General features: G+C 65.4%; 56 protein-coding genes (2 of these 56 running past the window's edge). 25 read left to right on the forward strand and 31 right to left on the reverse strand.

Features of this window, described 5'->3' with window-relative positions; translation table 11 throughout:
- Positions 1-260: the 5' portion of an Ig-like domain-containing protein gene (locus FGU64_RS00295; RefSeq protein WP_139950432.1), read on the reverse strand. Its footprint begins 1,210 nt before the window's first position; the window shows 260 of its 1,470 coding nt (coding positions 1-260); its start codon is at positions 258-260; its stop codon lies off the left edge, out of view.
- A 114-nt stretch (positions 261-374) separates the two neighbouring features.
- Between FGU64_RS00295 and FGU64_RS00300 the strand changes: the two genes are divergently transcribed.
- The gene (locus tag FGU64_RS00300) at positions 375-986 is read left to right on the forward strand and encodes a TIGR00730 family Rossman fold protein (protein ID WP_139950433.1); all 612 of its coding nucleotides are present in this window, start codon (positions 375-377) and stop codon (positions 984-986) included.
- A 153-nt stretch (positions 987-1,139) separates the two neighbouring features.
- Here FGU64_RS00300 and FGU64_RS00305 read toward each other — a convergent pair whose 3' ends face one another.
- The gene (locus tag FGU64_RS00305; protein WP_139950434.1) at positions 1,140-2,027 is read right to left on the reverse strand and encodes an EamA family transporter; all 888 of its coding nucleotides are present in this window, start codon (positions 2,025-2,027) and stop codon (positions 1,140-1,142) included.
- A 153-nt stretch (positions 2,028-2,180) separates the two neighbouring features.
- On the opposite strand from FGU64_RS00305, the gene FGU64_RS00310 reads away from it, so the two are divergent.
- Positions 2,181-2,687 (forward strand): OsmC family protein, encoded by a 507-nt coding sequence (locus FGU64_RS00310; protein WP_139950435.1) that lies wholly within the window; start codon positions 2,181-2,183, stop codon positions 2,685-2,687.
- 23 nt (positions 2,688-2,710) lie between these two features.
- On the opposite strand, the gene FGU64_RS00315 is transcribed toward FGU64_RS00310, so the two are convergent.
- From FGU64_RS00315 to FGU64_RS00355, 9 genes are all read right to left on the reverse strand, one after another.
- Positions 2,711-2,941: a hypothetical protein gene (locus FGU64_RS00315; RefSeq protein ID WP_136358103.1), complete on the reverse strand. Its 231-nt coding sequence runs from the start codon at positions 2,939-2,941 to the stop codon at positions 2,711-2,713.
- Positions 2,942-3,132: 191 nt separating this feature from the next.
- Entirely contained in the window at positions 3,133-3,762 is a 630-nt protein-coding gene (locus tag FGU64_RS00320) for a hypothetical protein (RefSeq protein WP_139950436.1), read from the reverse strand.
- A 102-nt stretch (positions 3,763-3,864) separates the two neighbouring features.
- Positions 3,865-4,629 carry an SDR family NAD(P)-dependent oxidoreductase gene (locus tag FGU64_RS00325; RefSeq protein WP_139950437.1) on the reverse strand — a complete coding sequence of 255 codons (765 nt, stop codon included), beginning with the start codon at positions 4,627-4,629 and terminating at the stop codon, positions 3,865-3,867.
- A gap of 202 nt (positions 4,630-4,831) precedes the next feature.
- Entirely contained in the window at positions 4,832-6,316 is a 1,485-nt protein-coding gene (gene purF, locus FGU64_RS00330) for an amidophosphoribosyltransferase (protein ID WP_139950438.1), read from the reverse strand.
- 88 nt (positions 6,317-6,404) lie between these two features.
- Positions 6,405-7,067 (reverse strand): CvpA family protein, encoded by a 663-nt coding sequence (locus FGU64_RS00335; protein ID WP_139950439.1) that lies wholly within the window; start codon positions 7,065-7,067, stop codon positions 6,405-6,407.
- A gap of 22 nt (positions 7,068-7,089) precedes the next feature.
- Complete coding sequence (gene radA / locus FGU64_RS00340; RefSeq protein ID WP_139950440.1) at positions 7,090-8,505, reverse strand: DNA repair protein RadA; 1,416 nt, start codon at positions 8,503-8,505, stop codon at positions 7,090-7,092.
- On the reverse strand, positions 8,505-8,954 hold the full coding sequence (locus tag FGU64_RS00345; protein WP_139950441.1) for a hypothetical protein: 450 nt from the start codon (positions 8,952-8,954) through the stop codon (positions 8,505-8,507). The genes radA and FGU64_RS00345 overlap by 1 nt, the downstream gene beginning before the upstream one ends.
- Positions 8,951-9,208, reverse strand: coding sequence for a type II toxin-antitoxin system Phd/YefM family antitoxin (locus tag FGU64_RS00350; protein ID WP_139950442.1), 258 nt, complete (start codon positions 9,206-9,208; stop codon positions 8,951-8,953). The genes FGU64_RS00345 and FGU64_RS00350 overlap by 4 nt, the downstream gene beginning before the upstream one ends.
- A 74-nt stretch (positions 9,209-9,282) precedes the next feature.
- Entirely contained in the window at positions 9,283-10,779 is a 1,497-nt protein-coding gene (locus FGU64_RS00355) for a replicative DNA helicase (protein ID WP_139950443.1), read from the reverse strand.
- A 280-nt stretch (positions 10,780-11,059) separates the two neighbouring features.
- Between FGU64_RS00355 and FGU64_RS00360 the strand changes: the two genes are divergently transcribed.
- Positions 11,060-11,665, forward strand: a complete 606-nt coding sequence (locus FGU64_RS00360; RefSeq protein WP_180375600.1) for a DUF1579 family protein — start codon at positions 11,060-11,062, stop codon at positions 11,663-11,665.
- Between the two features lie 21 nt (positions 11,666-11,686).
- On the opposite strand, the gene FGU64_RS00365 is transcribed toward FGU64_RS00360, so the two are convergent.
- From FGU64_RS00365 to topA, 11 genes are all read right to left on the reverse strand, one after another.
- Complete coding sequence (locus FGU64_RS00365; RefSeq protein ID WP_139950445.1) at positions 11,687-12,646, reverse strand: small ribosomal subunit Rsm22 family protein; 960 nt, start codon at positions 12,644-12,646, stop codon at positions 11,687-11,689.
- A 3-nt stretch (positions 12,647-12,649) separates the two neighbouring features.
- Entirely contained in the window at positions 12,650-12,973 is a 324-nt protein-coding gene (locus tag FGU64_RS00370) for a YnfA family protein (protein WP_139950446.1), read from the reverse strand.
- 94 nt (positions 12,974-13,067) lie between these two features.
- Complete coding sequence (locus FGU64_RS00375; RefSeq protein ID WP_139950447.1) at positions 13,068-14,408, reverse strand: cyclopropane-fatty-acyl-phospholipid synthase family protein; 1,341 nt, start codon at positions 14,406-14,408, stop codon at positions 13,068-13,070.
- 226 nt (positions 14,409-14,634) lie between these two features.
- Entirely contained in the window at positions 14,635-15,216 is a 582-nt protein-coding gene (rplI, locus tag FGU64_RS00380; protein ID WP_136358125.1) for a 50S ribosomal protein L9, read from the reverse strand.
- A 197-nt stretch (positions 15,217-15,413) separates the two neighbouring features.
- Entirely contained in the window at positions 15,414-15,662 is a 249-nt protein-coding gene (gene rpsR, locus FGU64_RS00385; protein ID WP_056108312.1) for a 30S ribosomal protein S18, read from the reverse strand.
- On the reverse strand, positions 15,662-16,138 hold the full coding sequence (gene rpsF / locus FGU64_RS00390) for a 30S ribosomal protein S6 (protein WP_136358127.1): 477 nt from the start codon (positions 16,136-16,138) through the stop codon (positions 15,662-15,664). Before rpsF ends, rpsR begins: the two co-directional genes overlap by 1 nt.
- A gap of 276 nt (positions 16,139-16,414) precedes the next feature.
- Positions 16,415-17,599, reverse strand: a complete 1,185-nt coding sequence (locus tag FGU64_RS00395) for an MFS transporter (protein ID WP_139950448.1) — start codon at positions 17,597-17,599, stop codon at positions 16,415-16,417.
- Positions 17,600-17,626: 27 nt separating this feature from the next.
- On the reverse strand, positions 17,627-18,364 hold the full coding sequence (locus tag FGU64_RS00400; RefSeq protein ID WP_139950449.1) for an NUDIX domain-containing protein: 738 nt from the start codon (positions 18,362-18,364) through the stop codon (positions 17,627-17,629).
- A 72-nt stretch (positions 18,365-18,436) separates the two neighbouring features.
- The gene (locus FGU64_RS00405) at positions 18,437-18,889 is read right to left on the reverse strand and encodes a DUF983 domain-containing protein (protein WP_139955214.1); all 453 of its coding nucleotides are present in this window, start codon (positions 18,887-18,889) and stop codon (positions 18,437-18,439) included.
- A gap of 2 nt (positions 18,890-18,891) precedes the next feature.
- A complete protein-coding gene (rnr, locus tag FGU64_RS00410; RefSeq protein WP_139950450.1) occupies positions 18,892-21,186 on the reverse strand; it encodes a ribonuclease R in 2,295 nt (764 codons plus the stop codon).
- Between the two features lie 4 nt (positions 21,187-21,190).
- Positions 21,191-23,803 (reverse strand): type I DNA topoisomerase, encoded by a 2,613-nt coding sequence (gene topA / locus FGU64_RS00415; protein WP_139950451.1) that lies wholly within the window; start codon positions 23,801-23,803, stop codon positions 21,191-21,193.
- 2 nt (positions 23,804-23,805) lie between these two features.
- Between topA and FGU64_RS23150 the strand changes: the two genes are divergently transcribed.
- Together FGU64_RS23150 and FGU64_RS00420 are read left to right on the forward strand one after the other, a co-directional pair.
- Entirely contained in the window at positions 23,806-23,973 is a 168-nt protein-coding gene (locus FGU64_RS23150) for a hypothetical protein (protein ID WP_210239054.1), read from the forward strand.
- An 88-nt stretch (positions 23,974-24,061) separates the two neighbouring features.
- Positions 24,062-24,265 carry a hypothetical protein gene (locus tag FGU64_RS00420; protein WP_136358140.1) on the forward strand — a complete coding sequence of 68 codons (204 nt, stop codon included), beginning with the start codon at positions 24,062-24,064 and terminating at the stop codon, positions 24,263-24,265.
- A 165-nt stretch (positions 24,266-24,430) separates the two neighbouring features.
- Here FGU64_RS00420 and FGU64_RS00425 read toward each other — a convergent pair whose 3' ends face one another.
- Entirely contained in the window at positions 24,431-24,808 is a 378-nt protein-coding gene (locus tag FGU64_RS00425; protein ID WP_139950452.1) for a hypothetical protein, read from the reverse strand.
- 251 nt (positions 24,809-25,059) lie between these two features.
- Here FGU64_RS00425 and FGU64_RS00430 point away from each other — a divergent pair, with 251 nt between their 5' ends.
- The 7 genes from FGU64_RS00430 to FGU64_RS00460 all read left to right on the forward strand — a co-directional run bounded on the left by FGU64_RS00430 (position 25,060) and on the right by FGU64_RS00460 (position 31,680).
- Complete coding sequence (locus tag FGU64_RS00430) at positions 25,060-25,908, forward strand: DMT family transporter (RefSeq protein ID WP_348639792.1); 849 nt, start codon at positions 25,060-25,062, stop codon at positions 25,906-25,908.
- 94 nt (positions 25,909-26,002) lie between these two features.
- A complete protein-coding gene (locus FGU64_RS00435; protein ID WP_136358146.1) occupies positions 26,003-26,749 on the forward strand; it encodes a cytochrome c biogenesis CcdA family protein in 747 nt (248 codons plus the stop codon).
- 97 nt (positions 26,750-26,846) lie between these two features.
- Complete coding sequence (gene glmU / locus FGU64_RS00440; protein WP_139950454.1) at positions 26,847-28,196, forward strand: bifunctional UDP-N-acetylglucosamine diphosphorylase/glucosamine-1-phosphate N-acetyltransferase GlmU; 1,350 nt, start codon at positions 26,847-26,849, stop codon at positions 28,194-28,196.
- Between the two features lie 147 nt (positions 28,197-28,343).
- Positions 28,344-30,167, forward strand: a complete 1,824-nt coding sequence (glmS, locus tag FGU64_RS00445) for a glutamine--fructose-6-phosphate transaminase (isomerizing) (protein ID WP_139950455.1) — start codon at positions 28,344-28,346, stop codon at positions 30,165-30,167.
- A 73-nt stretch (positions 30,168-30,240) separates the two neighbouring features.
- Positions 30,241-30,522 carry a type II toxin-antitoxin system RelE/ParE family toxin gene (locus FGU64_RS00450; protein WP_139950456.1) on the forward strand — a complete coding sequence of 94 codons (282 nt, stop codon included), beginning with the start codon at positions 30,241-30,243 and terminating at the stop codon, positions 30,520-30,522.
- A 31-nt stretch (positions 30,523-30,553) separates the two neighbouring features.
- Positions 30,554-30,850, forward strand: a complete 297-nt coding sequence (locus tag FGU64_RS00455) for a HigA family addiction module antitoxin (RefSeq protein WP_139950457.1) — start codon at positions 30,554-30,556, stop codon at positions 30,848-30,850.
- Between the two features lie 77 nt (positions 30,851-30,927).
- On the forward strand, positions 30,928-31,680 hold the full coding sequence (locus tag FGU64_RS00460; RefSeq protein WP_139950458.1) for a DUF502 domain-containing protein: 753 nt from the start codon (positions 30,928-30,930) through the stop codon (positions 31,678-31,680).
- On the opposite strand, the gene recG is transcribed toward FGU64_RS00460, so the two are convergent.
- On the reverse strand, positions 31,632-33,740 hold the full coding sequence (gene recG / locus FGU64_RS00465; protein WP_139950459.1) for an ATP-dependent DNA helicase RecG: 2,109 nt from the start codon (positions 33,738-33,740) through the stop codon (positions 31,632-31,634). The two genes, FGU64_RS00460 and recG, sit on opposite strands and share 49 nt — an antisense overlap.
- A gap of 90 nt (positions 33,741-33,830) precedes the next feature.
- On the opposite strand from recG, the gene FGU64_RS00470 reads away from it, so the two are divergent.
- Positions 33,831-34,130, forward strand: a complete 300-nt coding sequence (locus tag FGU64_RS00470) for a succinate dehydrogenase assembly factor 2 (protein WP_139950460.1) — start codon at positions 33,831-33,833, stop codon at positions 34,128-34,130.
- A 10-nt stretch (positions 34,131-34,140) separates the two neighbouring features.
- Positions 34,141-37,623, forward strand: coding sequence for a transcription-repair coupling factor (gene mfd, locus FGU64_RS00475; RefSeq protein ID WP_139950461.1), 3,483 nt, complete (start codon positions 34,141-34,143; stop codon positions 37,621-37,623).
- Positions 37,624-37,900: 277 nt separating this feature from the next.
- On the opposite strand, the gene FGU64_RS00480 is transcribed toward mfd, so the two are convergent.
- Together FGU64_RS00480 and FGU64_RS00485 are read right to left on the reverse strand one after the other, a co-directional pair.
- Positions 37,901-38,578, reverse strand: coding sequence for a DsbA family oxidoreductase (locus FGU64_RS00480; protein ID WP_139950462.1), 678 nt, complete (start codon positions 38,576-38,578; stop codon positions 37,901-37,903).
- Between the two features lie 24 nt (positions 38,579-38,602).
- Positions 38,603-40,417 carry an extracellular solute-binding protein gene (locus tag FGU64_RS00485; protein WP_139950463.1) on the reverse strand — a complete coding sequence of 605 codons (1,815 nt, stop codon included), beginning with the start codon at positions 40,415-40,417 and terminating at the stop codon, positions 38,603-38,605.
- 217 nt (positions 40,418-40,634) lie between these two features.
- Between FGU64_RS00485 and FGU64_RS00490 the strand changes: the two genes are divergently transcribed.
- Positions 40,635-41,261 carry an invasion associated locus B family protein gene (locus FGU64_RS00490; RefSeq protein WP_136358168.1) on the forward strand — a complete coding sequence of 209 codons (627 nt, stop codon included), beginning with the start codon at positions 40,635-40,637 and terminating at the stop codon, positions 41,259-41,261.
- A gap of 169 nt (positions 41,262-41,430) precedes the next feature.
- Positions 41,431-42,825, forward strand: coding sequence for an MFS transporter (locus FGU64_RS00495; protein ID WP_139950464.1), 1,395 nt, complete (start codon positions 41,431-41,433; stop codon positions 42,823-42,825).
- A 159-nt stretch (positions 42,826-42,984) separates the two neighbouring features.
- On the opposite strand, the gene rpsI is transcribed toward FGU64_RS00495, so the two are convergent.
- The 3 genes from rpsI to FGU64_RS00510 form a co-directional block, all read right to left on the reverse strand.
- Positions 42,985-43,461: a 30S ribosomal protein S9 gene (gene rpsI / locus FGU64_RS00500; RefSeq protein ID WP_136358172.1), complete on the reverse strand. Its 477-nt coding sequence runs from the start codon at positions 43,459-43,461 to the stop codon at positions 42,985-42,987.
- Positions 43,461-43,925, reverse strand: coding sequence for a 50S ribosomal protein L13 (rplM, locus tag FGU64_RS00505; RefSeq protein ID WP_136358174.1), 465 nt, complete (start codon positions 43,923-43,925; stop codon positions 43,461-43,463). The genes rpsI and rplM overlap by 1 nt, the downstream gene beginning before the upstream one ends.
- A gap of 229 nt (positions 43,926-44,154) precedes the next feature.
- Positions 44,155-44,607, reverse strand: coding sequence for a PaaI family thioesterase (locus tag FGU64_RS00510; protein WP_139950465.1), 453 nt, complete (start codon positions 44,605-44,607; stop codon positions 44,155-44,157).
- A gap of 153 nt (positions 44,608-44,760) precedes the next feature.
- On the opposite strand from FGU64_RS00510, the gene FGU64_RS00515 reads away from it, so the two are divergent.
- The 6 genes from FGU64_RS00515 (at position 44,761) to FGU64_RS00540 (ending at position 49,362) form a co-directional block, all read left to right on the forward strand.
- A complete protein-coding gene (locus tag FGU64_RS00515; protein ID WP_139950466.1) occupies positions 44,761-45,582 on the forward strand; it encodes an enoyl-CoA hydratase in 822 nt (273 codons plus the stop codon).
- Positions 45,582-46,001, forward strand: coding sequence for a VOC family protein (locus FGU64_RS00520; RefSeq protein ID WP_139955215.1), 420 nt, complete (start codon positions 45,582-45,584; stop codon positions 45,999-46,001). Before FGU64_RS00515 ends, FGU64_RS00520 begins: the two co-directional genes overlap by 1 nt.
- Positions 45,998-46,519: a CoA-binding protein gene (locus FGU64_RS00525; RefSeq protein WP_139950467.1), complete on the forward strand. Its 522-nt coding sequence runs from the start codon at positions 45,998-46,000 to the stop codon at positions 46,517-46,519. The genes FGU64_RS00520 and FGU64_RS00525 overlap by 4 nt, the downstream gene beginning before the upstream one ends.
- 147 nt (positions 46,520-46,666) lie before the next feature.
- Positions 46,667-47,950: an O-acetylhomoserine aminocarboxypropyltransferase gene (locus FGU64_RS00530; protein ID WP_139950468.1), complete on the forward strand. Its 1,284-nt coding sequence runs from the start codon at positions 46,667-46,669 to the stop codon at positions 47,948-47,950.
- 56 nt (positions 47,951-48,006) lie between these two features.
- Positions 48,007-48,357, forward strand: a complete 351-nt coding sequence (locus FGU64_RS00535; protein ID WP_139950469.1) for a cupin domain-containing protein — start codon at positions 48,007-48,009, stop codon at positions 48,355-48,357.
- 78 nt (positions 48,358-48,435) lie between these two features.
- Positions 48,436-49,362 carry a metallophosphoesterase gene (locus FGU64_RS00540; RefSeq protein WP_139950470.1) on the forward strand — a complete coding sequence of 309 codons (927 nt, stop codon included), beginning with the start codon at positions 48,436-48,438 and terminating at the stop codon, positions 49,360-49,362.
- A gap of 50 nt (positions 49,363-49,412) precedes the next feature.
- Here the strand turns inward: FGU64_RS00540 and FGU64_RS00545 are convergent, their stop codons facing one another.
- Both FGU64_RS00545 and FGU64_RS00550 read right to left on the reverse strand, forming a co-directional pair.
- On the reverse strand, positions 49,413-50,669 hold the full coding sequence (locus FGU64_RS00545; protein ID WP_139950471.1) for a cytochrome P450: 1,257 nt from the start codon (positions 50,667-50,669) through the stop codon (positions 49,413-49,415).
- Positions 50,670-50,798: 129 nt separating this feature from the next.
- The gene (locus FGU64_RS00550; protein WP_139950472.1) at positions 50,799-51,527 is read right to left on the reverse strand and encodes a hypothetical protein; all 729 of its coding nucleotides are present in this window, start codon (positions 51,525-51,527) and stop codon (positions 50,799-50,801) included.
- 221 nt (positions 51,528-51,748) lie between these two features.
- Here FGU64_RS00550 and FGU64_RS00555 point away from each other — a divergent pair, with 221 nt between their 5' ends.
- From FGU64_RS00555 to lon, 3 genes are all read left to right on the forward strand, one after another.
- Positions 51,749-52,381 (forward strand): ATP-dependent Clp protease proteolytic subunit, encoded by a 633-nt coding sequence (locus FGU64_RS00555; RefSeq protein ID WP_136358194.1) that lies wholly within the window; start codon positions 51,749-51,751, stop codon positions 52,379-52,381.
- A gap of 298 nt (positions 52,382-52,679) precedes the next feature.
- Positions 52,680-53,954, forward strand: a complete 1,275-nt coding sequence (clpX, locus tag FGU64_RS00560; protein ID WP_136358196.1) for an ATP-dependent Clp protease ATP-binding subunit ClpX — start codon at positions 52,680-52,682, stop codon at positions 53,952-53,954.
- 324 nt (positions 53,955-54,278) lie between these two features.
- A protein-coding gene (gene lon, locus FGU64_RS00565) for an endopeptidase La (protein WP_139950473.1) crosses the window boundary here: on the forward strand, positions 54,279-55,689 show its 5' portion. The gene runs 1,001 nt beyond the window's last position; 1,411 of the gene's 2,412 nt are visible here — the first part of the coding sequence; it begins with the start codon at positions 54,279-54,281; its stop codon lies beyond the right edge, outside the window.

A 55,689-nucleotide genomic window follows, 5' to 3' on the forward strand; every position in this document is an offset into this window, starting at 1 on the left:
GCCGTGGCAGGCGGATTGCTTGCCGGTGCCGGGGGCTGCGCTTCGGGAGCGGGTGTCGCGGCCGCATCGGTCCCCTTGGCCGGAAGCCGGTCGGTCGTTCCGGGAGCCTTCGCCGTGTCGGCCGGCTCCAGCGCCGCGATCTGCGCAGGCGGAACGCTCTGGAAAAGCGGGTCGAGCGCACCCGACACGTAGGCCGTCCCGGCCACCGCGGCGACGCCGCCGCCGGCGAACAGGAAAGCCTTCAAAGGGTTGATTGCCATGTTGTTCTTGAGCCCCCTAATTACCCGAATCCCTAGCCCGTTTTTTCAGGGGCGACAAGAAAAAGCCAAGTCTGGCCTTGACCGCGCTCCCGCGTCCCATCACCAATCTTGACCATGAACACGATTCGATCCGTCTGCGTTTACTGCGGCTCGTCTCCGGGCCGCGACGAAGCCTATCTCGAAGCCGGCCACCTGCTCGGACGCTCCATCGCCCGCGCCGGCCTCAGGCTGGTCTATGGCGGCGGCACCAAGGGCATCATGGGCGCCGTTGCCGATGGGACGCTCAAGGCCGGCGGCACCGTCATGGGCATCATCCCGCGCTTCCTGGTCACCAAGGAAGCGACCGAGACGGCCCTGCAACGCCTCAACCAGCTCGTGATCACCGACAACATGCATGAGCGCAAGCACAGGATGTTCGAGGAATCCGACGCCTTTGTGGCGTTGCCGGGCGGTATCGGCACCGTCGAGGAGATCGTCGAGATCATGACCTGGGCTCAGCTCGGCCATCATCGCAAGCCGATCGTCTTCGCCAACGTCAAGGGGTTCTGGAACCCGATGCTGGCGCTGATCGACCATATGGCGGGGGAAGGCTTCATCCATACCGCCCAGCGGGTGAAGCCGCTGGTCGTCGACGATCCCGGGGCGATCGTCGCCGCCGTCATGGCATCCGCCAGTGCCGACCAGACGCCGACCGGCGGCGAAAGCTCCGTCATCGACAAGATGTAAAGGCCACGGCCTTCGCCCAAAAGAAAAAGCCGGCTTTTAGGGCCGGCTTGTGGAGGGAGACGGGTCGAGGGGGTTTGGGGGGACTTGGGGATGACCCGTCGCCCCAATAATGCGCGGGCGCGGCGACGGTTCCACGAAGCCGTAAAAAAAATTTCAGGCAACCGCCCGCCGCCGTGCCGCACGCCAGTCGTGGCCGGCATGGGCGAAGACCGCGAGCAGGACGACGCCGCCGCCAACGAAACTCGCCGCCGGCGGCAGTTCCGCCAGGAACAGCCAGCCGAAAAGGATGGCGAACGGCACCTCGGCCGAGCCGAGCAGGCCGGCTTCCGCCGCCGGCAGCAGGCGCGCGCCTTCCGTCCACAGCACCGAGGCGATGGCGAAGGAGGCGCCGAAGGCAGCCAGCAGCCATGCGTCACGCCCCGAGACGGCAAGTGGATCGGCCACGAGCCATCCGAGCACGAACAGCAGCAGCCCAGAAACGGCGCCCGCCCACACCACCGGCGTGTCGCGGAACTTGCGGATCATGACCATGTAGAGCGCGCTGCCGAAGGTCATCAGAAGGGCGAGGCCGTCGCCGAGCGGCCGGCCGCTGCCGAGCCCGGCGGAAACGATCAACCCGACGCCCGACAGCGAAAACACCGCCGCCAGCAGCGTTTTCGCCCGCGCCCGCTCGCCGAGAATGAGCCAGCCGAGCAGGCCCGCGATGAAGGGGGCCGTGGCATAGATGATGGCGACGTTCGCCACATAGGTGTTCTTGAAGGCGGCGATGAAGGCGATGCTGGCGGCCGCGCCGACCGCCGCCATCAGCCAGCCGCGCCAGCCGAGCCGCAACGGAGCGGACGCTTTCTCCCGCCGCCGGCGCCATGCGACGTAGAGGTTGATCAGCAGCCCGCCGACCAGCCCGCGCCAGCAGGTGATGACCAGCGGATCGGCATGGATTGATTTCGTCAGGACGCCGGCGAGGCCGAAGACGGCCGCCGACGCGCCGACCAGCATGATGCCCAGCGCGCGTCCAGCCTCGGCATTCAGGTCATCCACCATCACCGCCTCCGTCTTCTTCGACCATATCGGACGGCTCTTGCCAGCCTGGTGACAGGAGCGGCGCAGCGCTCCAGGAAAATGCGTGATGTCGGCCCGTTGCCGACTGCCGTGGCGGGCGAGTACAATGAAGCGGCCGAAACGGGAGCCGCAAACATGGATGCCGCTGGCTTGAAAGCGATGCAGGCGCCTTTGAAAGACGCCTATCGCGACGACGCTTCCCGCGCGCTGATCACGCTGCGGGCGAAAGGATCGATCGACGACAAGTCGATTTCCTGCAAGGTGGAAACGGGCAGGGCGCTCGCTGTCGCCGGACTGCATCCGGCGACCGGCGGCACGGGCCTGGAGCTCTGCTCCGGCGACATGCTGCTGGAGGCGTTGGTGGCCTGCGCGGGCGTGACGCTGAAGGCAGTGGCGACGGCGCTGGAATTTCGCCTCGGTTCAGCCGAGGTGGAGGCCGAAGGCGATCTCGACTTTCGCGGCACGCTGGGCGTGGCGAAGGACGCGCCCGTCGGCTTCCGGTCCATTCGCCTGGTCTTTCACCTTGACACGGACGAAACGCAGGAGCGCGTCGATACGCTCCTCAAGTTGACCGAGCGATACTGCGTCGTTTTCCAGACGCTCGCCTCCAGGCCGGAGCTTTCCGTCGCCGCGCGACGGTGAAGCTCGGCTCAGGCAAGGCGACCTTATTCCTGCGGCGTGACCTGCGCGCCGCCGTCCTCGCTCATGTCGTCGGCATAGGGCGAGGCGCTCGGAATGCAGGACACCGACCAGCCGGCGGGCACCGGCTGCTTCTGGTATTCGGTGATCGCCGAGGTGCACTGGTCGCGCGTATCGAAGGTCGAGGGCAGCACGACCATGCCGCCCTGTGGGCCGGCAACGACCAGGTACCAGACCAGCGCAATGGTGGATGACATGGGGATTCCTCACGGTTGGATGGGAGAGTCGCGCGGACTCTAGCAATTCTCGCGAGGCGGCGGAAGCGCGGCATTGGGCAGCGATGCCGACCCGCCTGGAAGCGACCGCGCAGGACGCCTCCTTCAAGGCGAGGGCTCGGCACGCCATCGCCTTGAATAAAGGGCATTGGAAGGTCCCGGCAGGCCTGCGCTCAGTCGGCGGCGAAGCAGTAGAACAGGCCGTCGCCGCCGGTGCCTTTCAGCGCCTCCTGGCTGCAGCCGCCGCGCGAGGCGTGCGACGAGTTCCACGATTTCGCGGCCGCCGAATCGTCCAGGCCGGTCCGGTCCGAATGGCCCATCATTGCCGCCCCTTCGGCGCCGCTCATGGTCCAGTCGCCGCAAGTCTGGTCGGCGATGCGGGTGCCGTCGGGCTTGGAGCCGGTCAGGATATCGTGGCGGTTCGGCGTGTCGCCGCGACCGTTGATGACCTCGCCCTTTTCGTTGAGCGCCGTCTGCTTGGTCAGCTTGTTGGCGTCCGAATGCAGCGAGGCGACGTCGTCGGCGATCTTCTCGCCCTTGGCGTTGAACCACGGCCCCTTGCCGATGCGGTCCTTCGCGTCGGTGTCGCCGGTGGAAAGATAGGCGTGCCACGTCTTGCCCTTGACGCCGGCGGCTTCGGCCAGCGAGGCGCAATGGGCGTCCGCGCCTTGCAGGCCGCCGAGGTCGGCGCCCTTGCCGGAGCCTGCGCTGGTGACGAAGAAACTCATCGTCGCGTCCTGCGCAACGGCGGCGCCGCCGGTCGCGGCGAGGATGAGGGTGGTGGCGACAAGCAATCTGCGCATGGATTTCCTCCGCTGGTTGGATGACCGCTTAACGGAAACGCGGCACGGACCGGAATTATTCCCGATCGCCGTTGGATAGTACGGAGGTTTGACGGCCCGATGTCAGGCCGGCTGCTGGTAGGACACCCAGCGATCGTGCCTGGCCTGATAGGTCTGGCCGGTGCGCGTCAGGTCCGGACTCGCCATCGGCACGATGCGGGCGGCGATCTCGGAGGGGTGCGGCAGCGTCTCGGGATCTTCGCCCGGCACCGCCTGCGCCCGCATGGCGGTGCGGGTGGCGCCGGGATCGGCGGCGTTGACGCGCAGCGGGTAATTCTTCGTCTCGTCCGCCCAGGAGCGCATCATCGTCTCCACCGCTGCCTTGGAGGCCGCGTAGGGACCCCAGAAGGCGCGCGCCGAATGCGCGGCGTTGGACGACAGGATGATGGCGCGCCCGGCATCGGACAGGCGCAACAGCGGGTCGACCGAGCGGATCAGCCGCCATGTCGAGGTGACGTTGATTACCATCACCTTCTCGAAGGTCTTCGCCTCGATATGGCCGAGCGGCGAGATGGTGCCGAGCACGCCGGCATTCGCCACGAGGATGTCGAGCTTGCCCCAGCGCTCGTGGATGGCGCCGCCCAGCCGGTCGATGCCCTCCATATCGGCAAGGTCGAGCGGCACCAGCGTCGCTTCGCCCTTGCCGGTGCGGGCATGCTCGGCCTTGATCTCGTCGTCCAGTTCTTCGAGCCCGCCGACGGTGCGCGCCACCGCGATCACATGCGCGCCGGCCGCCGCCATGTGCCTGGCGATGAAGTAGCCGATGCCGCGCGAGGCGCCGGTAACGACGGCGAGACGGCCGGTGAGATCGGGGATTGGGTCGGGCATGATATCCGCAAACGCTGTTTTGATGTGGGGTGCGTCCTTCGAGGCTCGCTTCGCTCGCACCTCAGGATGAGGAACGTTTGGCGCTAACCTCTTTTGGGGAGGGGCGTGGCACAACCTCCCTCATCCTGAGGTGCGAGCCCCCGGGTCTTGCCTTCGGCAAGCCTAAGGACAGGCTCCGCGAGCCTCGAAGGACGCACCGGAGTCACGATCCACCCACCGCCAGCAGCGACAGCGTGCGCACATTGTCGGAATGCTCGAAATCGGCGAGGCGCGTGGGATACTGGCTGGTGAAACAGGCATCGCAGAATTGGGGGGTCTCGTCGTTGCGGGCGGCCTCGCCGACGGCGCGGTATAGCCCGTCGATGGTGAGGAAGCCCAGCGAATCGACGCGGATGAATTCCGCCATCTCCTCGACCGACATGCGGGAGGCCAGGAGCTTGGATTTCTCCGGCGTGTCGACGCCGTAGAAGCAGGATGCGCGGGTCGGCGGCGAGGCGATGCGCATGTGCACTTCCTTCGCACCGGCATCGCGCACCATCTGCACGATCTTCTGGCTGGTCGTGCCGCGCACGATGGAATCGTCCACCAGCACCACGCGCTTGCCCTCGATCATCCTGCGGTTGGCGTTGTGCTTCAGCTTCACGCCCATATGGCGGATGGAATCGCCCGGCGAAATGAAGGTGCGCCCGACATAATGGTTGCGGATGATGCCGAGCTCAAAGGGCAAGCCCGCTTCCTGCGAAAAGCCTATTGCCGCCGGCGTGCCGGAATCCGGCACCGGCACGACGACATCGGCCTCGACGGGATTCTCCCGTGCCAGCTCCGCCCCGATACGCTTCCTCACGTCATAGACGTTGCGGCCTTCCACGCTGGAATCCGGGCGGGCGAAATAGACGTATTCGAAGATGCAGAAGCGAGTCTTCTGCGGCTCGAACGGGAACAGGCTTTCGATGCCCTTCGAGGTGATGACGACCATCTCGCCCGGCTTGATGTCGCGCACGAAGCGGGCGCCGATGATGTCGAGCGCGCAGGTTTCGGAAGCGAGAATCCAGGCGCCGTCGAGGTCACCCAGCACCAGCGGGCGGATGCCCAGCGGGTCGCGGCAGCCGATCATCTTCTTCGACGACAGCGCCACCAGTGAGAAGGCGCCCTCGACCTGCCGCACCGCGTCGATGAAGCGGGCGTTGAGGTCGCGCTCCTTCGACATGGCGACGAGATGCAGGAGCGTCTCGGTATCGGAGGTGGAGGAGAAGATCGCGCCCTGCTTCTGCAGCGTGCGCTGCACGGTCATGGCGTTGGTGAGGTTGCCGTTATGGGCGACGGCGAAGCCGCCGTCGGCAAGCTCGGCGAAGAAGGGCTGGATGTTGCGCAGGCCGGCGCCGCCGGTGGTGGCGTAGCGCGTGTGGCCGATGGCGCGGTTGCCGGGCAGCCGGTCGAGCACCGACTGCTTGGTGAAGGTGTCGCCGATCAGGCCGACATGCCGCTCGACGTGGAATTGCGCGCCGTCATAGGAGACGATGCCGGCCGCTTCCTGGCCGCGATGCTGGAGGGCGTGCAGGCCCAGCGTGACGATGGCCGCCGCGTCCTGCCGGCCGAAGATGCCGAACACGCCGCATTCGTCGTGGAAATGATCGTCCGCCTCGGCCGAAAGTCCGTCGTCGGAAGGCACGTCGCCTGCGTCTGCCATGGGCCGGAAGCCTCTCATCCGCTAAAGCCGCGATATAGGCTCATGACGGCCGGAAAGCAACGCATGCGACGCCGCACGACCGGACGGATCAATTGTTTGCCGGCGGCGCGTCGGCGGGTGCGCTGTCGTCCGGTCCGTCGGCCGGCGCATCGCCGTCCGTCCCGTCGGCGGGGGCGTTGCCCTGGTCGGCGGGTGCTGCCGCGGGCGGGCTGGCCGTATCGGCGCCCGGCGTGGCGGGTTCGTTGGGGCGCAGCTTCTTCAGGATGGCGTTTTCCGGGTCTTCCGGCAGCAGGGCCTCGATCCGGTTGCCGATGGATTCCAGCAGCGGCCGGGATTTGGCGTTGGCGATCCAGCCGGGCACGCGGTCGCCGGCCAGCCAGTTGAAGAACATCAGCGCTACGGCGACGACGAGGATGCCGCGCGCCGCGCCGTAGAGGAAGCCCAGCGTGCGGTCGAGCGCGCCGACCCTGGAATCGATGATCCAGTCGGCGATCTTCATGGTGATGACGGTCACCACGATGAGCGCGATGATGAAGACGATGCCGGCGGCCGCCGCCATCGCGATCTTCTCGTTGTCGATATAGGGCTGCACATAGGGGATGACGGGCTTGTAGAAGAAGAACGCCGCCGCAGCGGCCGCCGCCCACGAGGCGATGGAAAGGACCTCGCGCGACAGGCCGCGCACCATCGCAAGCATCGCCGAGACAAGGGTGAAGCCGACGAGGATTCCGTCAAGCAGCGTAATCGGCATGTGTTCCCAACTCCATGAGCCGTCAGTCGTCCCCGGTGTCGCGGCTGCGGCGGGAGCCGGCGATGCGCGCCACAAGATCGGCAAGCTCGGTCGGTCGGAAAGCGCCGGCCCCTATTCCCCCGGCTATTTCCTCGCCGCCCTTGGCACTTCCCACGGGCAGGACCGCGCTTCCAAAACCCAGCTTTTCGGCCTCCTTGAGCCTCTGCTGCGCATGCGCAACCGGCCTCACGGCGCCCGAAAGGCTGATTTCGCCGAAATAGACGCAATCGGCGGGCAGGGCAAGCCCGGTGAGCGACGACACCAGCGCCGCCGCTACTGCTAGGTCCGCCGCCGGCTCGGAGATGCGGTAGCCGCCGGCGACGTTCAGGTAGACGTCGTGCTGGGAAAACCGCACGCCGCAATGGGCCTCCAGCACGGCGAGGATCATCGCCAGCCGCGCGCTGTCCCAGCCGACCACGGCCCGGCGCGGCGTGCCGAGCGGGGAGGGGGCGACGAGCGCCTGTATTTCCACCAGCACCGGCCGCGTGCCTTCCATGCCGGCGAAGACGGCCGCACCGGGCGCCTTGGCGTGGCGCTCGCCGAGGAACAGTTCCGAGGGATTGGCCACCTCGCGCAGGCCCTTGTCGGACATCTCGAAGACGCCGATCTCGTCGGTCGGCCCGAATCGGTTCTTCACTGTGCGCAGGATGCGGTAGTGGTGGCCGCCTTCGCCCTCGAAATAGAGCACGCCGTCGACCATGTGCTCGACCACGCGCGGGCCGGCGATCTGGCCTTCCTTGGTGACGTGCCCGACCAGAACGACGGCCGCACCGGTCGACTTGGCATAGCGGATCATCGCCTGGGCTGATGCCCGCACCTGCGTGACGGTGCCCGGCGCCGAATCGGCGAGGTCGGTCCACAGCGTCTGGATCGAATCGAGGATGACGAGGTCCGGGCGCCGGCCTTCGCCTATGGTGGCCAATATATCCTCGACATTGGTCTCGGCCGCCAGTTCGACCGGAGAGGATGCGGCTCCCAATCTCTGCGCGCGCAGCCTGATCTGCGCGACGGCTTCCTCGCCCGAGACATAGACGATGCGGTGGCCCTGCCGTGCCAGCGCCGCCGCCGCCTGGGTGAGCAGGGTCGATTTGCCGATGCCAGGGTCGCCGCCGACCAGCAGCGCCGAACCGCGCACGAAACCGCCGCCGGTGGCCCGGTCGAGCTCGCCGATGCCCGACGCGATGCGCGGCGCGTCCTCGATGTCGCCGTCGAGCGAGGTGAGCGCCACGGCGCGGCCCTTGCGCGAACTTTTCAGCGCCCCCGGACCGGAGCCGATGCCGCCGGCCGTGCCTTCCTCGACCAGCGTGTTCCATTCGCCGCAGGCCTCGCACTTGCCTGCCCAGCGCGAGGAGACGTTGCCGCAGGCCTGGCAGATGAATTGGGTACGGGACTTGGCCATTATGAAGTTCTTTGAACCAGTCGGGCGCGGCGTTCGCGCAAGGTAGCCACGAAGCGATCTCGGATTTTGTGAAAGAGCGAGTCCGGCAGCAATCCATGGACGATCGTCGTCAGATCGCCATTGACAGCCGGCCTCAGGTCGGGGCCGGGCCAACTGAACAGATTGGCTTCCGAAACGATCACCCACGACTGGCCGTCGTCCAGGCCGAGACGACGCTTGGTTCTGTGCGGGATTTCAAAGGCCAGCCCATCGTCCGAAGGGGGTGAATGCGTTATGGGCAGCACCACGACCTGTCGCTTGTCATCAGCCCCGACCAAGCTCAACACGACAGCGCAAGGCCGATCTTTCCGTCCTTCTTCCCGGCCAGCCAGATGTTCCGAACGCCAAAGGTAGCTGTAGCGGATAACGAGGCCAGGAACCGGTGCCGGAAATGACGACGGTGACTTCACTGATCAAGCTCGTGATCGTACTGCTTGGCTTCCTCCGGGGGCTCCGCCTTTGCGATCTCTTCGATCATTTCGTCGGTGAAGTCGTCGAGACTCAGCACCTGCCGGTCCCGCCGTTTCAGCCGGTTATATTCCTCCGTCGAGATCATCACCGTGCGTTCGCGCCCGTTGCGGGTCACGGCGACGGGCTGCGTCAGCGCCAGATCCTGATATCGGCCGATGTTGCGCTGGAATTCGGCGGCGCTGACCTTGATCATAGCTCACATCCTTCATACATTTCATGCATGGTCCATATAATGCATGAAATACGGATTTTCACCAGCCGCATGCGCTACTCGAACCGCTCCGGCAGGTGGCTGTCGTCGGCGAGATCGGAGAAGCGGGTGAACTCGCCCTGGAAAGCGAGGCCGACCGTGCCCGTCGGGCCGTGACGCTGCTTGGCGACGATGACCTCGGCCTTGCCGCGCGCCTCGTTCATGTCGGTTTCCCACTTGATGTGCTCTTCGGTGCCGAGCTTGGGCTCCTTGTTCTTCAGGTAATATTCCTCGCGGTAGACGAAGATCACCACGTCGGCGTCCTGCTCGATGGAGCCCGATTCGCGCAGGTCCGAGAGCTGCGGGCGCTTGTCGTCGCGGCTTTCCACCTGACGCGACAGCTGCGACAACGCGATGATCGGCGTCGACAGCTCCTTGGCCAGCGCCTTCAGGCCGGTGGTGATCTCGGTGATTTCCTGCACGCGATTTTCGCTCGCGCGCTTGGACGAGCCGGTCATCAGCTGGATATAGTCGATGACGATGACGTCGAGCCCGCGTTGGCGTTTCAGCCGCCGCGCCCGCGCCGCCAGCTGGGCGATCGAGATGCCGCCGGTCTGGTCGATGTAGAGCGGCAGCTTCTGCATGGTCTGCGAGCAGGCCACCAGCTTCTCGAAGTCGTGCTCGGAAATCTCGCCGCGCCTGATCTTGGAGGAGGGGATTTCCGTCTGTTCGGAGATGATGCGGGTGGCAAGCTGCTCCGACGACATTTCCAGCGAGAAGAAGCCGACGACGCCGCCGTTCGCCGCCTTGAAGGTGCCGTCCGCCTGCTGGGCCGGCACATAGGCCTCGGCGATGTTGAAGGCGATGTTGGTGGCGAGCGAGGTCTTGCCCATGCCTGGACGGCCGGCGAGCACGATCAGGTCGGACGGCTGCAGGCCGCCCATGCGCGCGTCGAGGTCGCGCAGGCCGGTGGCGATGCCCGACAGGTGGCCGTCGCGCATATAGGCGGCGTTGGCCATGTCGACGGCGGTCTTGACGGCATCGGTGAAGCTCTCGAAGCCGCCGTCGTAGCGGCCTGTCTCGGCCAGTTCGAACAGCCGCCGCTCGGCGTCCTCGATCTGGTCGCGCGGCGCCATGTCGACCGGCGCGTCGTAGGCGATGTTGACCATGTCCTCGCCGACGGTGATCAGCGCGCGCCGCGTGGCGAGGTCGTAGATGGCGCGGCCGTAGTCGGCGGCGTTGATGACGGTGACGGCCTCGGCGGCAAGGCGGGCGAGATACTGCGCCACCGTCATGTCGCCGACCTTCTCGTCGGCCGGCAGGAAGGTCTTGATCGTCACCGGATTGGCCATCTTGCCCATGCGGATCAGCTCGGCCGAAACCTCGAAGATTTTTCTGTGCAGCGGCTCGTAGAAATGGCTTGCCTTGAGGAAGTCCGAGACGCGGTAGAAGGCGTCGTTGTTGACCAGCATGGCGCCGAGCAGCGCCTGCTCGGCCTCGATGTTGTTCGGCGCCTCGCGATAGAGCGGCGTCTCCGCCGCCACCGTGCCGAACTTTCTTGCCGCTTCCGCCATGATATCCCCGATTTGATCCCGCCTGTCGGTATCAGAACAATGGCCGTTGCGCGCTGACCTGGATGCATCAGAGCCGATTCAACCGACGAACTTTCCCGTGATCCACAGGATGCCCGCGCCGTCCACAGGACTGAATTCCCGTAGCCGAATTCCTGTTGACTCGAATTTTTGGCAATCCTAGCGATTTTAAGAAACATATCAAGAACATATGCGGTGGGTTGACCACCCGGATCGCGGCTTCCAAGTTACGGGTGGGCGGGGCTCAATCGGGAGCCTTCATATGAACAGGAATAGCGCCGCCGCCTTTGTCTCTATCGCTATGCTCGCCGCGTCCGGCCCGGTACCCGCCCGGGCCGCCGAGCCGACCGCCGCGCAACGCATGTCGGAAGCCGGGCCAGAACGGCAATCGCTGGAGAAGCAGACCGGCACATGGGACGTGGTCGCCAGCATCTGGCCGGCGCCGGGCGCCGAGCCGATCGTCAGCCACGGCATCGTCGCCGAGCGCAAGATGATCGGCTCCATCCTGCAGGAGACGATGCATCCGGGGCCGGGCTCGCAGACGCCGGCCTTCACGCGGCTGGACTATCTCGATTTCGACCGCGTCGAGGGCCGCTGGAAATACGTGTCGATGGATACCCGCTTTCCGGTCAGCATCATGCCGGCAGCCAGTTTCGGTCCTGCCGAGGACGGCAGGATCGACGTCCACTTCACCCCGCAGGGTTTTGTCGGCTTCGGGCCGGAGGTCGAAGGCCGTTTCATGGTTTCCGATATGGCGATCTCCAACCCGGACGCGGACCACGCGCTGAAGGAACAGCATGTCCTGATGGCCGACGGAACGGGCAAGAGCTGGCTGTTCGTGCGCTACGAATACACCCGCCGCCATTGATCGTGGAGCGGCGTCGCTGTTCTACAGCGCCTCGCCCCAATCGGCGCGCCGGGCAGTTTTGAAGGCAGCGCCGTCGCGCTTGGTGAACAGCCGCTCGGTGGCGTTGCCGTCCGGCTGGCACAGTTTCAGCGTCACCTTGCCGGAGCCGGTTTTCGGCGGCGCCAGCACGCGCGAACCGTGCTCAGGGGCGGGTTGGCGCGATGCGGCGAGATAGATGAACTTCTCGTCCTCCCACGGAACGTCCGCGTCCTTGGCGAGCCGATGCAGGCGCGAGCGCGCCACGCGACGCGAGAAATGGCACCAGTCGGGCGCGGCGAGCGGGCATGGCGCATGGTGAGGGCAGGGCGCCAGGATATGCGCGCCGGCGGCGATCAGCTGCGCGCGCGCTTCCAGCAGGCGCCGCCAGCCGGCCGGCGTGCCGGGTTCGACGATGAGCAGCGTGTCGGTGGTCAGCGCCCACAGCCGCTCGACCAGTTTCGGCAGGGCGGGCGGCGGCAGTTCGTCGAGCACATAGGCGATGGCGACGAGGTCCGCCGGCTGGATGCCGGCCGGGAAAAGCGTCGCGTCGCCGGAAAGCCAGTCGCAGCGCACGGGCAGTGCGGCGGCAAGCGATTTGCCTGCCGTCCGCACCGGGGCGCTGGCTTCCAGCAGCACGGCACGGCCAAGCGCCGGCCACGCATCGGCGGCGGCCCACAGCATGGTGCCGGGACCGGCGCCGACATCGAGCAGGGTTTGCGGCGAAAAATCCGGCCGCGCGGTTTCCAGCGCCTCGATCGCCGCGCGCACGGCGGCGTAGGTCGCCGGCAACCGTTGCGCCAGATAGGCTTTCACGGCGAGATCGTCCGCCATATGCAGGCGTCCGTCGCGCACTTCCGCGCGGTAACGGTCCGAGAGTGCCTTGCCGGCAGTCCTCAGCGCGGCAAGCGGCGTGCCCTCCAGCATCGCGTCCACGCCTTGCTTGAGCAGTGCCGGCAGTTCCACGGATCAGGCTCCGCGCGGCGCCAGAAGGATGATCGAGGCTCCGGCAACGCAGACTGCGGCGCCGATCACGTCCCAGCGGTCCGGCCGCACGCCTTCGGCCAGCCACAGCCAGACCAGCGAGGCGGCGATGTAGATGCCGCCATAGGTCGCATAGGAGCGGCCGGCGGCGTCCGCCGGCGTCAGCGCCAGCAGCCAGGCGAAGGCCAGCAGCGACAGCGTTCCCGGCACCAGCCAGGCGGCCGATTTGCCCAGCCGCCACCATGCCCAGAACGAGAAGCAGCCGGCGATTTCGGCAACCGCCGCCGCGATGTAGAGAAGATAGGCCATGAAACCCTGCCGGTATGACGGTCCCTTATTCGTCTCCCGGCAGGTAAAGGCAAGTGTCCATGCGGGGCCGCCGCTGCGGCGCCGAGCGCGGGCCTCAGTCCTTGCCGGTCACCTTGCGGCGGCGGGGCTTTCCCGATGCCTTGGCGCCGGTCTTCGCCGCGGGTGCCGCCTTTTCGGGCGGTGTCGCGGCGGGCTCGACCGGGCTGTGACCCATCTCGTGCAGGGCGATGGCCTTCTCGCACTTGCCGATATAGTCGCGCGTCATCGGCAGCACGTCGTTGCGGCGGGTGAGCTGGATCTGGAAATTCACCAGGTCCTGCCAGCGGAACGAGGCCTCGGAGCCGGCGAGATAGAACTCCCACATGCGGCAGAAGCGTTCGTCGTAGATCGCCTTCACCTGCTCGCGCTTCGCCATGAAGCGCTCGCGCCAGGCCTTCAGCGTCTCGGCATAGTGGAGCCTGAGGATTTCGACGTCCGTCACCATCAGGCCCGAGCGCTCGATATGCGGCATCACTTCCGACAGCGCGGGAATGTAGCCGCCGGGGAAGATGTGCTTGCGGATGAAGGCGTTGGTCGTGGTCGGCGGCCCGACCCGGCCGATCGTGTGCAGCAGCATCACGCCGTCGGGCTTGAGCAACTGGGCGCACTTGTCGAAGTAGGTCTTGTAGTGGTTGACGCCGACATGCTCGAACATGCCGACCGAGACGATGCGGTCGAAACGCTCGGTCAGGTCGCGATAATCGCGCAGTTCGAAATGCACGCTGCTTTCGAGGCCTTCGGCATGGGCGCGGTCGGTCGAAACCTGGTGCTGCTCGGTCGACAGCGTGACGCCGAGCACGTCGGTCTCGAAGGTGCGGGCGATGTAGAGTCCGAGTCCGCCCCAGCCGGAGCCGATATCGAGCACCGTCTGGCCCGGCTTGATCTTCAGCTTGGCGGCGATGTGGCGCTTCTTGGCGAGCTGCGCCTCTTCCAGCGTCATGTCCGGACGCTCGTAATAGGCACAGGAATACTGCATGTCGTCGTCGAGGAACAGTTTGTAGAGCTCGCCCGACAGGTCGTAGTGGCGCTCGACATTGCGCTTCGAGCGCCGTTCCGTGTTCCACTGCTGCAACGGCCGCGCCTTGAGGCGCATCGTATTGAGCAGCTTCCCCCAGCCCGAATCGATCCAGGAAATGCCGATGTTGCGATAGATGAGGTGCAGGAAGGACAGCACGTCGCCTTCGGCGAAGTCGATCTGCTGTTCCATGTACATCTCCGGCAGCGCCAGCGAGGGATGCAGCATGATCGCCCGCTCTGCCTGATGCGTATGGATGACGAGATGGACCTTCTCACCGTCGCCGTCGCCGAAGTGCCGGGTGGTGCCGCTCGGGCCGGTGATCGAAAGGTTGCCGATGCGCACGGTGCGCTCGACGATACGTTGCAAAAACAGGTTCATGACCGCGCCCTCGCGAGAAAAGGCAATGTGACAGCCCCGCTGCCACAATCCTGCCTCAAAACCTCAGGGCTTGAAAAGTTCCATGTTCACAAAAAAACCGGGCACGAAGGCCCGGTTCTTGGTCCAGATGTTCACATGTGAACAGAAGGGAATGGGGGAATAGGGGAGTATGGGAATAGGGAATACATATTCCCCTATCGCCCTATCCCCTTAATCCCCTACGGCCTTATTCCTCTTCGCCGCCCTCGAACTCGGCGTTCGGGTCGAAGAAGTTCTCCGGCCGGGCGGCGTCGTTGATGTCGTCGCCGTAGATGGCTTCGGCGGTGGTCAGCGTTTCGCCCTGCGCCTGGCGCTCGGCCTCGTCGGCGGAACGGGCGATGTTGAGCGTCACCGTCACCTCGACCTCCGGATGCAGCGCGATCGCCACGTTGGTCAGGCCGATGGTCTTGATCGGGTGGTTCAGCTCGACCTGGTTGCGGGCGACGCTGAAGCCGTCGGCTGTCAGGATGTCGGCGATGTCGCGCGTCGAAACCGAACCGTAGAGCTGGCCGGTCTCGCCGGCCGAGCGCACGATGATGAAGCTCTTGCCGTCGAGCTGGTCGGCGACAGTCTGGGCCTCGCTCTTGCGCTCCAGGTTGCGGGCCTCAAGCTGCGCGCGCTGGCCTTCGAACTTCTTCTTGTTGGCTTCGTTGGCGCGCAGCGCCTTGCCCTTCGGCAGCAGGAAGTTGCGGGCGAAGCCGTCCTTGACCTTGACGGTCTCACCCATCTGGCCGAGGCGGGAAATGCGTTCGAGAAGAATGACTTCCATGATCTTGTCCTTTCAGAACCGCAAGCGGTTGAATCAGAATCTCAAGGACAGGAAGCTGAAGCGGCGGTTTCGCCGGGGTCGCTGTCCTGCCCGTTCGGGCAGTTAGGGACGGCGAACCGCCCCAACTCGGATTTTCATGCGCCTGACCGGGCCGAACCCGGAAAGGAGAGCGGGCGGCGAACCGCCCGCGTCGTTATTTAGCGAACCACGTAGGGCAGCAGGCCGAGGAAGCGGGCGCGCTTGATCGCCTGGGCGAGTTCGCGCTGCTTCTTCTGGCTGACGGCGGTGATGCGCGAGGGCACGATCTTGCCGCGCTCGGAAATGTAGCGCTGCAGGAGACGCACGTCCTTGTAGTCGATGCGCGGCGCGTTGGCGCCGGAGAACGGACAGGTCTTGCGGCGGCGATGGAACGGACGCCGGGTCGGGATCTGGTTGATGTCGACCATTATTCTGCGCTCCCTTCAAAGCTGCGCGCCGGGCGCGGACCACGGTCGCCGCGATCACCGCCACGGTCGCCCCCGCGGTCGCCTCTGTCACGGTCGCCGAACGAGCGCGGACCACGATCGCCGAAACCGCGGTCGCCGCGATCCGAGCGCTCTTCGCGCTTCTGCATCATCGCCGAAACGCCGTCCTCGTGCTTGTCGACCTTGATGCTCATGAAGCGCAGCACGTCTTCGGAGATGCCCTGCTGACGCTCCAGCTCGGCAAGTGCTGCCGGCGGGCAGGTCAGGTCCATCAGCGTGTAGTAGGCCTTCCGGTTCTTCTTGATCCGGTAGGTGAGGGACTTCAGTCCCCAGTTCTCGACCCGGCCGACCGAGCCGCCGCCAGCGGTGACGATGCCCTTGAAACGTTCAACGAGCTCATCGACCTGCTGCTGCGACAGATCCTGCCGGGCAAGGAACACATGTTCGTAAAGAGCCATAGTTCTTTTGCCTTTCTTCGTTTCTCTCCCGGTTCCCGGCGGCTAAAGCCTCTGCAACTTCTCTGATCCTTCGAGGGCCTGTGGCCGCCTCAGGAGAAGAAAGGAGCATGACGAGACGGTCGAGAGCGGAGACACGGGAGGCGGAAGCCTTGTGGCTCCACGACGAAAGCTTTGTTTTCAGGGAAAACGGCCTTCGGCCCTCCGTTCAGCCCCCAGTCGGGACCGGCAGATTGCGGCTGCGTATACAGGATTTTGGCCGCAACGCAAGCCTGCGGCTCAAGTCTTGCGCTTGCGCAGCGCCAGCCGTCCGATCGCCAGCACCATATAGGCGCCGAAGAACAGCGCCAGCGACCAGCCGAAACCGGACGGTCCGGCGATGTCCATGCCGATACCGATGGCCTGCGGGCCGAGCACCATGCCGACCCCGTAGCACAGCACGAAGGCGGCGTTGGCCGAAGCGAGTTCATGGCCCGAAAGCTGCGAGCCGAGATGGGCGAGCCCCACCGTGTACATGGCCGCGACGACCCCGCCCCAGACGAACAGCAGCGTCGCCATCAGGTGCCAGTTCTGCGCGAACAGCGGCATGAAGACGGTACCGATCAGGCCGACGAAGGCGCACAGGAGCAGGAGGTAGCGGCGGTCGCCGACCCGGTCGGAGATCATGCCGATGGGAATCTGCAGCAGCACGTTGCCGAGGCCGATCATGGTCAAAAGCAGCGCCGCGTCGGCTTCCGAATAGCCGATGCGGTTGCCGTAGACCGGAAACAGCGCGAAGCCGCCCGTTTCGACGGCGCCGAAGACAAGCACGGCCGCCGTCGCCGTCGGCACCAGCCAGATATAATGCAGGAAACCGCTGGTTTCCTCGCCTTCGGCGCGGATCGGCGGGCTCTCATTGCGCGCGGCCAGAACCGGCACGGCCGCCACCGCCACCAGCGCCACCGTCACGCCGAAAGGCAGGAAGCCGGTGCTGCCGAGATGGGCGAACAGCCACGGGCCGGCGGCGAAGCCGAGGGAAAGCACGGTGGCGTAGACGCCGAGCACCAGCCCGCGCCGCGACGGCGGTGCCGAGGTGCTGATCCAGAACTCGGACAGGATGAAGAGGATGGTCAGCGACACATGCAGGAGCACGCGCAGCGGAAACCACATCCAGAACGCCGGCGCGAAATGGAAGCCGACGAAGGCCACGGCGCCGGCCGCGATCATGAGAAGCATGGCCCAGGCGACGCCTATGCGCGAGGCGAGCGGCGTCGCCAGCGGCGCGCCGGCGATCGAGGCGATGCCGGCCACGGCCGTATTGAGCCCGATCATCGAGGCCGAATGGCCGCGCGATTCCAGGATGACGGACAGAAGCGGCATGCCGAGCCCGATGGCGATGCCCACCACGCTGATCGAGGAGATGGCCGCGATGATCGACAGCCAGCGCACGCGTTCTGCGTCCTGAGGCTCGGTTGCGACCGTCATGAAAGACCCTGATGCTGAACTGACTGACTAGAGAACTTCGCGGATGAACCGCTTGCCGATCATCCGGTAGAACGGCACCTCGCCGCCGCCGGGCTTGAGCAGCGGATCGAAGGCGAGCCGCCGCTCCAGTTCTTCCAGGATCGTGCGGGTGATCGCCGGAATATCGGCCTGCCGGGCCTCCGCGAGCGGCAGCCAGACGAGTTCCTCCAACTCGTTCGTCGGCCCGCCCTCGGGCAATTCCAGCGCCACGTCGCTGCGCCACGCGGCGAGGAAGCGGGTGTCGAAGCGGCGCACCCGGCCGGGAGGCGTGATCGCGCGGGCGATGAAGCGCATCGCTTCCAGCGAAGGGGCGACGCCATGCTCGGCAAAACCCTGCCAGTCGCGCTTCGCGGTGCTGAACGGAGCCCGCCGGCCGATGAGCAGGCCGGCTTCCTCATAGGTTTCGCGGATGGCGGACAGCGCGATGGCCCGGGCGCGGGCCGCGCCCACTTTTCCGGCGCGGGCGGTCAGCCGCGCCTCTTCTTCGGGGGGCAGCGGCGTCGCCGCCGGGATTCGGCTGTCGGCCGGGTCGGTGCGGCCGCCGGGAAACACGAATTTCCCCGGCATGAAGGCGTGGCGCATGTGGCGCCGCCCCATCAGCACGCGGGCCGCGCCGCCTTCGCCGTCGAGCAGGATCAGGGTCGCGGCATCGCGCGGACGCTTGGGACCGGCGCCCAATGCGATGCGTTCGACCGCGTCCACTTCCGCCTTGCTCATTCCGTGCATGCGTCCGACCTAGCCGAAAGTCGCCGGCCGGGAAAGGGGCGAATGCCTGCGGGCCATTGCACCAATGGCCACCTACAGCTCCGGATGCGTTTCGAACTCGTCTTTTTCGCCGCCGAAGCCGTGCATGTAGCAGGCCCATTGCAGGCCAACGACCGCGCCCTTGACCGGTTGCAGCAGCGCCAGCGACATCAGCACCGTCAACGGCGCCCAGACGGCGAGATGCTGCCACATCGCCCAGTTGGAGGTCATCTCGACCGCCATGAAGCCGCCGAGCACGACGTGGCCGACGATGACGATGACCAGATAGGCCGGCAGGTCGTCGGCGCGGTGATGGGAAATGTCCTCGCCACACACGGCGCACTTGTCCACCGTCTTGACGAAGGCGCGGAACAGCTTGCCCTCGCCGCAATGCGGGCAGCGGCCGAAGAAGCCGCGCTTCATCGCCTCCCAGATCGGCCGCGCCGGCCGCCCGGACTGGTGCTCGCCGCCGAAAACCTGCGCTTCCATGCCAGAGTCAGTCGCCATCATCACCGTCTCCTGCCGCGCGGGCGCCCTTGTGAAGCCCGGGCGCGGCCCTTTGCCTTGTGGAACGACCGCCGCGAGCCGGGCAGGGGCTTGGGTTCGCTCAGCATCTCGAAGCGCATCGCGCCGGCCATCGGCGCCACTTCCACGAGACGGACCTCGACACGGTCCGCAAGCTGGTAGCCTTTCCCGCTGCGTTCGCCGAACAGCGATCGCGCTGTTTCGTCGTAGATATAGTAGTCGCCACCCAGGGATGACACCGGAATAAAGCCATCCGCACCGAACTGCGGCAATGTGACAAACAGCCCGGCCTTGGTGACGCCGGAGATGCGGGCGTCGAAACGCTCGTCGACGCGCTCGGAGAGATACGCGGCGGTGAGCCGGTCCACCGTCTCGCGTTCCGCCGCCATGGCGCGGCGTTCCGTCGCCGAAATCAAGGCGGAAATCTCCTCCAGCCGCGCTTCCTCCTCGCGCGTCAATCCGCCGTCGCCGAGGCCGAGGGAGGCGATCAGCGCACGGTGCACGATCAGGTCGGCATAGCGGCGGATCGGCGAGGTGAAATGCGCGTAGCGGCGCAGGTTGAGGCCGAAATGGCCGATATTGGCTGGCGAATACTCCGCCTGACTCTGCGAGCGCAGCACCACTTCGTTGACCAGCGCCTCGTTGTCGGCGCCGCGTACCCGCTCCAATATGCCGTTGAACTGGGCCGGCCGCATCTGCGCGCCGCGCGCCAGTGACAGGCTAAGCGTCTGCAAAAACTCGCGCAGCGATTCCTGCTTGGCCAGCGACGGCGCGTCGTGGATACGGTAGACCAGCGCCTGCTTCCTGCCCTCCAGCGTCTCGGCCGCGGCGACATTGGCCTGGATCATGAATTCTTCGATCAGCTTGTGGGCGTCGAGCCGTTCCGGCACCACCACGCGGTCGACGGTGCCGTCTTCCTTGAGCAGGATTTTTCGTTCCGGCAGGTCGAGTTCCAGCGGCTGGCGCGCGTCGCGGCCGCGCTTCAAGACGGCGTAGGCGTCCCACAGTGGCTTCAGCACCGTGTCGAGGATCGGCCCGGTCTTGTCGTCGGGCACGCCGTCGATGGTCGCCTGCGCCTGGGGGTAGGCGAGCTTGGCGGCCGACTTCATCATGACGCGATGGAAGGAATGGCGAATTTTGCGGCCTTCCGCAGAAAACGTCATGCGCACGGCGATTGCCGGCTTGTCCTCGCCCTCGCGCAGAGAGCACAGATTGTTCGAGATGCGCTCCGGCAGCATCGGCACGACCCGATCCGGGAAATAGACCGAATTGCCGCGCTTCAGCGCCTCGCGGTCGAGTGGCGTGCCCGGCCGCACATAGGCGGCAACGTCGGCGATGGCGACCGTCACCACCACACCGCCGACGTTGTTCTCGTCGGTGTCGGGCACGGCGAACACCGCGTCGTCATGGTCCTTGGCGTCGGCCGGATCGATGGTGACCAGCGGCAGGTCGCGCCAGTCTTCGCGCTTCTCCAGCGTGACCGGCTTGAGCGCCTCTGCCTCCGCCAGCACGTCCGGCGGGAAGATGTGCGGGATGTCGTGGGCGTGGATGGCGATCATCGAGACCGCCTTCTCGCTGGTCAGCGAGCCCAGCACCGAAAGCACCTTGGCCTTCGGCAGGCCATAGCGCCCGGCCTTCGACGGTTCGACCTCGACAAGGTCGCCGTTCTTCGCGCCGTTCTGGAACTCCTTGTCGACGATCAGTTCCGGCTGCCGTCGTTCCACCGGCTCGATGCGGAAGGTGCCGTCCCTGAGCACGCGGAAGATGCCGAGCACGGCTTCCGAGCGCTTCTCGAACAGCTTCATCACCCGCCCCGTATAGGCCGGCCCGCTCTCGTCGTCGGTCGGGAAGGTTTTCGCCAGCACGCGGTCGCCGATGCCGGGAGCCGGGCCGCCGTTGCCGCGCGACGAGCGCAGCGCGACGGTCGGCGGCTGCTCGCCTTGATAGTCGATTGGCCGCGCCAGCAGGCCGCCTTCGCTGTCGCGGCCGAAGATTTCGAGCACAGTGACATGCGGCAGCGCACCGGGGCGGATGTGGCGCTTGCGGCTTTTTTCCAGCAAGCCCTCGTCGGCGAGGTCGCGCAGCATGTCCTTCAGCCAGATGCGGTCGTCGCCGCGCAACGCGAACGCCTTGGCGATCTCGCGCTTGCCGGAGCGATCCGGGTTCTCGGCGATGTAGCGCAGGATCTCGTCGCGCGAGGGGCGGTAGGCGTCCTTGCCGCGACGGGTATCGGTAGCGCGCGGATCGCCGTGGTGCCGTCCGGAGATCCTGCGTGCCAAGCCGCTATTCCTTCTTTTTAGCGGCCGGTTTTTTCGCCGCCGCCTTGCTTGCGGGCTTCTTCGCTGCCGCCTTGCGCGCCGGTTTCTTGCCGCCGCCGCTCTTGGCCGCCCTCTCGGCGATCAGCGCAAGGGCTTCCTCGACAGTCACCGACTGCGGGTCCTTGCCCTTGGGCAGCGTCGCGTTGACCTTTTCCCAGTTGACATAGGGGCCGTACTTGCCGTCGCGCACGGTGATCTTGCCGCCGTCGGGATGCTCGCCGAGCTCCTTCAGCGCCGCCGGCGTGCCGCCGTTGCGGCCGCCCTTGCCCTTGGCCTGCTTCTCGGCGATCACCGAGACGGCGCGATTGAGGCCGATGGAGAACACGTCCTCGATCGATTCGACATTGGCGTAGGTACCATCGTGCAGCACGAACGGCCCGTAGCGGCCGAGCCCGGCCGAGATCATCTTGCCGGTTTCGGGATGCTTGCCGACGTCGCGCGGCAGCGAAAGCAGCGCCAGCGCCTTCTCGTGGTCGATGGAATCGGCCGTCCAGCCCTTCGGCAGGCTGGAGCGCTTGGCCTCCTTGCCTTCGCCGCGCTGCACATAGGGGCCGAAGCGGCCGGAACGCAGCGTGATTTCCTCGGCGGTGTAGGGGTCCTTGCCGAGCACCTTGGCGCCATCGACCGCGCCGCCGTTCTCGCCGTTGCCGTTGGCCTCGCCGCCGAGCTGGCGGGTGTAGCCGCATTCGGGATAGTTCGAGCAGCCGACGAAGGCGCCGTACTTGCCGAGCTTCAGGGACAGGTTGCCGGTGCCGCATTTCGGACAGATGCGCGGATCGGAGCCGTCTTCCCGCGCAGGGAATACCAGCGGCGCCAGTTCCTCGTTCAGCGCGTCGAGCACGTCGGTGACGCGCAGTTCCTTGGTCTCGTCGACATGCGCCGAAAAGTCTTTCCAGAAGTCGCGCAGCACGTCCTTCCAGGCGAGCTTGCCATCGGAAATCTCGTCGAGCTTTTCTTCCAGTGAAGCGGTGAAATCGTACTCGACATATTTGTCGAAGAAGTTCTCGAGGAAGGCTGTGACCAGCCTGCCCTTGGCTTCGGGGATCAGCCGGCGCTTGTCGATCACGACATATTCGCGGTCTTCCAGCGTCTTCAGCGTCGCCGCATAGGTGGAAGGACGGCCGATGCCGAGTTCCTCCAGCTTCTTGATCAGCGAGGCTTCGGAATAGCGCGGCGGCGGCTCGGTCGTGTGCTGCGTGGCATTGACGGCCTCGCGGTCGAGTGCCTCGCCCTGGCGGATTTCCGGCAGTCGGCGGTTTTCCTCGTCTTCTGAATCCTCGTCCTTCTGGTCGGTATAGGCGGCGATGAAGCCGTCGAAACGGACGACCGAGCCGACGGCGCGCAGGCCAGCGGTGCGGGAGCCGTTGACGGCCTCGATCTCGACCGTCGTGCGCTCGATCTCGGCGGCGTTCATCTGGCTGGCGATGGCGCGCTTCCAGATCAGCTCATAGAGCCGTGCCTGGTCGGCGTCGAGATATTGCCTGACCGAAGCCGGCGTGCGGAAGAAGTCGGTCGGGCGGATCGCCTCGTGCGCTTCCTGCGCGTTCTTGGCCTTGGTGGTGTAGTGGCGCGGTTTCTCCGGCAGGTACTTGTCGCCGAATTCCTTGCCGATCGCGTCGCGGGCGGCCGAGATCGCCTCCGGCGCCATCTGCACGCCGTCGGTACGCATATAGGTGATGAGGCCGGCCGTCTCGCCGCCGATGTCCATGCCTTCGTAGAGGCGCTGCGCCACCTGCATGGTGCGGTTGGCCGAGAAGCCGAGCCGCGAGGAGGCGGCCTGCTGCAAGGTGGACGTGGTGAAGGGCGGCGCCGGGTTGCGCCTGGTCGGCTTGGCTTCCACCGACAGCGCACGGAAGGAAGCACCCTCCAGCATCGCCTTGATACCGTCGGCCTGGTCCTTGTTCTTGATGTCGAGCTTCTGGAGCTTCTTGCCCTCATAGGCCGTCAGCCGCGCCTCGAACGTGTCCTCGCGCGGCGTGCCGAGGATGGCGGCGATGTTCCAGTATTCCTCGCGGACGAAGCGCTCGATCTCCGATTCGCGGTCGCAGACGAGGCGCAGCGCCACCGACTGCACGCGGCCGGCCGAGCGGGCGCCGGGCAGCTTGCGCCACAGGACCGGCGACAGCGTGAAGCCGACCAGATAGTCGAGCGCGCGCCGCGCCAGATAGGCGTCGACCAGCGGCGCGTCGATCTCGCGCGGGTTGGCCATGGCGTCGAGCACGGAATTCTTGGTGATGGCGTTGAAGACGACGCGGCTGACCTTCTTGTCCTTCAGCGCGCGCTTCTGCTTCAGCACTTCCAGCACATGCCAGGAAATCGCCTCGCCCTCGCGGTCCGGGTCGGTTGCGAGGATCAGCCCGTCGGCGTCCTTCACCGCTTTGGCGATGTCGGCCAGCCGCTTGCCCGAGGCCGTGTCCACCGACCAGGACATGGCGAAATTCTCGTCGGGCTTGACCGAGCCGTCCTTGGCCGGCAGGTCGCGGACATGGCCGAAGGAGGCCAGAACCTTGTAGTTGCGGCCGAGATATTTGTTGATTGTCTTCGCCTTTGCGGGCGATTCGACGACGACGACGTCCATGGATGCTCTTGGTGCAGGCGCTGCGGCAGGTGACGAGCCGCGGGCGAATTGTCATTCGGATCGCCCGTCAAATGGCCGTGCTTTTCGATCCGGTCAAGAGCCAGGGCGAAAATGGCCTCATCCTCGTGATACAACCAGTGCGCGATAATGATAAAAGTTTGCAATTTTAGATAATGGGAATAGATTGTCCCTGCCTTGGCGAAAGCGTCTCCGATTTGGCCAGGGCAACGACGCAGACGGCAGGCGAGGACGTCCGAAATGCGGCAGATCTATACCAGAAGGCGGACCGAGACGCTCGACTACATGCAGTCCATGCTCGGCCAGTTGCGCACCATGGCGGAGGCCGAACGTTGCGACATGCTCGCCTACCTGATCGAGATGGCCTATCTCGAGGCCTCCGACATCATCCGCGGCGAGCGCCCGGCGCGCGTCCAGCAAGGCGGCCGGCGGGGAGTGGCCTGACGATGGCACCCTCCGCCGCGCTGGGGCGAGCCGGCAGCTAATCCTTATGGGCGAATTGATGGATCGCGGGCTTGAGCCCATGATACGGGCTTCGGCGGTCCCTGCGCTGCCTCGCCCGGCCAGCCTCACCGGCATGTGAGCGGCCGGGCACCATCTTGAGGCGGATCAATCGGCCTTGGCGATGTGCCAGACGTCGCCGACGCCGTCTCCGGTCGTGTCGCCGGCCTTCTTGTCCTTGATGAACGTGTAGAGCGGGTGGCCCTCATAGGCCCACATGGCGGTGCCGTCGGTGCGCTTGACCACCGTCCATTCGCCTTCGTCCTTGGCATCGGCGGCAGCCTTCAGCGGCGGCCAGTTGGTCGCGCATTTGTCGTAGCAGTTGGATTTGCCGGCCTCGTCCTTGTCGTAGGTGTAGAGCGTCATGCCGTTGGCGTCGGTGTAGATCTTGGTGCCGTTGACCTCGGCTTCCTTCCAGGCGTCGGCGGCTTGGGAAGCGGCTGTGCCGGCCAGCAACATGGCGAAGCCAAATGCGATCGCTTTCATCGAAAATCTCCCTGTCTGGACAACCGCGAGGATCGCGGCCCACGCAGGGTAAACGTCGCGGGCGCGCTGTTTCGTCCCCGATGGGATATTCGGCGGCGGATATGGTCGCCCGGCCGCGAATTTCGGATGCGCCTGGCCTGTTTGCCCTGCCGTCGATTGGACCAGGCGTCGCGGCGCTTGCCGCCATGTTGCGGCTCTGGTTCTGTCTACGGATGCAACACTCCTTGTCGATCTTCCGTGGTCCGCTTTTCATGATCCTGTCGACAGGGTCGTACATCATCAACGACACGCTGATGAAGCTCGCCACCGAAGGGCTTCCGCCCTATGAGGTGCTGTTCCTGCGCGGCGCGGCGGCGACGCTGTGGGGCATTCCGATGCTGTTCGTTCTCGGGTACGGCAGGCAGTTCCCGCTCCTTGTCGAGAAGCGCGTGCTGACCAGGAACCTGTTCGAAACGGCGGCGATCCTCGCCTATGTCGTGGCGCTGGCCAACATGCAGATCGCCGACTCCACCGCGCTCGGCCAGGTCACGCCGTTGCTCGTCCTGCTCGGCGCTTCGCTTCTGTTCGGCGAACGCATCGGCGGCCTGCGCATGGCGCTGATCGGCGTCGGCTTCGCCGGTGCTCTGATGATCGCGCAGCCGACCATGCAGGGAATTTCCGTCTACGCCCTGCTGGCACTCGCCAATGCCGCGCTTTCGGCCGCGCGCGACCTGACCGGGCGTCGCGTCGCCGCCGAGATACCCGGCATGATCGTGGCGATTTCCGCCGTGCTCGTCGTCCTCGTCGGCGCCGGCTTCGCCCATCTGGCCACCGAGCGGTGGATCATGCCGTCCGCCCATCATCTGTTGCTGATGGCGGGCGCGGGATTCTTCCTGATCTTCGGCCACTTCTTCATCTTCATGGCCTATCGCGTCGGGCCTACCGGCGTGGTCGCGCCATTCTATTATTGTTTCACCGTCTGGGCGGTGATCTCGGGCCTGCTGGTATTCGGCCAGTTTCCGAACGCGCTCGCCGTCGTCGGCATCCTGCTGGTCGTCGCCAGCGGGCTGACGATCGTGCTCCTTGACGGGCGCAGGCGGCGGCTGGCGATCGTCGCCTGAAGCGTACCGCGACGTTGCGGCGCGGGCACGGGATGGTGATTGGCGTGCCGTAGTGACTGCGGCTATATCGCGGTCGCGAAACTGGAGCGGCACAATGGCATTGGATATCGGCTACGTCAGCGCCGTCGGGGCGGGAGCGCTGTCGTTCCTGTCGCCTTGCGTGCTGCCGCTGGTGCCGCCCTATCTGTGCTACATGGCCGGCGTGTCGGTGGACGATTTCCGCGGCGACGCAGGCGTGGCGGCAAGGTCCGGGGCGCGCGGCGCGCTGCTTGCCGCTTCCGTCGCCTTCGTGCTCGGCTTCTCCACGGTGTTCGTCGCGCTCGGTGCCGGCGCCTCGACCATCGGCCATTTCCTCAGGGTCTGGCAGGAACAGCTTGCCTTTGCCGCCGGTATCCTCATCATCGTCATGGGCCTGAATTTCCTCGGCATTCTGAAGATCCCGCTTTTGTCGCGCGAGGCGCGCTTCCAGAGCGAGGGCAAGCCGGCGAGCGCGGTGGCGGCCTACCTCATGGGCCTTGCCTTCGCCTTCGGCTGGACGCCGTGCATCGGCCCGGTGCTCGGGCCGATCCTGACGCTGGCCGGCGGGCGCGAGACGGTGGGCGAGGGGGCAGCACTCCTTGCCGCCTATTCGCTCGGCCTCGGCATTCCCTTCCTCGTCGCGGCCCTGTTTTCAGGCGCCTTCATGCGCTTCCTGCAAAAATTCCGCGTCCATCTCGGCCGCGTCGAGAAAGTGATCGGTGGCCTGCTGGTCGTGGCCGGCGTTTTCTTCCTCACCGGCGGCGTGCAGAGCCTGTCCTATTGGTTGCTGGAGAATTTCCCGGTCCTCGGCCAGCTCGGATAGTTGCGGTTGCTCACCCGAATTTAACCGCATTGGTGGACAAACAAGCCAATGCTATTGAGCTTTGCGATTCCCACCGTCCCGGAACCGGTCCAACTTCATGAATAGTCGTTCGTGCCTGTCCATTGTTCTTGCCGCAGGCGAGGGCACCCGCATGAAAAGCGCGCTGCCCAAGGTGCTGCACAAGGTAGCCGGCCTGCCGATGGTGGCGCATGTGGTCAGGGCGGCGGAAGCCGCGGGTGCCGGCGAACTGGCGCTGGTGATCGGCCACGGCGCCGACGAGGTGCGCAAGGCGGCGGAAAAATTCGCGCCGGCGGCGAAGCTGTTCGTGCAGGAAAGGCGCCTCGGCACCGCCGACGCGGCGCTCGCCGCGCGCGAGGATATCGCGGCCGGCTACGACGATGTCCTGGTGATGTTCGGTGACACGCCGCTGATCGATGCCGGCGCGCTGGTCGCGGCGCGCGAGAAGCTGGCCGAGGGGGCGGCCGTCGTCGTGCTCGGCTTCCGTGCCGACGAGCCGACCGGCTACGGCCGCCTGATCGAGAAGGACGGCAAGCTGCTCGCCATACGCGAGGAGAAGGACTGTTCCGAAGAGGAGCGCCGCATCACCTTCTGCAACAGCGGCCTGATGGCGATTGCAGGCGCCCATGCGCTGGCGCTGCTCGATGCGGTCGGCAACGACAACGCCAAGGGCGAATACTACCTCACCGACATCGTCGAGATCGCCGGCGGCCAAGGGCTTTCGGTCGTCGCCACCGAGGCGAGCTTCGAGAATGCGCTGGGCATCAACAACCGCGTCCAGCTGGCCGAGGCCGAGGCGATCTGGCAGAAGCGCCGCCGCGAGGCGGCCATGTTGTCGGGCGTTACCCTGATCGCGCCGGAAACGGTGTTCTTCTCCTTCGATACCGAGATCGGCCCCGACACCGTCGTCGAGCCGAACGTCTTCTTCGGCCTGGGCGTCACCGTCGGAGCGGGTGCGAAAATCCATGCCTACAGCCATTTCGAGGGCGCGAACATCGGCCCCGGCTGCGACATCGGCCCCTTCGCGCGCCTGCGTCCGGGGGCGGCCCTGAAGGCCAGGGCCAAGGCCGGCAATTTCGTGGAGATCAAGAACGCCACGGTGGAGGAGGGCGCCAAGGTCAACCACCTCACCTATATCGGCGATGCGCGCATCGGCGCCGGCGCCAACATCGGGGCGGGCACCATCACCTGCAACTACGACGGCTATTCCAAGTTCTTCACCGACATCGGCGAGGGCGCCTTCGTCGGCTCGAACTCGTCCTTGGTCGCGCCGGTCTCCATCGGCACGGGCGCCTATATCGCTTCGGGAAGCGTCATCACCGAGTCCGTCCCGGACGACGCGCTGGCGTTCGGCCGCGCCCGCCAGAAGACGCTGCCCGGCAAGGCGAAGGAGCTGCGCGCGCGCCGCGCATCGGCCAAGAAGGCATGAAATGGCCGGCTGGACTTGGGCTTGGGCCTGCCATAGTGAGGCCGCAGACGCGGCGTCTTGCCGATACGAAGCGAAACGTAATGTGATTTCAACGCTGCCGTGCCGCCTCCTAGATAGGCGCCACAGAGCTTTCATCGGGGGCAGTCCATGTGCGGAATTGTAGCGATTGTCGGCCATACGCCGGTGGCGCCGCTTATCGTCGACGCGCTGAAGCGGCTTGAGTATCGCGGCTACGATTCCGCTGGCGTCGCTACCATCGAGCGCGGCGAGCTGGGCCGCCGCCGCGCCGAGGGCAAGCTGGTCAACCTCGAGCGCCGGCTCCAGGACGAGCCGCTCGCCGGCACCATCGGCATCGGCCACACCCGCTGGGCCACCCATGGCGTGCCCAACGAGACGAACGCGCACCCGCATTTCTCCAACGGCGTCGCCATCGTCCACAACGGCATCATCGAGAATTTCGCCGAACTGCGCGACGAACTGAAGAAGGACGGCTACGAATTCGCCTCGCAGACCGACACTGAGGTGGTCGCCCATCTGGTGTCGCGCGAAGTGGCGCGCGGCGCTTCTCCGACCGAAGCCGCGCACCGGGCGCTGAAGCGCCTGCAGGGCGCCTTTGCGCTGGCCATCATGTTCAAGGGCGACGAGGACCTGATCGTCGGCGCCCGCAACGGCCCGCCGCTGGCTGTAGGCCATGGCGAGGGCGAGATGTTCCTCGGCTCCGACGCCATCGCGCTGGCGCCGTTCACCAACGCCATCACCTATCTGGAGGACGGCGACTGGGCGGTGGTGCGCCGCAACGAAGTCGCCATCTACGACATCGACGGCAACAAGGTGGAGCGCAAGCGCCAGCAGTCGCTCGGCACCAGCTACATGGTCGACAAGGGCAATCACCGGCACTTCATGGAAAAGGAAATCCATGAGCAGCCGGAGGTGATCTCCCACACGCTGGCGCATTACCTCGATTTCGCCAACGGCACCTCGAAGCCGCTCGACCTGCCGTTCGACTTCGCCAGGATCGATCGCCTGGCGATTTCGGCCTGCGGCACTGCCTATCTGAGCGGCCTGATCGGCAAGTACTGGTTCGAGCGCTTCGCCCGCCTGCCGGTGGATATCGATATCGCCTCGGAGTTCCGCTACCGCGAGATGCCGCTGTCGAAGAACGCGGCCGCGCTCTTCATTTCGCAATCCGGCGAAACGGCCGACACGCTGGCCTCGCTGCGCTATTGCCGCAGCCAGGGCCTGCCGATCGGCGCCGTCGTCAACGTGCGCGAATCCACCATCGCTCGCGAAAGCGACGTGACGCTGCCGACTCTTGCCGGCCCCGAGATCGGCGTGGCGTCCACGAAGGCCTTCACCTGCCAGCTTTCGGTGCTGGCCTCTCTGGCGCTGAAGGCGGCGGAAGCGCGCGGCACCGTCTCGGCCGCAGAGGCGAAGGCGATGGTGCGCCAGCTTGCTGAGGCGCCGCGCTTTGCCAGCCAGGTGCTGAAGCTCGATGCGCAGATCGAGAAGGTCGCGCGGGAATTGTCCCACTACAAGCACGTGCTCTATCTCGGCCGCGACACCAATTTCCCGCTCGCCATGGAAGGCGCGCTGAAGCTCAAGGAAATCTCCTACATTCACGCCGAAGGCTACGCGGCGGGTGAGCTGAAGCACGGCCCGATCGCGCTGATCGACGAGAACATGCCGGTGATCGTCATCGCCCCGCACGACCGCATCTTCGACAAGACGGTTTCCAACATGCAGGAGGTCGCCGCGCGCGGCGGCAAGATCATCCTCATCACCGACGCCAAGGGAGCGGCCCACTCGACGGTGAACACGCTGGAGACCATCGTGCTGCCGGACGTGCCGGAGATCATCGCGCCGATCGTCTACGCGCTGCCGATCCAGATGCTGGCCTATTTCACCGCCGTCTTCATGGGCACCGACGTCGACCAGCCGCGCAACCTGGCGAAATCCGTGACGGTGGAGTAGGCGTATCATCGGGTGATACGAAGTTGTTGACTCATCCATGTATCGGTGTATGATACATAGGAGTTGAGCAGCAATGATCGTTTCATACAAAGGCAAAGCTGTTGAGGCGATCGCGGCTGGAAAGGCGCCGAAGGGATTTCCGTCGGATTTGATTGCCCGCACTGAACGCCGTCTGCGAGCCGTCGCTAATGCAGCAGACTTGAGGGACCTTCGTTCGCCTCCGGGAAATCATCTCGAGGCTTTGAAAGGGGATCGCGCCGGACAGCATTCTATCCGCATCAACGAGCAATGGCGTATCTGTTTTCGTTGGACGGAAGCTGGCGCCGAGGACGTGGAGATCGTCGACTATCATTGATCGGGCTCTTGCCCTGACCGTCAAGGAACAGATGCTTAAATTCGCCCGCCCCCTTCATCCCGGTGAATTCCTCCGCGAGGAATATCTGGTGCCGCTGAACATGAGTGCCGGAGCATTGGCGCGCAAACTCAATCTGCCACGTACCCGCATCGAGAGAATCGCAAAGGAAGAGATCGGTGTAACGCCCGACACGGCCCTGCGGCTGGCTCGGTTTTTTGATACGACCCCCGAATTCTGGATGAATTTCCAGCAAGCTTACGAGTTGGAGACCGAGGCCCGGAAACTGGCGTCGGAACTCGACAAGATCGAGCCGCTGAAAGCTGCATGATAGTGCAGCCGGAAAACTTCCCGGTTCCAAACTTCGCCCCGCTCCCCTAATGTTGCGGCGCAACGAGACGGCGGGGCATGTCGGATACTCTGAAACCTTCTGCGATGACGCGGCTGAGGAACTATTTCCTCACCGGCTTCATCGTCTGCGCGCCGCTGGCGATCACTGCCTACATCGCCTGGTCGTTCATCGGCTGGGTCGATTCGTGGGTGAAGCCCTATATTCCAGCCCGCTACAGCCCGGACACCTACCTCTCGTTCCGTATTCCGGGCTTCGGGTTGATCGTGGCGCTGGTGCTGATCACCCTGATCGGCTTCCTCACCGCCAACATCGTCGGCCGCGCCGTCGTCGGTTTCGGCGAGCGCCTGCTTGGCCGCATGCCACTGGTGCGCGGCATTTACGGCTCGCTAAAACAGATCTTCCAGACCGTCTTTTCCGACAAGGGCAACATGTTCAGCCAGGTCGCCATGGTGGAATATCCGCGCAAGGACGTCTGGTCTCTGGTCTTCGTCGCCGGTGAGAAGGAAACCGAGATCGGCGAGAAACTGGATAAGCCGGGCGATCCGCTGATCGCCGTCTTCATGCCCTGCACGCCGAACCCGACAACCGGATTCCTGATGTATGTGCGCAAGTCCGAGATCGTCATGCTCGACATGAGCATAGAAGACGGCGCCAAGCTGATCGTCTCGGCCGGGCTGGTGGCGCCGCCGGTGAAGAAGAAGGTGCTCGGCCCGGACGGCCTGCCGATCGAGATCGCCAATCCGGAGGAAGGCACCTTGCCTCAGCCGGCGCGCAACAGGCGCACCGCCTCGTCGCGGCCGAACAGATAGAGCAGCAGGCGGATCGCTTCGCCGCGCTCGGATTGCAGTTCGGGATCGCGCGACAGGATGAGGCGGGCGTCGTCGCGCGCGGCTTCCAGCAGGTCCGAGTGGAACTCGATGCGCGCCACCTGGAAGCCCGGCGTGCCGGATTGGCGGGTGCCCAGCAACTCGCCTTCGCCGCGCAGCTTCAGGTCTTCTTCCGCGATGACGAAGCCGTCCTCCGTCTCGCGCATCACCGAAAGCCGGCGCTTCGCCGTCTCGCCCAGCGGGTCCTTGTAGAGCAGCACGCAGGACGATGGCTTCGAGCCGCGCCCGACTCGCCCGCGCAACTGGTGCAACTGGGCGAGGCCGAAGCGTTCGGCGTGCTCGATCACCATGATCGTGGCGTCCGGCACGTCGACGCCGACCTCGATGACGGTGGTGGCGATCAGCACGCGCGTCTCGCCGTCCTTGAAGGCGCGCATCGCCTCGTCCTTCTCGGCACCCTTCATGCGACCGTGGACGATGCCGAGTTGATTGCCGAAAACGGGCTGGAGCGCGGCGAAGCGCTCTTCCGCCGACATCAGCTTCACCTCTTCGGATTCCTCGACCAGTGGGCAGATCCAGTAGATTTTCTGGCCCTCGGCCACCGCGTCGCGAATGCGGCCGACGAGTTCGGAAAGCCGTTCCATCGGCAGGGTGACGGTGCGGATCGGCTGTCGGCCCGCCGGCTTCTCTGTGAGCTTGGAGGTGTCCATGTCGCCGAAAGCGGTCAGCACCAGCGTGCGCGGAATGGGGGTGGCCGTCATCACCAGCATGTCGGGCGCATCGCCCTTGGCGGTGATGGCGAGCCGCTGGTGGACGCCGAAGCGGTGCTGCTCGTCGACCACCGCGAAGACGAGGTTCCTGAAGGTCACGGCCTCCTGGAACAGCGCGTGGGTGCCGACGACGATGTCGATCGAGCCGTCCGCCAGCCTGGACAGTGTCTCGCCGCGCTCGCGACCCTTTTCGCGCCCCGTCAGGATTGCCGTGCGCAGGCCGGCACGGGCCGCCAGCGGCGCGATGGTGGCGAGATGCTGGCGCGCCAGGATTTCAGTCGGCGCCATCAGCGCGGCCTGCCCGCCGGCTTCCACCGCGCGCGCCATGGCCATCAGCGCCACCACCGTCTTGCCCGAGCCGACATCGCCTTGCAGCAGGCGCAGCATGCGGTCCGGCTCGGCGAGATCGGCGAGGATTTCGGCAAGCGCGGCCTCCTGCGAGCCGGTCAGCGAATAGGGCAGGGCGGCGCGGAGCTTTTCGACGATGCGGCCGTCACCGGCCAGCGGCCGGCCGGACAGGCGCCGCACCTTGGCGCGCACCAGCGCCAGCGAAACCTGTCCGGCGAGGAATTCGTCATAGGCCAGCCGGCGCCACGCCGGATTTTCCGGCGAGGCGTCGAGCGGGTTTTCCGGATTATGCAGGCGGGCGAGCGCGGCATCGAAGGACGCAAAACTGTGCTTACGCATGAAGGCGGCGTCGAGCCATTCCGGCAGCGTCGGCACGCGCTCGACCGCCTGGCCGATGGCCCGGCGCAGCACCTTGGCCGAAAGCCCCGCCGTCAGCGGATAGACCGGCTCGACCAGTGGCAGGCTTTCCGCTTCGCTGGCCAGCGCGATATGGTCGGGATGCACCATGGACGGCCGCCCGTTGAACCGCTCCATGCGGCCGGACACCACGACCTGCTCACCCTCGGGCAACTGCTTTTCCAGATAAGCGGCGTGGGCGTGGAAGAAGGTCAGCGCGATGTCGTCGGTGTCGTCATGGGCGTAGACACGGTAGGGGACCGAGCGGTTGCCGCGCGGCGGCGGCTGGTGGCGGTCGATGGTGAGGTCGAGCGTGACGATCTGGCCGTCGATGGCGTTGGCGATGCCGGGGCGGCTGCGGCGGTCGATGACGGAATTGGGCAGCACGAACAGAAGATCGCCGACGCGCGTCTCGCGGCCGCCGAGATCCAGCGGCAGCACGCGCTCGATGAGGGCAGCCACTTTCGCGCCGACGCCGGCAAGCGTGGTGATGGGTGAAAACAGCGGATCGAGCAGGGCAGGGCGCATCCTGTCAGTCTATGGCGCCACAATGCTTGCGCAAAGGCTGACACCTTCGCCTATCCACGCTATATCGCGCCCGTAACCGAGGATCATGGCATGACCGGAACGGCAGAAGCGGCAAACCCCGTGACCGGCGACCTGCATCCCCGCCGCAAGAAACTCCTGTTCCGCTCCTGGCATCGCGGCATGCGCGAGATGGATTTCATCCTCGGCCGCTTCGCCGACGCCGAGATCGCCGGCTTGACCGGCGACGAACTCGACCAATATGAAAAGCTCCTCGACTTTCCCGACGACCAGTTCTTCCTGCTGGTGACCGGCGACCTGCCGGTGCCGGCGCATCTGGAATGTCCGCTGCTCGACAGGATTTTGGCTTTCGGCCGGACATCTCAAATCTGAAACCACGCAAATGAAACTCATTCCCTCCATCGGCCTGCCGAAAGGCCGCGCCGGCTCCTTCATCGTCGATGAGGTGGCCGACGGCTACGAAGCCTTTGCGCTGGCCGCAATCGCCGGCGAGATCGCGCCCGACCGGCCGCTGGTCTTCGTCGCCCGCGACGGCCAGCGCCTGCCGGCCATCGTCGAGGCGCTGGCCTTCGCCGCGCCCGACCTGCCGGTGCTGGAGCTTCCGGCATGGGACTGCCTGCCCTATGACCGCGTCTCGCCAGGCTCCGATGCGGCCGCGCGCCGGCTCGACGCGCTGGCCGGCATGGCCGCACTTGCGGGCAAGCCGCACCGCGCCGTCGTGCTCACCACCGCCAACGCGCTGTTGCAGCGCGTGCCGCCGGCAGCATCGATCGAAGCGCAGACGTTCCGGGCCAAGCCCGGCAACCAGATCGACATGAAGGTGCTGATTGCGCGGCTGGAAACCTCCGGTTTCGAGCGCGTGCCGACGGTGCGCGAGGTCGGCGAGTTCGCCGTGCGCGGCGGCATCCTCGACCTGTTCGTGCCGGGTGCGGAGGACGCGCTGAGGCTCGATTTCTTCGGCGACACGCTGGAATCGATCCGCGCCTTCGATCCCGCCAGCCAGCGCACCACCGGCCAGCGCAACCAGCTCGTCTTGCAGGCGATGAGCGAGGTGGCGCTGACGCCGGACACGATCAGCCGCTTCCGCCGCGCCTATATCGAGACGTTCGGCGCGCCCTCGCGCGACGACGCGCTCTATGCGGCGGTCAGCGAAGGCCGCCGCTTCGCCGGCATGGAGCATTGGCTGCCCTTCTTCTACGAGCGGCTGGAGACGGTGTTCGACTACCTGCCGGAGGCGCCGGTGGTGTTCGACCATCTGGCGCACGAGGCGCTGGCCGAGCGCCGCAAGCTGATCCTCGATCACTTCGAGGCGCGCCGCAACCAGGGTGCGCTCAAGGACGCGGTGCCCTACAAGCCGGTGGCGCCGGACCTGCTCTACCTGTCGCCGGAGGGCGTCAACCAGGCGACCGCCGGCCGCGAGGCCATCGAACTGACGCCCTTCGCAGCACCCGAAGCGAGCGACAGGAAGGTGTTTCACGCCGGCTCGCGCGCCGGGCGCAGCTTCGCCGAGGAGCGTGCCGACCCCAACGCCAACGTCTTCGAGACGGCGGTGAAGCACATCGCCGACGAGCGGGCGAAGAGGCGCCGCGTCGTCGTCGCCGGCTGGACCGACGGCTCGCTCGACCGGCTTGGCCAGATTCTCGCCGAACACCATCTCGGCAAATTGAAGACCGTCGCCACGCTGGCCGAGGTGGAGAGGCTGGAGACGGGGCAGGCGGCGCTTGCCGTGCTGCCGCTGGAAACCGGCTTCGAGACGGACGGCCTCGTCGTTGTCGCCGAGCAGGACATCCTTGGCGACCGGCTGGTGCGGCGTTCCAAGAAGCGCAAGCGCGCTTCCGACTTCATCGTCGAGGCAGCGTCGCTGTCGGCCGGCGATATCGTCGTCCATGCCGACCACGGCATCGGCCGTTTCATCGGCTTGCGCACCATCGAGGCGGCGGGCGCGCCGCACGACTGCCTGGAGATCCACTACGCCGGCGACGACCGGCTGTTCCTGCCGGTGGAGAACATCGAGCTTCTGTCGCGCTACGGCTCGGATTCGGCGGAAGCCACGCTCGACAAACTGGGCGGTGGTGCCTGGCAAGCGCGCAAGGCGCGGATGAAGAAGCGCCTGCTCGACATGGCAGGGCAACTGATCCGCATCGCCGCCGAGCGGCAGATGCGCTCCGCCCCGACCATGATCCCGCAGGACGGGCTCTACGGCGAGTTCGCCGCCCGCTTCCCCTATGAGGAGACGGACGACCAGCAGAACGCCATCGACGCCGTCGCCGGCGATCTCTCGGCCGGCCGGCCGATGGACCGGCTGGTGTGCGGCGACGTCGGCTTCGGCAAGACCGAGGTGGCGCTGCGCGCCGCTTTCGTCGCCGCCATGGAAGGCTTTCAGGTGGCGGTGGTGGTGCCGACCACGCTTCTGTCGCGCCAGCATTACAAGACCTTCAAGCAGCGTTTCGCCGGCCTGCCGGTGCGCGTCGCACAGGCCTCACGCATGGTCGGCGCCAAGGAGCTTGCGCAGGTCAAGAAGGAGATCGCGGAAGGCACCGTCGATATCGTCGTCGGCACCCATGCGCTGCTGGGCTCCTCGATCTCGTTCAAGCGCCTCGGACTGCTGATCGTCGACGAGGAGCAGCATTTCGGCGTCAAGCACAAGGAACGGCTGAAGGAGCTGAAGTCGGACGTGCATGTGCTGACGCTGTCTGCCACGCCCATACCGCGCACGCTGCAGCTGGCGCTGACGGGCGTGCGGGAGCTTTCGCTGATCGCCACGCCGCCGGTGGATCGCATGGCGGTGCGCACTTTCATCTCGCCCTTTGATCCGCTGGTGATCCGCGAGACGCTGCTGCGCGAGCGCTATCGCGGCGGCCAGTCCTTCTATGTTGTGCCACGCATCAGCGATCTGGCCGAAATCCACGATTTCCTGAAGGCGGAGGTGCCGGAACTGAAGGTCGGCGTCGCCCACGGCCAGATGCCGCCCGGTGAGTTGGACGACATCATGAACGCCTTCTACGACGGACAGTACGACGTGCTTTTGTCCACCACCATCGTGGAATCGGGCCTCGATATCCCGACCGCCAACACGCTGATTGTCCATCGCGCCGACATGTTCGGCCTCGCGCAGCTCTACCAGTTGCGCGGCCGCGTCGGCCGCTCGAAGCTGCGCGCCTATGCCCTGTTCACGCTGCCGGCCAACAAGAAGCTGACCGACACGGCCGACCGCCGCCTCAAGGTGCTGCAATCGCTGGACACGCTGGGAGCCGGCTTCCAGCTTGCCAGCCACGACCTCGACATCCGCGGTGCCGGCAATCTTCTGGGCGAGGAGCAGTCCGGCCATATCAAGGAGGTCGGCTTCGAGCTCTACCAGCAGATGCTGGAGGAAGCCGTGGCCGAGGTGAAGGATTCGGGCGAGACGCAGGACACCGGCTGGTCGCCGCAGATCGCCATCGGCACCGCCGTCATGATCCCCGAAAGCTACGTGCCCGACCTGCAGCTGCGGCTGGCGCTCTACCGCCGGCTCGGCGACCTGGAGACGCCGGAAGAGATCGACGGCTTCGGCGCCGAACTGATCGACCGCTTCGGCCCGCTGCCGGAGGAGGTCAAGCACCTGTTGAAGATCGTCTTCATCAAGGCGCTGTGCCGCAAGGCCAATGTCGAGAAGCTGGACGCCGGGCCGAAGGGCGTCGTCATCCACTTCCGCAACAAGACCTTCGCCAATCCGGCCGGGCTGGTCAAATACATCGGCGACCAGGGCTCGCTGGCCAAGATCCGCGCCGATCATTCCATCGTCTTCATCCGCGACTGGCCGAATGCGGAGAAGCGCCTGTCCGGCTCCGCCGTGGTCATGACCCAGCTGGCGAAGCTGGCGGGGTAGTTTTTGGTGCGTCCTTCAAGGCTCGCGTCGCTCGCACCTCAAGATGAAGGCCGTTTTGTATTGAACCTAGAGCATTTTGCAGCCGGACGGAATCGTCCGGCGTCGCACAAATGCGGCTAAAACAAAGAGATAGATCGTTACGCTGTTTCCATGAAACGGTGAAACGATCTAAGAAAGTGAAGCCGAGCAAACCACCTCCCTCATCCTGAGGTGCGAGCACAGCGAGCCTCGAAGGACGCACCTGAGGGAAAAGGCGAAATCTGACGAAGAAAGCGCGTTATTCCGCCTTTTCCAATTCGCCTCGCGCCTTCGCCGCCGCGATCTGGCGGATGGCGTCTGCCAGCACACCGGTCTCCTGCGCGCCCATGACGGCGTATTTGCCTTCCAGCAGGAAGCAGGGCACGCCGGTGATGCCCATGCGCGCGGCGGTGTTGATCTCGGCGCGCACCGCATCGGCGTCGGCGTCGGTCGGCAGAAGCGTCTCGACCACGGCGGTGTCCATGCCGGCCGCCTTTGCCGCCTCGATCAGCACGCCGGCGTCGCCGGTATTCTCGCCGCGCTCGAAATAGCGGCTGAACAGTTCCTCGACGAGCCTGTTCTGCTCGGCCTCGCCCATCGTCCCGGCCCAGCGGATGACGCGGTGGGCGTCGAGCGTGTTGGGGGAGACGCGAATGGCGTCGAAGTCGAAGGAAATGCCTTCGACGGCGCCGAGCGAGGTCAGGTTGGCATGGATCTGATGCAGCCGGTCGCCGTCGCCGAACTTGGCGCGCATGTAGTCCTTGCGGTCCTTGCCTTCCGGCGGAATGGTCGGGTCGAGCTGGAACGGCCGCCAGCGCACGGTGACGTCGACGTCGCCGACCGCGGCGATGGCCGCCCTGAGGCGCTTTTCGCCGAGGAAGCACCAGGGACAGACGACGTCGGACACCACGTCGATGCTGATTGAATTGTCGCTCATGGCTTGTCCTTTCGCCGCTGGCGATCAGTTCGCCTTCCGCCACCACGTCGGCAACTGGTAGCCGTAGAGCGACGTCTTGTCAGGATGGGCCATATAGGCCCAGTACGCAATCCACTGCTCGGTATTGTGCTGCATCGGCACCATGTAGTTGCCCGAGATCAGAAGCCGGTCGAGCACCCTGACGGCGGCGACGAAGTCGTCCTTCTGGCGCGCGTTGAGCATCGCCTCGATCGCCGCGTCGACGGCCGGATCGGCGACCCCGGCGAGGTTGAACGAGCCCTCGACATTGGCTGAAGCCGAGCCCCAGCGGCCGATCTGCTCGATGCCCGGCGACAGTGAATTGGTGAAGCCGGTGGAGCCGATCAGCACGTCGAAATCGAAGCGCTGCTTGCGCGACTGGATCTGGTCGCCGTCCAGCGCGCGGATCGTCACCTCGATGCCGAGCTTGGCCAGAGTGCGCTGGTAGAGCGCGGCCAACCGCTCCTCCTCCTGGCTGGACGTCAGGATCTCGAAGCCGAAGGGCTGGCCCTGCGGATCGACCATATGGCCGCCTTCGATGTGGTAGCCGGCGGTTTTCAGCACGTCGTAGGCGGCCTTCAACACCTTGCGGTCCTGTCCGGAACCGTCCGTCACTGGCGGCCGCCATGTGCCGTCCATGACGTCGGGCGGCACGCGGCCGGGGAAGGGGGCGAGCAGCGCCTTTTCCTTTTCGCTCGCCGGATGGCCGAGCGCCGACAGTTCCGAACCCTGCCAGTAGCTCATGGTGCGGGTGAACTTGCCATCGAACAGGTTCTTGTTGGCCCATTCGAAGTCGTAGAGCATGCCGAGCGCGCGCCGCACGGCCGGATCGGCGAACTTCTTCAGCCGCGTGTTGAACAGGAAGCCGTTCACCACCGGAGGTATGCCGGACTGGAACGTCTCGGCCACGACCTTGCCCTGCTTGTAGGCGGGGAAATCCAGGTCGCGCTCGCGCTTGACCGGGTCCGTCTCGGTGTCGATGGCGCAGATGCCTTTCTTGAAAGCCTCCGTCATCGCGTTGGCGTTGAGGAAATACTGGACGGTGATCTGGTCGTAGTTGTCGAAGCCGCGTTTGGCCGGAATGTCCTTGCCCCAGTAGTCGGGATTGCGCTTGAAGACGATGCGGTCGCCGGGCTTCACCTCCGCGATCGTATAAGGACCGGAGCCGATGACCGGCTTCAGAGTCGTGCGGTCGAAGGTTTCCTTGTCGAAGGCGTGCTTCGGAATGATCGGCGTCATCGCGATAATCAGCGGAAATTCGCGGTCGGCCTTGTCGTTGAAGGTGAACTTGACGCTGCGCTCGCCGGTCTTCTCCAGCTTCGCCACCTTCTTCATGCGGTCGGAATAGGGCGGCCGGCCCTTTTCGGTGTAGGTATCGTAGGTGAACAGCACGTCCTCCGGCGTTACCGGCTCGCCGTCCGACCACTTCGCCTTCGGATCGAGGTGGAATTCGATCCACTTTCGGTCGGGGTCCATCTTCACGTCGTCCGCGAGCAGGCCGTAGAGGCCGAACGCCTCGTCGTAGTTGCGCGCCATCAGCGTCTCGAAGACGAGATTGCCGTAGATGATGTCGATCACGCCGCGCGCGGTGGTGCGCAGGCTCTTGATGATGAACGGGTTGAGGTTGTCGAAAGTGCCGACCACGCAATAGGTGATCGCGCCACCCTTCGGCGCGTCCGGATTGGCGTAGGGAAAATGCGTGTAGCCGGGCGGCAGTTCGGGTTCGCCCTGCATGGCGATGCCTTGCGCCGCCCGCGCCGGCACGGCGGCGAGGAAGGTTGAAAGGACGGCGGCAGCCAGCCGGAAAGAGATGCGGCGCATGACCGGTTTGCCTCGATGTTCGAACGGGTGATTCGGTTTCGAAACTAGCATGCGCACCCTGACGGCATCTGCCAAAGAAATGAAGCCGGTGGACTGGATTCGACGGCGCGGGCAGTGTAACACGCCGCGCAAGTCATTCTGTTGCCTCATTTCGGCAAGAGGTAGCACGTCGCGAGGCGCGCAAAGCCGGCACGACCATTTCAGAGGATTGCACCATATGACGAGCCTGAACAGCAACGCATTCCGCCTTTCGCTCGTGGCCGCCGGCGTGGCCGGCGTGCTTGGTGCTGCCGTTCCCTCGGCCTCGGCTCAGCAGCAGCAGATTCCGCAGGGCTGGTTCAAGGCCTGCACCAAGCAGGAAGACGTCGACATCTGCAACGTGCAGAACATCACCACCGCCGGCAACGGCCAGCTCATCACCGGCGTCAGCCTGATCGACCTGCGCGGCAAGGTGAACCGCAAGGTCTTCCAGGTCACCGTGCCGACCGGCCGTCTGGTGCAGCCCGGCATCGGCCTGCAGGTCGACGGCGGCAAGACGCAGAAGCTCGACTACGTCATCTGCTTCCCCGACCGTTGCGTGGCCGAGGTGCCGCTGACCGACCAGCTCGTCACCTCCTTCAAGAAGGGCCAGCAACTTACGCTGACCTCGATCAATTTCCAGAACCAGCCGAACCCGATCAAGGTCGCCCTGACCGGCTTCAGCGAAGCCTTCGACGGTCCGGCCTTGAAGCAGTCCGACATCGAGGACCGGCAGAAGAAGCTGCAGGACTTCGTTGCCAAGAACAACGAGGACTTCGCCAAGAAGCTCAAGGAAGAGCAGGAGAAGGCCAAGGCCGGCAACTGATCACGGGCGCCGCCGATTTTGCGGCGGCTCGAAACGACATGAAAAAAGGCTCCGGTCCGCGCCGGAGCCTTTTTCGTCGGCGAACGCAAATTCTCCTGCCGACAGGATGCTGTCAGCAGCCGCGACCGCTCCGTCTTGCGTGGCGTGGCGTTCGGCTTACTTGGCGGACATGCCTGCCGCACGTCATCGAACCGGTTCGTCCCGCATCCCTTACGCTTTGGCCGTGGTGACGACCAGCTTCGGCTTCGTCGTCGTCCAGCTCGATATATCCGTCGTCAACATCGCCCTGACACGGATCGGCGCGGCGTTGTCGACGAATGTGGCAGGCCTGCAATGGGTGGTCGACGGCTATGCGCTGGCCTTTGCCGCGCTCTTGATGGCGGGCGGGGCGCTCGGCGATCGCGTCGGCGCACGCCGCATCTTCAGTCTCGGTATGGCGGTTTTCACCTTGGCGTCGCTGGGTTGCGCCCTCGCCGTGAACGGCGCCCTGCTGGTGGCGGCGCGGGCCGCGCAGGGAATAGGGGCGGCGATGCTGATGCCGTGTTCCCTGGCGCTGCTCAGCCATGCCAGCAACGGCAACAGCGCATTACGGGCGAGGGGCGTTTCGATCTGGACGGCGGCGGGCGCGGCTGCCCTGGCCGCTGGCCCGCCGCTCGGCGGCCTGCTGGTCGACCGGTTTGGCTGGCAGAGCATCTTCCTGTTGAACCTGCCGATCGGCATCGCAGCCATCGCGATGGCGATGGCCTTTCTCGACGAGACGCCGGTGAAGCCGGAGCGGCCGCCCATCGACATCGCCGGCCAGGCGCTCGCCGTCCTTGTGCCGTTCATCCTGACGGCGGCGGTCATCGAGGGCGGCACGTCCGGATTCGGTGCTCCGCTCGTCCTTTCAGCCTTTGCCATGGCTGCCGGTGCCGGCGTGGCCTTCATCGCTGTCGAGCTCCGTGCCCGCCATCCGTTGCTGCCGCTCGACCTTTTTCGCATTCCCGCCTTCGCCGTTGCCAATTTCGTCGGGCTGGCGGTGAACATGACCACCTACGGCCTGATCTTCCTGCTGAGTTTCTATTTCCAGCAGGTGAAGGGCTATTCGCCGGTGGTGGCCGGCGCTGCCTTCATGCCGTTCCTCGCCGCCGTCGTTGTCGCCAACGTGGCGGCCGGCCCGGCGGTGGCCCGCTATGGCGTGCGTCTGCCGCTGATCGTCGGTCCCGCCGTCGCCATGCTCGGCTTCGCCCTGCTTCTGTCGGTGGATGCTGCGACGCCCTACGCCTCGCTGATCTGGCGTCTTCTGGTGCTCACCATTGGCACCGGTCTTGCCGTGCCGGCAATGACGACCGCGGTCCTGGAAGCCGTGCCGCCCGGCATGGCCGGCATGGCGTCCGGCGTTCTAAACACGATCAGGCAGACCTCCGGCGCCATCGGCGTAGCGCTGTTCGGCGCGCTGACGTCCTTCGGCCTCGTTGCCGGCATGCACATGGCCCTGGCCATCTCGGCGGTGCTGACGGGGTTCGCGGCTGGTGCCGTTATGATCTTTGTCACGCGTTCCGGCGAAGCGGAAGAGCCGGCGTAACGCCATATCCGCACCGGACATACGAAAAGGCCGCCCGAAGGCGGCCTTTTTGAATTGATGCCAGTCCTTGAAACGCTGCCCTTCGCTATGACTCCGGGCGTTCGGTTTCTGCTGAATGTCCACCGGACATTCAGCTCGGCCTTGCGGCCGATCGAAACCTCACCGCTTGGAGAACTGGAAGCTGCGGCGAGCCTTGGCCTTGCCGTACTTCTTGCGCTCGACCACGCGGCTGTCGCGGGTCAGGAAGCCGCCCTTCTTGAGCACGCCGCGCAGCGTCGGCTCGTAGTAGGTCAGCGCCTTGGAGATGCCGTGGCGAACGGCGCCCGCCTGGCCGGACAGGCCGCCGCCGGCGACGGTGGCGACGATGTCGTACTGGCCGTCACGGTTGGCCGCGACGATCGGCTGCTTGAGGATCATCTGCAGCACGGGACGGGCGAAATAGGCGCCGAATTCTTTGTCGTTGATGATGATCTTGCCGGAGCCGGGCTTCACCCAGACGCGGGCGATGGCGTCCTTGCGCTTGCCGGTGGCGTAGGCGCGGCCCGACTTGTCGAGCTTCTGGACGTGCACGGGGGCGGCCGGCTGCTCAGCAGCGACGGCGGTGCCCAGTTCTGCGAGCGAGGAAAGCTCAGCCATTACGAAGCCCTCTTGTTCTTGGCGTTCAGCGCGCCGACGTCGAGCGTCTCGGGCTGCTGGGCGGTGTGCGGATGCTCGGCGCCAGCATAGACGCGGAGGTTCTTCATCTGGCGACGGCCGAGCGGGCCGCGCGGGATCATGCGCTCGACGGCCTTCTCGACGACGCGCTCGGGGAAGCGGCCCTCGAGCAGCTGGCGCGCGGTACGCTCCTTGATGCCGCCGGGGTGGCCGGTGTGCCAGTAGTAGACCTTGTCGGTGTACTTCTTGCCGGTGAAGACCACCTTGTCGGCATTGATGACGATGACGTTGTCGCCGTCGTCGACATGCGGGGTGAAGGTGGGCTTGTGCTTGCCGCGCAGACGGTTGGCGATGACGGTGGCGAGCCGGCCGACGACGAGACCCTCGGCGTCGATCAGCACCCACTTCTTCACCACGTCCGCAGGCTTCTGCGAAAAGGTTGCCATGGTTCGTGCTCTCTTTGGGACCCTCCGCCCGAAGGCCGAAGGCGTTTCTTGTTGCTTGGCTTGGCGGCCTGCGCCGTCAATAACAAAACGGCGGCCTTTTCGGGCCGCTGTTCCGGTAGTGCTTATAGGGGAGGGCGGAAACGGCGTCAAGCCGAATGAAATCGTTGCTGGCGAATAAAAAATAGCAAAATCAATAGATTGACAATGCGGTATTATTTTACCGCATGGATCATGCCACCCTCTTCGGCGGGATCGAATAGGTGCCGGTCGCATGCGCCACCGTTTCCCCGTCCGGTCCGGCCATGATGTCGATGTCGAACACCATCAGGGTCTTGCCGAGCTTGAGGATACGGCAGCGACCGTCGATCGGCCCGGCTTCGGCCTTGCGCATGAAGTTGATGTCCAGGTTCACGGTGACCGACAGCGCGTCCGGCCCGGCATGGGAAAGCACGCAGGCGTAGCCGCCGATGTCGGCCAGCGTGAACAGCGCCGGGCCTGATACCGTGCCGCCGGGCCTCAGGTGCCGCTCGTCGGCGTTGAGGCGGACCGTGCAGCCGCCGGGAAAGACCTCGATGGCTTCGTAGAAATGGCCGCCCCGGTTGAGCTGGGGGAACGCCGAGGCCATGAGATCGTTGACCTCTTTCGCCGTCAGCACCGGTGTCAGGTTGGCCTGCGCGGGCATGTCGCCTCCTTTTGTTCCGCTGCCTGTATGGCGATGCCGGAAACGTTCGTCCAGCGCGCCTTTGGTTCTGGCACAGACGAACACGGTTGGACCTCGCGGACGGGCGTACTAATGTCGGGCCATCCAGCCGCCGTCGCAGCCATGGAGGAGAAATTGGCAGAAGTCGTCGCCATCAAGCGCCAGGATGCGCAAGGCCCCATAATCATCGAGCAGACAGGCGGCACCTTGCGCCTGACGCTGGCCAATCCGCCGGCCAATGCGCTGTCGCTGGCCATGATGGCCGCCCTCCAGGCCGAGATCGAGCGGGCCGGCGCCGACAGGTCGGTGCGCGTCGTCGTCCTCGCCGCGCCGGGGAAAGTGTTCTGCGCCGGTCATGACCTCAAGGAACTGACCGCGCACCGGGCCGACGTCGACCGGGGCAGGGCATTCTTCGAGCGTACCTTTTCCGACTGCTCGGACCTGATGCAGGCCATCGTCCATTGCCCGAAACCCGTCATCGCCGAGGTCGAGGGGCTGGCCACCGCCGCCGGCCTGCAACTTGTGGCGAGCTGCGACCTCGCGGTCGCCGCGCATGAGGCGACCTTCTGCACGCCGGGCGTCCACATCGGCCTGTTCTGCTCTACCCCGATGGTGGCGCTGTCGCGCAATGCCAGCCGCAAGCAGGCGATGGAGATGCTGCTGACAGGCGAGACGATCGACGCCGCCACCGCCAAGGAGTTCGGCCTCGTCAACCGTGTCGTGCCGCGCGAATATTTGAATCAGGTCGTGAACAAATACGCCGAAACCATTGCGTCCAAATCGCCTTTGACGCTGAAGATCGGCAAGGAGGCCTTCTACCGCCAGGTCGAGATGGGGCTGTCCGACGCCTACGACTACACCGCCCGCGTCATGGTCGAGAACATGCTGGCGCGCGACGCGGAGGAAGGCATCGGCGCCTTCGTCGGCAAGCGCAAGCCGGAGTGGAAGGGCGAGTGATGGAACCCCGTATCTCGATCATCACCATCGCCGTCGACGATCTCGACCGCATGGCAGCCTTCTACGAGGCGATGGGCCTGGTGCGCCACCGTATCCGCGACGGCGTCGCTTTCTTCCAGATGGGCGGCGCGATCCTCGGGCTTTTTCCGCGCGCCAGCGCCGAGGAGGACGCCGGCATCGCTTTCGGCACGGCGCCGCCGCGCGTCTATCTCGCCTACAACACCCGCTCGGATGCCGAGGTGGATGACGTTTTGGCTGAGGCCGAGAAGGCCGGAGGTCGTATCGTGAAACCGGCCGGTCGCGCCTTCTGGGGCGGTTGGTACGGCTATTTTGCCGACCCGGAGAACAATCTCTGGGAGGTCGCCCACAATCCCGATTTCCCGATCGACGCGGAAGGCCGTATAGCGTTGCCCGCATGAATCACGACAGTTACGACAACGCCTACATCGCCGGCATTCTCAATTCCGTACGGACAATCGCCATCGTCGGCGCCTCGGCCAACGAGGTGCGGCCGAGCTTCTTCGTGCTGAAATACCTGCTGGCCAAGGGTTTCGAGGCCTTTCCCGTCAATCCCGGCCATGCCGGCAGGGAGATCCTCGGACGCATGACCTATGCCAGGCTGGCGGATGTCCCGGCGGCCGTCGACATGGTCGACATTTTCCGCGCCTCCGCCGCCGTCCCGGCCATCGTCGACGAGGCGCTGGCGCTCGACCCGCTGCCCAAGGTCATCTGGATGCAACTCACGGTGCGCAACGACGAGGCGGCGGCGAAGGCGGAGGCCGCCGGCGTCAAGGTGGTGATGAACCGCTGCCCGAAGATCGAATATGGCCGGCTGTCTGGCGAGATCGGCTGGAACGGCGTTTCCTCCGGCGTCATCTCGGCGAAGCGGCCGGTCATGCGCGCCGGCTTTCAAAGTTTCGGCATCCGGCAGAAATAGCCGGAAGAAATTTCCAAGACCGGTCCTTCCGTCGCTTCGATCTGCGTCGAAATATCCGGCTTCGGGAAATTTTCTCCTTTGCATTCCGGCGGCGGCTTCGCCAAGAATGCGCCGCGAGTTCCGTGCAGGGGTAGAGGGAGATTTTTCATGAACCAGCGCGCACCAGGCTTCAACACGCTTGCCGTCCATGCCGGCGCCAAGCCCGATCCGGCCACCGGCGCGCGCGCCACGCCGATCTACCAGACGACGTCCTTCGTCTTCGACAATGCCGATCACGCCGCCTCGCTGTTCGGCCTCAAGGCGTTCGGCAACATCTACACCCGCATCATGAACCCGACCCAGGCGGTGTTGGAGGAGCGCGTCGCGGCGCTTGAAGGCGGCACGGCGGCGCTCGCCACCGCCTCGGGTCAGGCCGCGCACCTTCTGGTCTTCCACACGCTGATGAGCCCCGGCGACAACTTCGTCGCCGCGCGCAAGCTCTATGGCGGCACCATCAATCAGTTCGGCTCCTCCTTCCAGAGCTTCGGCTGGGAAGTGCGCTGGGCCGACGTCAACGACCCGTCGAGCTTCGACAAGTTGATCGACGCCCGTACCAAGGCCATCCACATCGAAAGCCTCGCCAATCCCGGCGGCGAATTCGTCGACATCGCCAAGATCGCGGAAGTCGCGCGCAAGCACGGCCTGCCGCTGGTCGTCGACAACACGCTGGCCTCGCCCTATCTGGTGCGGCCGATCGAGCATGGCGCCGACATCGTGGTCCATGCTCTGACCAAATTCATCGGCGGCCACGGCAACTCGATCGGCGGCATCATCGTCGACGGCGGCACCTTCGACTGGTCGAAGTCGGGCAAGTATCCGCTGCTGTCGCAGCCGCGTGCCGACTACGGCGGCATGGTGCTGCACGAGACCTTCGGCAACTTCGCCTTCGCCATCGCCGCGCGCGTGCTCGGCCTGCGCGACCTCGGCCCGGCGATCTCGCCCTTCAACGCCTTCCTGATTCTGACCGGTCTGGAGACGCTGCCGCTCAGGATGCAACGCCACTGCGACAACGCTGCGACCGTCGCCGCCTGGTTGTCGAACCACCCCAAGGTGGCGTGGGTGTCCTATCCCGGCCTGCCGAACGACAAGAACCACGCGTTGCAGCAGAAGTATTCGCCCAAGGGCGCCGGCGCGGTATTCACCTTCGGCCTCAAGGGCGGCTATGACGCTGGCATCAAGCTGGTCGAGTCGCTGGAGCTGTTCTCGCACCTCGCCAACATCGGCGACACCAAGTCGCTGGTCATCCACCCGGCCTCGACCACGCACCGGCAGCTGTCGGACGAACAGCGCGTCGCCGCCGGCGCCGGGCCGGAAGTGGTGCGGCTGTCCGTCGGCATCGAGGACGTCAACGACATCGTCGCCGACCTCGACCAGGCGCTGGCGAAGGCCTGATATCAAGGCGGGGAGCGAGCCTCGAAGGACGCACCCCGATACTGGATGGAATATCGATGAGTCCGCCAAGCTTCCTTTCCATCGACACCGCCGGCGTCACGCCGGAGGAGGGTGCGCCCGCACCGGATCGCCTGGTCGCGGGCGATCCGAAATTCCGCACCTGGAATGTCGAGGAGCGCGACGGCGGGCTTTATGCCGGCATCTGGGAAGCGACGCCCGGCAAATGGCGCATCGAATACGACGAATGGGAATTCTGCCACATCCTGTCCGGCGTCTCGGTGATCGCGGAGGACGGCGGCGAGGCGCGCACGGTGCGCGCCGGCGATTCCTTCGTGCTGAGGCCCGGCTTCAAGGGAAGCTGGGAAGTCGTTGAAACGACCCGCAAGGAATACGTGATCCGTCTTTGAATCTTGACGGAACCGTCACCCCGCTGTCATCGCGCATGGGTAGCTCCGGCTTGTCCCCCAACAAGCAAGGAGATCGCCATGATTACCCGTCGCACCGTTCTCAAGGCCGGCGCCGCGGCCGCGCTGGTTACGCCCTTTTCGGGCTTTGCCGTCACCTCGGCCGGCGCCCAGGACGGCCCGCTGTTCCGCTTCGGCATCGTCGCCGATCCGCAATACGCGCCGGTCGTTCCCAACCTGAAGCTCAACCGCTACTATTCCAACAGCCTGTGGAAGCTGTCGGAGGCGATCGAGGCCTTCAACAAGGAGGACCTGCAGTTCGTGGCCACGCTGGGCGACATCATCGACCGCCATTGGGACAGCTACAACCACATCCTGCCGCTCTACGACAAGCTGCGGCACGATCACTTCTTCCTGCTCGGCAACCATGACTTCGATATCGCCGCCGAGTACCTGACCTCGGTGACCCGCACCGTCGGCATGGAGAAGGCCTATTACGATTTCGCCGGCGGCGGCTATCGCTTCATCGTCCTCGACGGCAACGACGTCAGCCTGTTTGCGCCTCCGAAGGACGATCCGCGCCGCGAGGTCGCGGCCAAGCGCCTGGCGGAACTGGAGGCCAGCGGCGCGCCGAACGCCCAGACCTGGAACGGCTCGCTCGGCGACGAGCAGTTCGCCTGGCTGGAAGAGACCATGAAGAAGGCCCAGGCCGCCGGCGAGAAGGCCATCGTCATGGGCCATTACCCGGTCTTCCCGCAGAACGAGCACAATATGTGGGACAGCGAGCGGGTCGTCGATCTGCTGAAAGGCTTCGACAATTTCGTCGCCTACTTCAACGGCCATAACCATGCCGGCAACTATGGCGAGGTCGACGGCAAGCACTTCCTGAACTTCAAGGGCATGGTCGATACGCCGGACCAGTCCGCCTTCTCGGTGGTGGAGGTCTATGCCGACCGGCTGGAAGTCCGCGGCTTCGGCCGCGAGGAGAACCGCACGCTGAAGATCTGAACGGCAGGGCGCCGGGGAGCGGCCGGGCCTGTCTGGTCCGGCCGTTTCCTTCAGGCAGACACTGGAAGCGCCTCCAGCCCGTGGAAATGATAGCTGTCGCGGAAGTGCGGCTCGCTGGCCAGCTTTATGCCGGGCAGGCGCTCGAACAGCACCTTCAGCGAGACCTGCAATTCCAGACGCGCCAGCGGCGCGCCGATGCAGAAATGGATGCCGGCGCCGAACGACACGTTCTTCTGGTCGGCGCGGCCAGGCAGGAAGGCGTGCGGATCGGCGAAGGCGGCCGGGTCGCGGTTGGCCATGCCGAGCAGCAGGCCGATCTGTTCGCCGGGTTTCACCGTGATGCCGGGCGCCGCCTCCATTTCCTGATAGGCGTAGCGGTTGAACATATGCAGCGGTGCTTCGAAGCGCAGGCATTCCTCGACCGTGGCCGCCGTCTCTTCGGCCGTTGTGACGAAGCGGCGCGGGTCGCCGCCCTGTTGCAGCACGGCGCGCACGGCGTTGCCGGTCTGGTGCACGGTCGCTTCATGGCCGGCGTTGAGCAGGAGGATGACCGACGAGACCAGTTCGTCCTCGGAAAGCTTCTGGTCGCCTTCGTGCGCCGCGATCAGCAGCGACAAGAGATCGTCGCCCGGCGCGTCGCGCCGCTCGGCGACATAGCCGCGCAGGAAGGCGGAGAAATCGCGCGCCGCGCGGTTGGCCGTTTCTTCCGTCTCACGTGTGCGGCCAAGCGTGTACATCGCCACCAGTTGATGCGACCAGTCGAGCAGTTGCGGCCCCATTTCGACCGGCACGCCGAGCATTTCGGCGATGATGGTGATGGGCAGCGGCGTCGCATAGGCCGGGATCAGGTCGAACGGTTCGCCGGTAGGAAAACTGTCGATCAATTCGTTGGCCAGTGCCTCGACGCGCGGGCGGAGCCGCTCCACCTGCCGGGAGACGAAGGCGCGGTTGACCAGCGTGCGCAGCCTGGTGTGGATCGGCGGCTCCAGTTCCAGCATCGAATGGGCTTCGACCGCGTCGAAGGAAGCGAGGTGGCTGCAGTCCTGGTCGACGCCGCGGCTGTCCGGCACGCCGGCGGGGTTCTGCCGACCGAAACGCCGGTCGCGCAGCAGGCGGTTGACGTCGTCGTAGCCGCCGAAACACCAGTGGCCGTAGTCCTCCCAGAAGAAGGCCGGGCTCGCCGCATGCAGGAAGGCGTAGGCCTCGTACGGGTTCTGCACGAAGGCCGGTTCGCGCGGCGAGAGCCTTACGCGGCGGCTCGCCGGGTCGAAGGAGAGGTAGGGCGGAGGAACGGCTTTCTCGGTCATGCCGGATCATTAGCCCGGTTTGCCGCGCCGATGCCAGACCGTATCGTGATGCCACGTTCCCGCGCCCCGTCAGTGGGCGCTGCGGGAGCGGGGAAGTGCGATCCTATGCGGCTTCCTGCGCTTCGATCCTCAGTCGTCGCAGTGGCGGCGGATGTGCACGCGCCGCCAGCCTTCCGAGCCTTCCTCGACCAGCACCTTGCGGGCGACGCGCTGGTAGGACGGCGGTACTTCGACCAGACGCCGCTGCTCCGGCTGCACCACCACCTGTTCTTCCACCGTCTCGTAGCGGGCCGGGATGACGTAGCGCTCGGTGCGTTCCGGGCTGACCATCACCTTGCGCTTTCGGTAGCCGTATTCGGCGGGCACGGTTTCGTAGACGGTGCGGGCCTCGCGCACCACCACCGTCTCGGCGACGCGCTGGTAGCGAGCCTTGCGCTTGACCTTGCACAGCACCTTGCGGCCGTCGATCCAGCGCCATTCCCAGTCATAGCCGCCGTCGGCGACCTTGACGGTGCGGTAGCGGGTGCGCACTTCCGCCGGGATCGTGCGCGCCACCCTGGTGGCCGGATAGATCTCGACCCGCTCGCGCTGGTAGGCGTATTCGGCCGGGATGGTGCGGTAGCCGACGCTTTCCTCGCGCACCACGACGGTGCGGCTGCGCGTGCCGTAGATCGCCGGCGTCACCTCGACCCGGCTGTAGCCGGGATTGACCTCGACGTTCTCATAGACCGTGTCGTAGACCGGTGCGGTTCGGTAAGGCTCGTAGCAGGCGACCGCGCGTCCGCCCGCCGCCGTTTCCGATACCGTGCCGAGCACGGCGAGCGCCGATACGGCGATCATCAGCTTCTTCGTCGACATTGCGCCACCCCTTGAACGCGAACTGAAACTCCTTTTTCAACCTAAGCGGACAGGCGGGCGGCGGAAAAGCGGATTCGTTAAAATTCGTTAACGGGCAACCTTAACCGGAAGGCGGTTCCGGTCGGCCTTGCGCAAGGGTGAGGGGCCATCCTATCTACGCATCAAGGCTCCTGCGCCCCGATTCGGCCTCAGCCTCAATCCTGCGTGTCAAGGGACAGTCCATGAAAGATCCGTATGAAACCTACATGAACCTCGTCCCGATGGTGGTCGAACAGACCAACCGTGGCGAGCGCGCTTACGACATTTTCTCGCGCCTCCTGAAGGAGCGCATCATCTTCATCACCGGCCCCATCGAGGACGGCATGGCCTCGCTGGTGTGCGCGCAGCTTCTCTTCCTCGAGGCGGAAAACCCGAAGAAAGAGATCAACATGTACATCAATTCGCCGGGCGGCGTGGTGACGTCGGGCCTGGCGATGTACGACACCATGCAGTTCATCAAGCCGCCGGTGTCGACGTTGTGCGTCGGCCAGGCGATGTCGGCCGGCTCTCTGCTTCTGACCGCCGGCGCCAAGGACATGCGTTTCTGCACGCCGAACGCGCAGATCATGATCCACCAGCCGTCGGGCGGCTATCAGGGTCAGGCGACCGACATCATGATCCACGCCCAGTTCACCGAGCGGCTCAAGCGGCGGCTGAACGAGATCTACGTCAAGCACACCGGGCAGGATTACGAGACGATCCACAACGCCATGGAGCGCGACAACTTCCTCACCACCGAGCAGGCGCTGGGTCTCGGCCTGATCGACAAGGTGATGACGTCGCGCGACGAAAACGAAGGCGAGGCCAAGGCCTGAGCCGGACTTTGCCTCCGGGCTGGCCGACAAAGGCCGGCCGGTCCGGAACTTTTGCGTGGATTTGCGGCATTTCCGCCACAATTGGCTGTTCCCTCGGGAAGCCCGACCGCCTACGTTAAGGCTCTATTGAGCTTCGGCGGCTTAGCTTTTTCGCCGGGGAACTGCGAATCGGCTGATGCTTTCCGGGTTGTACCTTGTACGGAATGCGCTACGGGGGCCGGGTACTGGAAAAGGCGGTTTCCCGCGATAGGTTATCGGGTGTGTCCGCTTGGCGGGTGCCCATGAAAAGGACTGGACGATGAGCAAGGTCAGCAACGGCGGCGGTGATTCCAAGAACACCCTCTACTGCTCGTTCTGCGGCAAAAGCCAGCATGAGGTTCGCAAGCTCATTGCCGGCCCCACCGTCTTCATCTGCGACGAATGCGTCGAACTGTGCATGGACATCATTCGCGAGGAGAACAAGACCTCGATGGTGAAGTCGCGCGAAGGCGTGCCGACACCGCAGGAGATCCTGAAGGTTCTCGACGACTACGTGATCGGCCAGCCCTACGCCAAGCGCGTGCTGTCGGTCGCCGTCCACAACCACTACAAGCGCCTCGCCCACGCCGGCAAGAACAACGACGTCGAACTGGCGAAGTCGAACATCCTTCTGATCGGCCCGACCGGCTGCGGCAAGACGCTGCTGGCACAGACGCTGGCGCGCATCATCGACGTGCCCTTCACCATGGCCGATGCCACCACGCTGACCGAGGCCGGCTATGTCGGCGAGGATGTGGAGAACATCATCCTCAAGCTGTTGCAGTCGGCCGACTACAATGTCGAACGTGCCCAAAGGGGTATCGTCTACATCGACGAGATCGACAAGATTTCCCGCAAGTCCGACAATCCCTCGATAACCCGCGACGTGTCGGGCGAGGGCGTCCAGCAGGCGCTGTTGAAGATCATGGAGGGCACGGTCGCCTCCGTGCCGCCGCAGGGCGGCAGGAAGCATCCGCAGCAGGAATTCCTGCAGGTCGACACCGCCAACATCCTGTTCATCTGCGGCGGCGCCTTCGCCGGCCTGGACAAGATCATCTCGGATCGCGGCCGCAAGACCTCGATCGGTTTCGGCGCCACCGTGGCCTCGCCGGAGGACCGCCGCAGCGGCGACCTGTTCCGCCAGGTCGAGCCGGAGGACCTGTTGAAGTTCGGCCTGATCCCCGAATTCGTCGGCCGTCTGCCGGTGCTGGCGACGCTGGAGGATCTCGACGAGGCCGCGCTGATCCAGATCCTGACCGAGCCGAAGAACGCGCTGGTCAAGCAGTACCAGCGGCTGTTCGAGATGGAGAGCGTCGACCTGACCTTCCACGAGAATGCGCTGTCGGCCATCGCCAAGCGCGCCATCGAGCGCAAGACCGGCGCACGCGGCCTGCGTTCCATCATGGAGGCGATCCTGCTCGACACCATGTTCGAGCTGCCGGCGCTGGAAGGGGTGCGCGAGGTCGTCATCTCGGAGGAAGTGGTGACGGGCAGCGCCCGCCCGCTCTACATCTACTCCGACAGCAAGGAAAAGAAGGGCCCGGTCAGCGCCTAGAGCATTTTGCAGCCAGACGGAAGCGTTGGCGCCGCACAAATGCGGCTAGAGAGATAGGCCATTTTTCCCTTGGAATGCCTGGCGGCGCCGAAAGGCGCCGCTTTGCTGTGCGGCTGCCGCTTCCGTCCGGCGCACGGCAAGTTAGTCGCCTGCCATTTGCCCTTGATCTTTCCGTCGCCAGCATCCACCTATCGACGGAAGGCCGATGGGCTGCATTCCGTGCTGACAAACTCCCGTCACAAAGGATGATAGGCGGAACGACCCGCGGTCGTTAATATGAGATTCGCGATTGGCTTAGAGCGGTCGCGACAGAAAGGTTGGACAATGGCCAAAACTTCCAGGTCCCCCGCCGACGGCGTCTTCGCGGTCCTCCCGCTGCGCGACATCGTCGTCTTCCCGCACATGATTGTGCCGCTGTTCGTGGGCCGCGAAAAATCCATCAAGGCCCTTGAAGAGGTGATGGGGCAGGAAAAGCAGATCCTGCTCGCAACCCAGAAGAATGCCGCCGACGACGATCCGGAGCCGGACGCCATCTATGACGTCGGCACGCTCGCCAACGTGCTTCAACTGCTGAAGCTGCCGGACGGCACCGTCAAGGTGCTGGTCGAGGGTGCTGCGCGTGCGCGCATCTCGGAATTCACCGATCGCGGCGATTTCCATGAGGCCCGCGCGACCATGCTCAACGAGCCGGGCGAGGAGGAAGTCGAGATCGAGGCGCTGGCGCGCTCGGTGGTCTCCGACTTCGAGAACTACGTCAAGCTGAACAAGAAGATCTCGCCCGAGGTGGTGGGGGCCGCGAGCCAGATCGAGGATTACTCGAAGCTGGCCGATACGGTCGCATCGCATCTCGCCATCAAGATCCCCGAGAAGCAGGAAATGCTCGCCACGCTCTCCGTCAAGGAGCGGCTGGAGAAGGCGATGGGCTTCATGGAAGCCGAAATCTCCGTCCTGCAGGTGGAGAAGCGCATCCGCTCGCGCGTCAAGCGCCAGATGGAGAAGACCCAGCGCGAATACTACCTCAACGAGCAGATGAAGGCGATCCAGAAGGAGCTCGGCGAGGGCGAGGATGGCCGCGACGAGGCCGCCGAGATCGAGGCGCGCATCAAGAAGACGAAGCTCTCCAAGGAGGCCCGCGAGAAGGCGGAAGCCGAGTTGAAGAAGCTGCGTTCGATGTCGCCGATGTCGGCGGAATCGACGGTGGTGCGCAACTACCTCGACTGGCTCTTGTCGATCCCGTGGGGTCGCAACTCCAAGGTCAAGCAGGACCTGAACTTCGCCCAGGAAGTGCTCGATGCCGATCACTTCGGCCTCGACAAGGTCAAGGAGCGCATCGTCGAGTACCTCGCCGTGCAAAGCCGCCAGAAGAAGCTGAAGGGGCCGATCCTGTGCCTCGTCGGCCCTCCTGGCGTCGGCAAGACCTCGCTCGGCAAGTCGATCGCCAAGGCGACGGGGCGCGAGTTCGTGCGCATGGCGCTCGGCGGCGTGCGCGACGAGGCCGAGATCCGCGGCCACCGGCGCACCTATATCGGCTCGATGCCCGGCAAGGTCATCCAGTCGATGAAGAAGGCCAAGAAGTCCAATCCGCTCTTCCTACTCGACGAGATCGACAAGATGGGCCAGGACTTCCGCGGCGATCCGTCTTCGGCCCTGCTCGAGGTCCTCGACCCCGAACAGAACGCGACGTTCATGGACCATTACCTGGAGGTCGAATACGACCTGTCCTCGGTGATGTTCG

It is taken from the genome of Mesorhizobium sp. 8, assembly GCF_006351905.1.
GTDB lineage: Bacteria > Pseudomonadota > Alphaproteobacteria > Rhizobiales > Rhizobiaceae > Mesorhizobium > Mesorhizobium composti.

Bases quoted from the DNA above. Each gene is read 5' to 3' on its own strand.
- FGU64_RS00550 (WP_139950472.1), bottom strand. From the start codon at position 51,527: ATGTCGACGAAGAAGCTGATGATCGCCGTATCGGCGCTCGCCGTGCTC.
- FGU64_RS00305 (WP_139950434.1), bottom strand. From the start codon at position 2,027: ATGGTGGATGACCTGAATGCCGAGGCTGGACGCGCGCTGGGCATCATG.
- FGU64_RS00310 (WP_139950435.1), top strand. From the start codon at position 2,181: ATGGATGCCGCTGGCTTGAAAGCGATGCAGGCGCCTTTGAAAGACGCC.
- FGU64_RS00300 (WP_139950433.1), top strand. From the start codon at position 375: ATGAACACGATTCGATCCGTCTGCGTTTACTGCGGCTCGTCTCCGGGC.
- FGU64_RS00450 (WP_139950456.1), top strand. From the start codon at position 30,241: ATGATCGTTTCATACAAAGGCAAAGCTGTTGAGGCGATCGCGGCTGGA.
- FGU64_RS00435 (WP_136358146.1), top strand. From the start codon at position 26,003: ATGGCATTGGATATCGGCTACGTCAGCGCCGTCGGGGCGGGAGCGCTG.
- FGU64_RS00485 (WP_139950463.1), bottom strand. From the start codon at position 40,417: ATGCGCCGCATCTCTTTCCGGCTGGCTGCCGCCGTCCTTTCAACCTTC.
- clpX (WP_136358196.1), top strand. From the start codon at position 52,680: ATGAGCAAGGTCAGCAACGGCGGCGGTGATTCCAAGAACACCCTCTAC.
- purF (WP_139950438.1), bottom strand. From the start codon at position 6,316: ATGGCAGACGCAGGCGACGTGCCTTCCGACGACGGACTTTCGGCCGAG.
- FGU64_RS00490 (WP_136358168.1), top strand. From the start codon at position 40,635: ATGACGAGCCTGAACAGCAACGCATTCCGCCTTTCGCTCGTGGCCGCC.
- FGU64_RS00420 (WP_136358140.1), top strand. From the start codon at position 24,062: ATGCGGCAGATCTATACCAGAAGGCGGACCGAGACGCTCGACTACATG.
- FGU64_RS00370 (WP_139950446.1), bottom strand. From the start codon at position 12,973: ATGGCCTATCTTCTCTACATCGCGGCGGCGGTTGCCGAAATCGCCGGC.
- rplM (WP_136358174.1), bottom strand. From the start codon at position 43,925: ATGGCAACCTTTTCGCAGAAGCCTGCGGACGTGGTGAAGAAGTGGGTG.
- recG (WP_139950459.1), bottom strand. From the start codon at position 33,740: ATGCGCCCTGCCCTGCTCGATCCGCTGTTTTCACCCATCACCACGCTT.
- FGU64_RS00455 (WP_139950457.1), top strand. From the start codon at position 30,554: ATGCTTAAATTCGCCCGCCCCCTTCATCCCGGTGAATTCCTCCGCGAG.
- FGU64_RS00530 (WP_139950468.1), top strand. From the start codon at position 46,667: ATGAACCAGCGCGCACCAGGCTTCAACACGCTTGCCGTCCATGCCGGC.
- FGU64_RS00540 (WP_139950470.1), top strand. From the start codon at position 48,436: ATGATTACCCGTCGCACCGTTCTCAAGGCCGGCGCCGCGGCCGCGCTG.
- glmS (WP_139950455.1), top strand. From the start codon at position 28,344: ATGTGCGGAATTGTAGCGATTGTCGGCCATACGCCGGTGGCGCCGCTT.
- FGU64_RS00375 (WP_139950447.1), bottom strand. From the start codon at position 14,408: ATGAACCTGTTTTTGCAACGTATCGTCGAGCGCACCGTGCGCATCGGC.
- FGU64_RS00480 (WP_139950462.1), bottom strand. From the start codon at position 38,578: ATGAGCGACAATTCAATCAGCATCGACGTGGTGTCCGACGTCGTCTGT.
- FGU64_RS00395 (WP_139950448.1), bottom strand. From the start codon at position 17,599: ATGACGGTCGCAACCGAGCCTCAGGACGCAGAACGCGTGCGCTGGCTG.
- FGU64_RS00555 (WP_136358194.1), top strand. From the start codon at position 51,749: ATGAAAGATCCGTATGAAACCTACATGAACCTCGTCCCGATGGTGGTC.
- mfd (WP_139950461.1), top strand. From the start codon at position 34,141: ATGAAACTCATTCCCTCCATCGGCCTGCCGAAAGGCCGCGCCGGCTCC.
- FGU64_RS00510 (WP_139950465.1), bottom strand. From the start codon at position 44,607: ATGCCCGCGCAGGCCAACCTGACACCGGTGCTGACGGCGAAAGAGGTC.
- glmU (WP_139950454.1), top strand. From the start codon at position 26,847: ATGAATAGTCGTTCGTGCCTGTCCATTGTTCTTGCCGCAGGCGAGGGC.
- FGU64_RS00525 (WP_139950467.1), top strand. From the start codon at position 45,998: ATGAATCACGACAGTTACGACAACGCCTACATCGCCGGCATTCTCAAT.
- topA (WP_139950451.1), bottom strand. From the start codon at position 23,803: ATGGACGTCGTCGTCGTCGAATCGCCCGCAAAGGCGAAGACAATCAAC.
- FGU64_RS00350 (WP_139950442.1), bottom strand. From the start codon at position 9,208: ATGATCAAGGTCAGCGCCGCCGAATTCCAGCGCAACATCGGCCGATAT.
- rplI (WP_136358125.1), bottom strand. From the start codon at position 15,216: ATGGAAGTCATTCTTCTCGAACGCATTTCCCGCCTCGGCCAGATGGGT.
- FGU64_RS00430 (WP_348639792.1), top strand. From the start codon at position 25,060: ATGATCCTGTCGACAGGGTCGTACATCATCAACGACACGCTGATGAAG.
- FGU64_RS00520 (WP_139955215.1), top strand. From the start codon at position 45,582: ATGGAACCCCGTATCTCGATCATCACCATCGCCGTCGACGATCTCGAC.
- FGU64_RS00495 (WP_139950464.1), top strand. From the start codon at position 41,431: ATGCCTGCCGCACGTCATCGAACCGGTTCGTCCCGCATCCCTTACGCT.
- FGU64_RS00425 (WP_139950452.1), bottom strand. From the start codon at position 24,808: ATGAAAGCGATCGCATTTGGCTTCGCCATGTTGCTGGCCGGCACAGCC.
- rpsI (WP_136358172.1), bottom strand. From the start codon at position 43,461: ATGGCTGAGCTTTCCTCGCTCGCAGAACTGGGCACCGCCGTCGCTGCT.
- FGU64_RS00360 (WP_180375600.1), top strand. From the start codon at position 11,060: ATGAACAGGAATAGCGCCGCCGCCTTTGTCTCTATCGCTATGCTCGCC.
- FGU64_RS00335 (WP_139950439.1), bottom strand. From the start codon at position 7,067: ATGCCGATTACGCTGCTTGACGGAATCCTCGTCGGCTTCACCCTTGTC.
- FGU64_RS00400 (WP_139950449.1), bottom strand. From the start codon at position 18,364: ATGCACGGAATGAGCAAGGCGGAAGTGGACGCGGTCGAACGCATCGCA.
- FGU64_RS00355 (WP_139950443.1), bottom strand. From the start codon at position 10,779: ATGGCGGAAGCGGCAAGAAAGTTCGGCACGGTGGCGGCGGAGACGCCG.
- FGU64_RS00315 (WP_136358103.1), bottom strand. From the start codon at position 2,941: ATGTCATCCACCATTGCGCTGGTCTGGTACCTGGTCGTTGCCGGCCCA.
- FGU64_RS00460 (WP_139950458.1), top strand. From the start codon at position 30,928: ATGTCGGATACTCTGAAACCTTCTGCGATGACGCGGCTGAGGAACTAT.
- FGU64_RS00325 (WP_139950437.1), bottom strand. From the start codon at position 4,629: ATGCCCGACCCAATCCCCGATCTCACCGGCCGTCTCGCCGTCGTTACC.
- FGU64_RS00545 (WP_139950471.1), bottom strand. From the start codon at position 50,669: ATGACCGAGAAAGCCGTTCCTCCGCCCTACCTCTCCTTCGACCCGGCG.
- FGU64_RS00320 (WP_139950436.1), bottom strand. From the start codon at position 3,762: ATGCGCAGATTGCTTGTCGCCACCACCCTCATCCTCGCCGCGACCGGC.
- rpsF (WP_136358127.1), bottom strand. From the start codon at position 16,138: ATGGCTCTTTACGAACATGTGTTCCTTGCCCGGCAGGATCTGTCGCAG.
- rpsR (WP_056108312.1), bottom strand. From the start codon at position 15,662: ATGGTCGACATCAACCAGATCCCGACCCGGCGTCCGTTCCATCGCCGC.
- FGU64_RS23150 (WP_210239054.1), top strand. From the start codon at position 23,806: ATGCTCTTGGTGCAGGCGCTGCGGCAGGTGACGAGCCGCGGGCGAATT.
- FGU64_RS00470 (WP_139950460.1), top strand. From the start codon at position 33,831: ATGACCGGAACGGCAGAAGCGGCAAACCCCGTGACCGGCGACCTGCAT.
- radA (WP_139950440.1), bottom strand. From the start codon at position 8,505: ATGGCCAAGTCCCGTACCCAATTCATCTGCCAGGCCTGCGGCAACGTC.
- FGU64_RS00535 (WP_139950469.1), top strand. From the start codon at position 48,007: ATGAGTCCGCCAAGCTTCCTTTCCATCGACACCGCCGGCGTCACGCCG.
- FGU64_RS00405 (WP_139955214.1), bottom strand. From the start codon at position 18,889: ATGGCGACTGACTCTGGCATGGAAGCGCAGGTTTTCGGCGGCGAGCAC.